Annotated in this window: 46 protein-coding genes and 1 riboswitch; of the genes, 24 read left to right on the plus strand and 22 right to left on the minus strand. The window is 54.0% G+C overall.

Features of this window, described 5'->3' with window-relative positions; translation table 11 throughout:
- Nucleotides 1-285 precede the first annotated feature (285 nt).
- From acsF to H6F67_RS11080, 3 genes are all read right to left on the minus strand, one after another.
- Nucleotides 286-1,359, minus strand: coding sequence for a magnesium-protoporphyrin IX monomethyl ester (oxidative) cyclase (acsF, locus tag H6F67_RS11070; protein WP_190766298.1), 1,074 nt, complete (start codon nt 1,357-1,359; stop codon nt 286-288).
- Nucleotides 1,360-1,529: 170 nt separating this feature from the next.
- Nucleotides 1,530-2,882, minus strand: a complete 1,353-nt coding sequence (locus H6F67_RS11075) for a TIGR03279 family radical SAM protein (protein ID WP_190766301.1) — start codon at nt 2,880-2,882, stop codon at nt 1,530-1,532.
- 18 nt (nt 2,883-2,900) lie between these two features.
- Nucleotides 2,901-3,791: an undecaprenyl-diphosphate phosphatase gene (locus tag H6F67_RS11080; RefSeq protein WP_190766302.1), complete on the minus strand. Its 891-nt coding sequence runs from the start codon at nt 3,789-3,791 to the stop codon at nt 2,901-2,903.
- Nucleotides 3,792-4,025: 234 nt separating this feature from the next.
- Between H6F67_RS11080 and H6F67_RS11085 the strand changes: the two genes are divergently transcribed.
- The gene (locus H6F67_RS11085; protein ID WP_396797861.1) at nt 4,026-4,739 is read left to right on the plus strand and encodes a DUF3120 domain-containing protein; all 714 of its coding nucleotides are present in this window, start codon (nt 4,026-4,028) and stop codon (nt 4,737-4,739) included.
- Nucleotides 4,740-4,922: 183 nt separating this feature from the next.
- Complete coding sequence (locus H6F67_RS11090) at nt 4,923-5,912, plus strand: adenylate/guanylate cyclase domain-containing protein (RefSeq protein ID WP_190766304.1); 990 nt, start codon at nt 4,923-4,925, stop codon at nt 5,910-5,912.
- 5 nt (nt 5,913-5,917) lie between these two features.
- On the opposite strand, the gene H6F67_RS11095 is transcribed toward H6F67_RS11090, so the two are convergent.
- Nucleotides 5,918-6,868 (minus strand): cation diffusion facilitator family transporter, encoded by a 951-nt coding sequence (locus H6F67_RS11095; protein ID WP_190766306.1) that lies wholly within the window; start codon nt 6,866-6,868, stop codon nt 5,918-5,920.
- Nucleotides 6,869-7,155: 287 nt separating this feature from the next.
- Here H6F67_RS11095 and H6F67_RS11100 point away from each other — a divergent pair, with 287 nt between their 5' ends.
- Nucleotides 7,156-7,440 carry a hypothetical protein gene (locus tag H6F67_RS11100; RefSeq protein WP_190766308.1) on the plus strand — a complete coding sequence of 95 codons (285 nt, stop codon included), beginning with the start codon at nt 7,156-7,158 and terminating at the stop codon, nt 7,438-7,440.
- Nucleotides 7,441-7,647: 207 nt separating this feature from the next.
- Here H6F67_RS11100 and menA read toward each other — a convergent pair whose 3' ends face one another.
- On the minus strand, nt 7,648-8,544 hold the full coding sequence (gene menA / locus H6F67_RS11105; protein ID WP_190766310.1) for a 2-carboxy-1,4-naphthoquinone phytyltransferase: 897 nt from the start codon (nt 8,542-8,544) through the stop codon (nt 7,648-7,650).
- 258 nt (nt 8,545-8,802) lie between these two features.
- Here menA and H6F67_RS11110 point away from each other — a divergent pair, with 258 nt between their 5' ends.
- Entirely contained in the window at nt 8,803-10,176 is a 1,374-nt protein-coding gene (locus H6F67_RS11110; RefSeq protein ID WP_190766312.1) for an isochorismate synthase MenF, read from the plus strand.
- Between the two features lie 32 nt (nt 10,177-10,208).
- On the opposite strand, the gene H6F67_RS11115 is transcribed toward H6F67_RS11110, so the two are convergent.
- A complete protein-coding gene (locus H6F67_RS11115; protein WP_190766313.1) occupies nt 10,209-11,573 on the minus strand; it encodes a proton extrusion protein PcxA in 1,365 nt (454 codons plus the stop codon).
- Nucleotides 11,574-11,737: 164 nt separating this feature from the next.
- On the opposite strand from H6F67_RS11115, the gene H6F67_RS11120 reads away from it, so the two are divergent.
- A complete protein-coding gene (locus H6F67_RS11120) occupies nt 11,738-13,747 on the plus strand; it encodes a recombinase family protein (RefSeq protein ID WP_190766315.1) in 2,010 nt (669 codons plus the stop codon).
- Here H6F67_RS11120 and H6F67_RS28110 read toward each other — a convergent pair.
- The 4 genes from H6F67_RS28110 to H6F67_RS11140 all read right to left on the minus strand — a co-directional run bounded on the left by H6F67_RS28110 (nt 13,744) and on the right by H6F67_RS11140 (nt 21,574).
- Nucleotides 13,744-15,711, minus strand: a complete 1,968-nt coding sequence (locus H6F67_RS28110; RefSeq protein WP_190766317.1) for a S8 family serine peptidase — start codon at nt 15,709-15,711, stop codon at nt 13,744-13,746. The two genes, H6F67_RS11120 and H6F67_RS28110, sit on opposite strands and share 4 nt — an antisense overlap.
- 193 nt (nt 15,712-15,904) lie before the next feature.
- Nucleotides 15,905-17,650: a serine/threonine-protein kinase gene (locus H6F67_RS11130; protein ID WP_190766319.1), complete on the minus strand. Its 1,746-nt coding sequence runs from the start codon at nt 17,648-17,650 to the stop codon at nt 15,905-15,907.
- Nucleotides 17,651-17,874: 224 nt separating this feature from the next.
- Nucleotides 17,875-20,166, minus strand: coding sequence for a polysaccharide biosynthesis tyrosine autokinase (locus H6F67_RS11135; protein ID WP_190766322.1), 2,292 nt, complete (start codon nt 20,164-20,166; stop codon nt 17,875-17,877).
- A gap of 190 nt (nt 20,167-20,356) precedes the next feature.
- Nucleotides 20,357-21,574: a polysaccharide biosynthesis/export family protein gene (locus tag H6F67_RS11140; protein ID WP_190766324.1), complete on the minus strand. Its 1,218-nt coding sequence runs from the start codon at nt 21,572-21,574 to the stop codon at nt 20,357-20,359.
- Between the two features lie 560 nt (nt 21,575-22,134).
- Between H6F67_RS11140 and H6F67_RS11145 the strand changes: the two genes are divergently transcribed.
- The 7 genes from H6F67_RS11145 (at nt 22,135) to H6F67_RS11175 (ending at nt 30,492) form a co-directional block, all read left to right on the plus strand.
- A complete protein-coding gene (locus tag H6F67_RS11145; RefSeq protein WP_190766326.1) occupies nt 22,135-23,388 on the plus strand; it encodes a glycosyltransferase family 4 protein in 1,254 nt (417 codons plus the stop codon).
- 65 nt (nt 23,389-23,453) lie between these two features.
- The gene (locus H6F67_RS11150) at nt 23,454-24,812 is read left to right on the plus strand and encodes an oligosaccharide flippase family protein (protein ID WP_190766328.1); all 1,359 of its coding nucleotides are present in this window, start codon (nt 23,454-23,456) and stop codon (nt 24,810-24,812) included.
- A 259-nt stretch (nt 24,813-25,071) separates the two neighbouring features.
- Nucleotides 25,072-26,175, plus strand: coding sequence for a glycosyltransferase family 4 protein (locus H6F67_RS11155; RefSeq protein WP_190766330.1), 1,104 nt, complete (start codon nt 25,072-25,074; stop codon nt 26,173-26,175).
- 80 nt (nt 26,176-26,255) lie between these two features.
- Entirely contained in the window at nt 26,256-27,656 is a 1,401-nt protein-coding gene (locus tag H6F67_RS11160; RefSeq protein WP_190766332.1) for an O-antigen ligase domain-containing protein, read from the plus strand.
- A 247-nt stretch (nt 27,657-27,903) separates the two neighbouring features.
- Nucleotides 27,904-28,893: a glycosyltransferase family 2 protein gene (locus tag H6F67_RS11165; RefSeq protein WP_190766333.1), complete on the plus strand. Its 990-nt coding sequence runs from the start codon at nt 27,904-27,906 to the stop codon at nt 28,891-28,893.
- Entirely contained in the window at nt 28,890-29,480 is a 591-nt protein-coding gene (locus H6F67_RS11170; RefSeq protein WP_190766336.1) for a serine O-acetyltransferase, read from the plus strand. Before H6F67_RS11165 ends, H6F67_RS11170 begins: the two co-directional genes overlap by 4 nt.
- A 40-nt stretch (nt 29,481-29,520) precedes the next feature.
- A complete protein-coding gene (locus H6F67_RS11175) occupies nt 29,521-30,492 on the plus strand; it encodes a GNAT family N-acetyltransferase (protein ID WP_190766338.1) in 972 nt (323 codons plus the stop codon).
- Nucleotides 30,493-30,500: 8 nt separating this feature from the next.
- Here H6F67_RS11175 and H6F67_RS11180 read toward each other — a convergent pair whose 3' ends face one another.
- The gene (locus tag H6F67_RS11180) at nt 30,501-31,586 is read right to left on the minus strand and encodes a LacI family DNA-binding transcriptional regulator (protein WP_190766342.1); all 1,086 of its coding nucleotides are present in this window, start codon (nt 31,584-31,586) and stop codon (nt 30,501-30,503) included.
- A gap of 278 nt (nt 31,587-31,864) precedes the next feature.
- Here H6F67_RS11180 and H6F67_RS11185 point away from each other — a divergent pair, with 278 nt between their 5' ends.
- Both H6F67_RS11185 and H6F67_RS11190 read left to right on the plus strand, forming a co-directional pair.
- Nucleotides 31,865-32,179, plus strand: coding sequence for a hypothetical protein (locus H6F67_RS11185; protein WP_190766344.1), 315 nt, complete (start codon nt 31,865-31,867; stop codon nt 32,177-32,179).
- Nucleotides 32,180-32,333: 154 nt separating this feature from the next.
- The gene (locus H6F67_RS11190) at nt 32,334-33,314 is read left to right on the plus strand and encodes an S-layer homology domain-containing protein (RefSeq protein WP_190766346.1); all 981 of its coding nucleotides are present in this window, start codon (nt 32,334-32,336) and stop codon (nt 33,312-33,314) included.
- A 200-nt stretch (nt 33,315-33,514) separates the two neighbouring features.
- On the opposite strand, the gene H6F67_RS11195 is transcribed toward H6F67_RS11190, so the two are convergent.
- Nucleotides 33,515-34,474 (minus strand): SPFH domain-containing protein, encoded by a 960-nt coding sequence (locus tag H6F67_RS11195; RefSeq protein ID WP_190766348.1) that lies wholly within the window; start codon nt 34,472-34,474, stop codon nt 33,515-33,517.
- A 103-nt stretch (nt 34,475-34,577) separates the two neighbouring features.
- Nucleotides 34,578-35,003 carry an NfeD family protein gene (locus H6F67_RS11200; protein ID WP_190766350.1) on the minus strand — a complete coding sequence of 142 codons (426 nt, stop codon included), beginning with the start codon at nt 35,001-35,003 and terminating at the stop codon, nt 34,578-34,580.
- Nucleotides 35,004-35,258: 255 nt separating this feature from the next.
- Here H6F67_RS11200 and H6F67_RS11205 point away from each other — a divergent pair, with 255 nt between their 5' ends.
- The 3 genes from H6F67_RS11205 (at nt 35,259) to H6F67_RS11215 (ending at nt 37,938) form a co-directional block, all read left to right on the plus strand.
- Nucleotides 35,259-37,118 carry a PP2C family serine/threonine-protein phosphatase gene (locus H6F67_RS11205; protein WP_190766352.1) on the plus strand — a complete coding sequence of 620 codons (1,860 nt, stop codon included), beginning with the start codon at nt 35,259-35,261 and terminating at the stop codon, nt 37,116-37,118.
- A 126-nt stretch (nt 37,119-37,244) separates the two neighbouring features.
- Nucleotides 37,245-37,318, plus strand: a riboswitch (Glutamine riboswitch).
- Between the two features lie 38 nt (nt 37,319-37,356).
- Nucleotides 37,357-37,545, plus strand: coding sequence for a hypothetical protein (locus tag H6F67_RS11210; RefSeq protein WP_190766354.1), 189 nt, complete (start codon nt 37,357-37,359; stop codon nt 37,543-37,545).
- 75 nt (nt 37,546-37,620) lie between these two features.
- Complete coding sequence (locus H6F67_RS11215) at nt 37,621-37,938, plus strand: hypothetical protein (protein WP_190766460.1); 318 nt, start codon at nt 37,621-37,623, stop codon at nt 37,936-37,938.
- Between the two features lie 143 nt (nt 37,939-38,081).
- On the opposite strand, the gene H6F67_RS11220 is transcribed toward H6F67_RS11215, so the two are convergent.
- The 3 genes from H6F67_RS11220 to H6F67_RS11230 form a co-directional block, all read right to left on the minus strand.
- Nucleotides 38,082-39,251, minus strand: coding sequence for a DNA double-strand break repair nuclease NurA (locus H6F67_RS11220; RefSeq protein ID WP_190766356.1), 1,170 nt, complete (start codon nt 39,249-39,251; stop codon nt 38,082-38,084).
- Nucleotides 39,252-39,399: 148 nt separating this feature from the next.
- On the minus strand, nt 39,400-39,963 hold the full coding sequence (gene rimM / locus H6F67_RS11225; protein ID WP_190766358.1) for a ribosome maturation factor RimM: 564 nt from the start codon (nt 39,961-39,963) through the stop codon (nt 39,400-39,402).
- Nucleotides 39,960-41,246 carry a valine--pyruvate transaminase gene (locus H6F67_RS11230; protein WP_190766360.1) on the minus strand — a complete coding sequence of 429 codons (1,287 nt, stop codon included), beginning with the start codon at nt 41,244-41,246 and terminating at the stop codon, nt 39,960-39,962. Before H6F67_RS11230 ends, rimM begins: the two co-directional genes overlap by 4 nt.
- A 429-nt stretch (nt 41,247-41,675) precedes the next feature.
- On the opposite strand from H6F67_RS11230, the gene glgP reads away from it, so the two are divergent.
- The 4 genes from glgP (at nt 41,676) to H6F67_RS11250 (ending at nt 46,435) form a co-directional block, all read left to right on the plus strand.
- Nucleotides 41,676-43,886, plus strand: a complete 2,211-nt coding sequence (glgP, locus tag H6F67_RS11235) for an alpha-glucan family phosphorylase (protein ID WP_190766361.1) — start codon at nt 41,676-41,678, stop codon at nt 43,884-43,886.
- A gap of 205 nt (nt 43,887-44,091) precedes the next feature.
- Nucleotides 44,092-44,943, plus strand: coding sequence for a Tab2/Atab2 family RNA-binding protein (locus tag H6F67_RS11240; protein WP_396797867.1), 852 nt, complete (start codon nt 44,092-44,094; stop codon nt 44,941-44,943).
- 13 nt (nt 44,944-44,956) lie between these two features.
- On the plus strand, nt 44,957-45,829 hold the full coding sequence (locus H6F67_RS11245) for an S-methyl-5'-thioadenosine phosphorylase (RefSeq protein ID WP_190766365.1): 873 nt from the start codon (nt 44,957-44,959) through the stop codon (nt 45,827-45,829).
- 24 nt (nt 45,830-45,853) lie between these two features.
- Complete coding sequence (locus H6F67_RS11250; protein WP_190766367.1) at nt 45,854-46,435, plus strand: YdeI family protein; 582 nt, start codon at nt 45,854-45,856, stop codon at nt 46,433-46,435.
- 5 nt (nt 46,436-46,440) lie between these two features.
- Here the strand turns inward: H6F67_RS11250 and H6F67_RS11255 are convergent, their stop codons facing one another.
- The 6 genes from H6F67_RS11255 to H6F67_RS11280 form a co-directional block, all read right to left on the minus strand.
- Nucleotides 46,441-47,583, minus strand: coding sequence for a polysaccharide biosynthesis/export family protein (locus H6F67_RS11255; protein ID WP_190766369.1), 1,143 nt, complete (start codon nt 47,581-47,583; stop codon nt 46,441-46,443).
- Between the two features lie 23 nt (nt 47,584-47,606).
- On the minus strand, nt 47,607-48,299 hold the full coding sequence (locus tag H6F67_RS11260; RefSeq protein ID WP_190766371.1) for a cyanoexosortase B system-associated protein: 693 nt from the start codon (nt 48,297-48,299) through the stop codon (nt 47,607-47,609).
- Nucleotides 48,300-48,305: 6 nt separating this feature from the next.
- A complete protein-coding gene (gene crtB, locus H6F67_RS11265) occupies nt 48,306-49,172 on the minus strand; it encodes a cyanoexosortase B (RefSeq protein ID WP_190766373.1) in 867 nt (288 codons plus the stop codon).
- Nucleotides 49,173-50,333, minus strand: coding sequence for a DegT/DnrJ/EryC1/StrS aminotransferase family protein (locus H6F67_RS11270; RefSeq protein WP_190766375.1), 1,161 nt, complete (start codon nt 50,331-50,333; stop codon nt 49,173-49,175). It lies immediately after the preceding gene.
- Nucleotides 50,334-50,736: 403 nt separating this feature from the next.
- Entirely contained in the window at nt 50,737-52,545 is a 1,809-nt protein-coding gene (locus H6F67_RS11275) for an aspartate kinase (RefSeq protein WP_190766377.1), read from the minus strand.
- A gap of 141 nt (nt 52,546-52,686) precedes the next feature.
- Entirely contained in the window at nt 52,687-53,199 is a 513-nt protein-coding gene (locus H6F67_RS11280) for a cell division protein SepF (protein WP_190766379.1), read from the minus strand.
- A gap of 742 nt (nt 53,200-53,941) precedes the next feature.
- On the opposite strand from H6F67_RS11280, the gene hemE reads away from it, so the two are divergent.
- The 3 genes from hemE to H6F67_RS11295 all read left to right on the plus strand — a co-directional run bounded on the left by hemE (nt 53,942) and on the right by H6F67_RS11295 (nt 57,643).
- Complete coding sequence (gene hemE, locus H6F67_RS11285) at nt 53,942-55,006, plus strand: uroporphyrinogen decarboxylase (protein ID WP_190766381.1); 1,065 nt, start codon at nt 53,942-53,944, stop codon at nt 55,004-55,006.
- A gap of 78 nt (nt 55,007-55,084) precedes the next feature.
- Nucleotides 55,085-56,038, plus strand: coding sequence for an NAD(P)-dependent oxidoreductase (locus H6F67_RS11290; RefSeq protein WP_190766383.1), 954 nt, complete (start codon nt 55,085-55,087; stop codon nt 56,036-56,038).
- 30 nt (nt 56,039-56,068) lie between these two features.
- Nucleotides 56,069-57,643 carry a glycosyltransferase family 39 protein gene (locus H6F67_RS11295; protein WP_190766385.1) on the plus strand — a complete coding sequence of 525 codons (1,575 nt, stop codon included), beginning with the start codon at nt 56,069-56,071 and terminating at the stop codon, nt 57,641-57,643.
- Nucleotides 57,644-57,671 lie beyond the last annotated feature (28 nt).

Here is a 57,671-nt window from a genome sequence, read left to right on the forward strand (position 1 = left end):
CTTCGCTGCCTACGGGCGAGTTGAGCGCTTGTAACTGGTGGTAGAGCATGAGTCGATTCGGTGACACTACTCTACTTTTGACTCATCTGCTCGATTCATGCAAGAAGTCTATTGTAACTACGGCACACTCGATCAGCGGCAGTCAAACGTTTCTGAAATTGCCGCTTGCCATTCGACAGCATTCCCCATTCGCACCAAAAATAGAGATCCAGATTCGATTTCTCACAAAAAATAGCGGCTCGGATCGCAATCAGAACCGCCACAAATCAAACTATTTTCTGACAGTTAACGAACCGCAGTTTCCGGTTTCACGGAAGGGAGTGGCTTCATGAAGTAGAGGCGGATTAAATCGATCGCCATGCCGCCAATCAAAGGAAGCTTTTGCAGCAGCTTGACGGGTTTGGGAGCGTCGGAGGTGGCGATCGCGTTTAGCTTCATGTTCTTCGCCGCGCATTGGTCGAGGATGCCGAAGAAATCGGGGTGATCGACGTTGAGGACGATCGGGAAGACACGGGCTGAGGTTTCGTTGGTTTTGCGGATGACGTGGATGTCGTATTCACGGGCATCCAAACCGAGCGAATTGTAGAAGCCCGATCGTAATAGATCGTTCAGGTACATCGTCGCGAAGACGGACAGCAGGAAGAAGCGACACCACAAGCGGGCTTTCCAGTCGTTGAGGAACTGGGGCTGCGATCGCATCAGGGCATCGAAAAAGTCGCCGTGACGATTTTCGTCCTGACACCAGTTCTCGAAGAACTTGAAGATCGGGTAGATGCGATTTTCGGGATGAGAATCGAGGTGGCGATAGATCGTGATGTAGCGCCAGTAGCCGATTTTCTCAGAAAGGTAGGTGGCGTAGAAGATAAACTTCGGCTTGAAGAAGGTGTAGCTGCGGCTCTTGGTCAAGAAGCCGAGGTCAAGCTGAAGGTTGAAGTCGGACATGGCCTTGTTCAAAAATCCGGCGTGACGCGCTTCATCGCGAGACATCAGCAGGAAGCATTCGGCCAAAACCGGATTTTTGCCTTTCAGCTTGCGGGCGAGTTCTTTGTAGAGCAGGAAGCCGGAGAATTCTGCTGTGCAGGAGCGCTCTAGAAACTCAATGAATAGCTTGCGGGTTTCGCCGTCGATGTGATCCCAAGACTGGGCGAATTCTTCGCTGCGGACGAAGTGATGGCGGTTGTAGTCCACACGGAATTCTTCCAGGATCGCTTCGAGTTCGTCCTGGTTGACGGAGATGTCCATTTTTGCCATCTCGTCAAAATCCGTCGTGTAGAAGCGCGGCGTGAGGATTGTCTCTTTGGCGGGAGCTTTGATCTCCGGCTGGGCATTTGCGCCCGGTCTTTGCAGGGAATCTACCATTGCTGCTTATTAACGCTTGATTTGGAAGCGCTCCAGTCAAGATCTCAATCAATCCAAAGACTGTTGCACGCTTTGTAGAGTACGCTTTTCAGTCTATCAGGAGGGTTAGAAGGTTCTTCGATCGCCACGTTAAGAGTTGCAACGCTCCGCAAACTTCCTTCACAAAACGCTCAACAAACTGCGATCGCCCCAACGCCAGCATTCACGCAGGTTTCCAGCAATCCCTCGACGCCTGAAACGACCAGCAGCGGAACACCTAACCGCTGAGTCAGTGCTTCGATCGTCATGTCGTCCAAAAAGCGCGTATCGCCATGCTTCAGCATCAGCGAGGGGATCAAGACAGCATCCCCTAAGTCCCGTCCTTCAAGAACTCGCAGCAAATCGCTTCCGGTCAGCAGTCCCGTCACAGTGATTTGCTGTCCCCAATATTCGCTGTTGAGCGCGACCATTTCGACTGTCAAACCTTCCACCTGATTGAGACGCTTCAGGATTGGCTGAAAGGCTTGCTCAACGGCGTTTCCGACTACCCAAGTTAGGCGGCGCGGCGTAATTTGTTTCGGCAGTCGTTTGGCAGCAGTGTGAAATTCTTTGAGAAACTGACGGATTGAACCGACACCGTTTCCAATCTGCGGATAGTCTTCGTAGTGTGATTCGGGCGGCAGTTCTGCGCCTGCGATCAAGAACCACTCGTCGGCCAGCCATGCGACCGTTGAGCCGTATTTTTGCTGAAATTTCGCTTGGAGGGCTTGGACTCGATCGATCACCTCCCGCGCCTTCTCCGGCGTCACGGGGATCAGTTCATCTTCAGCAGGACGAAAGCGGGTCAGTCCAACGGGGACAACGGCGATCGAGGCCACAGCGGGAATTTCGCCTTTGTGGAATTTCGCCAGATCGGTGAGGGTGCGATCGAGATGATCCCCATCGTTGATCCCCGGACACACGACAACCTGAGCGTGAATCTGCAATCGATTTCGGGCAAACCATTTAAGCTGATCGAGAATCTGTCCTGCTCGCGGATTTTTCAGCAGTCGCACTCGAATTTCTGGTTCTGTTGCGTGAATGGAGACGTATAGCGGTGAAAGCCGTAGCTGGGCAATGCGATCCCACTCTTTTTGCGGCAAATTGGTCAGCGTCAGATAGCTGCCGTAAAGAAAGCTGAGTCGGTAATCGTCATCTTTGAGGTAGAGCGTATCGCGCATTCCCGGCGGCTGCTGATCGATGAAGCAGAACGGGCAGCGATTGTTGCACTGAATCAGTCCGTCAAAAACGGCGGTGTCGAATTCCAATCCGAGATCTTCGTCGTAGTCCTTTTCGATTTCGACTTCGTGCGTTTTGCCCTTAGCGTCAATGACTTCCAGTTCCAAAACTTCATCGGCGCACAGAAATTGGTAGTCAATTAGATCGCGGGGTTTTTCACCATTGATTGAGACGATCGTATCGCCCGCCTCAAAGCCAACTTCAGCGGCGATCGAATCCGGCAAAACACGAGAAATCAAAGCAGGACGAATCGACATGGGGGACAAAAAAGCACTTCTTCCAGACTAGCGCAGCACTCCACCTGCAATCGCAATCAGCAAGGCGATGCCCAAGGCAATTCGATACCACACGAAAATCCAGGTGCTTTGGCGCTGAAGGAATTTCAGCAGCCACGCGATTGATAAATAAGAAAAGATAAAGGTCGAGATGATCCCCACCAGCATCGGCAGCATCATGTCGCGATTTTCAATGACGGCTCCGGTTTGAACGAGGGTGGCGATCGCCAAAGTCGGGATGCCCAGCAAAAACGAAAATCGAGCGGCAGTTTCGCGCTTGAGACCGAGGAACAATCCGGCAGTTAGCGTGGAACCCGATCGCGACGCTCCCGGCAGCAGGGCGACCATTTGCCCCAAGCCGACCAAAACTCCGTCTAAAATTTGAAGCTGGTCGAATCCGCGCTTGCGAATGCCGATTTTTTCGGCCAGTCCCAACAGCAGGGCGGCGGCGATCGACATGACTGCGATCAAAAGCGACTGGTCAAGTTCTACGTCCAGTGCTTTCAAAATTAAGCCGCCAGCCAAAGCGGGGATCGTTCCGATCGCGATTCCCACCAGAATCTTCCATTCCTCTCGCTGCCAGTCTTTGTGCTGAAAAGCTGACCATGCGCCCGTGAGAATTTTGTAAATGTCTCGGCGAAAGTACCAGATCACGGCAAGGACGCTGCCGAACTGAATCGCATCGATCGCCGCCTTGTTCCAAACGGTTCGCCAGTGAAAGATATCCGTAAAGATGATCAGGTGTGCCGTACTGCTGATCGGCAGAAATTCTGTGATCCCCTGCACGATCCCCAAGACGATCGCCTGAAAGAGCACGGCAAAATCGATCGCGCTAGAAGTTGAAGTCGCCTCTGCTAGCCACAGCAGTCCGGAATTCAAATCGAATGCGCTGATATCCACAAGTTTTTTCCTTGCTGCAAATTCTGGTCTAGCCTAGTCGCTTGTGCGATTCTACACAAGTACGTCCTGCACACTTGAGCAAAAATTCATCGATCGCTTTACTGGCAAAATCGAAAGAAAATCGAATGATTGAAATAAACTTGTCAAATAAAATAGAATGTAAATGCCCCCCCAGGGGATATTCCATGCTATTGTTAAGTAGCATGAATTAAATCTTAGAAAAGTAATACTCCTTTGTCCTCCTACACGCCTTCAACAGACAATCTTTACAAAGAATCGTTAACGATTCGATCGCTTTGGCCGACTGGACGCGCTGCTCGCCAATGGCAAATGCTTGCCGCCGCCGTGTTTCTCATCTCTGTTCCCGTCTTCATTGAAGCACCACTGGTTCGCTATTTGCCGACCGTGAGTTTGCTGATGACCCTGGCGTGGTTGGGATTCAGCTGGCTGCTGTGGCGCAAACCGTCTACTCACGTCTGGGGCGATCTTCTGTTTGGCTTTAGCTGGACGTGGCTGGCAGGATCAATCTATTGGGGCTGGCTGCGCTGGGAACCGATGCTGCATCTGCCTGTGGAGGCGATCGGGCTTCCGGCTGCGGCCTACTATTTGGCACGAGGACAAGGCAAAGTCGGCCACTGGTTCTACCTAGGATCGCTGTTTGGAACGGCAGTCACCGATGTTTATTTTTACCTGGTCAACCTGATTCCGCACTGGCGGCAACTGATGCAGGTTCAGCCAGAACAAGCCGCGCCTATTCTTGCGGCAGCGCTGTCGCAAATCCAAACCCCCTGGGGGGCATTTTGGGCAGTCATGCTCGTTGGAATGCTGTTGGGTGTAGGAATTTTGCCATTGCGTCATCGTCAGCTACACTGGTGGGCATTTGGTGGGTCTGTTTTGAGCACCTTGCTGGTAGACGGGTTGTTTTGGATTGCTGCGATGAATGCCTGAGTAGGGCTATGATTTGGGTAGCGATTGGAAAGCTATCTGACGGTGCGATCGTCTGGCAGTTCACAAAACGTAACGCTAGCAGATAAGGGTTTTCGTAAAACAGTCCTGGGAAACCTGCGCTGGCTGCGGATAGTGACGTGCCAGGAGGCATCCATTGAGGAAAGATTCACGGTTTCTTAGCCTGTGGTGACTTCACAACCCGTTCCCCACTTGATTCTCCGAACCGAATCCGGAAATCGTTATCTCTCACTCGCAGGCAGCAACTGCTGGACAATCGGGCGGGGTGACGACAACAACTTTGTGCTGCCCGATCGCTGGATTTCGCGCAACCACGCGATGCTTCAGCGCATGGAAATGGGCGAGTTTTATTTGATCGATTTGGGCAGTCGCAACGGGTCGTTTGTGAACGGACGGCGAGTAAGCGTTCCCATGACGCTGCACAATGGCGATCGTCTCACGTTTGGGCAAACCGAGCTTGAGTTTTACAGTCCCGCTGTTGATCAGTTGACCGAACCGTCGATCGGGCTAGAATCGCAAGAATTTACGGCAACGGCAACGCTGCATGTCCGCCGCTTGATTTCCGTGCTGGTCGTGGATATTCGCGACTTCACCGTGATGACCCGCCAGATCGACGAGAAAGTCTTGTCTGAAGTGATTGGTACTTGGTTTCGCTGCGCTGGAGACATCATTCGCGAATATGGCTCCTGGGTGGACAAATACATCGGCGACGCAATTATGGCCGTGTGGATTCACGGCGCTCAAGGCGTCAGCTCCGAAGAAATGATGAACATCGCCAAGGCCATCAGCAAGCTCAACGAAATGACCAGCGGCCTGCACGAAAAATATCCGCTGCCGTTTCCGCTGCGCGTTGGAGCCGGACTGAATACGGGCTATGCGATGGTGGGCAATACGGGCACGGGCGATCGCCCCGACTACACGGCCTTGGGCGACACGGTCAACGCCGCCTTCCGCCTCGAAAGCACGACGAAGCAAATCGGCATGGATGTCGCGCTGGGTGAAACCACCTACAAATATCTGTCGGAACTGGGCGGCAACTCGAAAATCTTCAAGCAGTACACCGTGACGATGAAAGGCTACGATACGCCAACGCTGACCTATGCGGGGTCGTTTGTTGATTTGAATAATTTCTTGAAGCTGACGGCTCAGGGCTGAGCGGTCTAGCGCAATTCTCCGACTGAAAGATTTAGCAGTCTCGCTTGAGACAAATTGATCACAGGCGGTGGCACAACTCCCGAAAGCTGCAAAAACGATTCATGCAGGCCGAACTCTTGACCGATCGCCGTTTCGATTTGACGCAGCAGGCGGTCGCGATCGTCACCTTCCGCCAGATTCACAATTAGATGCGCCGCAATCGCATCTTGACCAAGAGCAATTGACCAAACTCGCAGTCGATCGACGCTCACCACGCCGTCAAACTGCTGCAACCGTGCTTCGATTTCGCTCACGTTCAGGTGAGTCGGTGGTTTTTCCAGCAAGATATGCAGACTTTGCCGAATCAGCGGCACAGCAGCAACGAGCATCAGCAGCGCCACCAGCAGGCTAATTGCGCCATCTGCCCAGTTCCAGTGCCACAGGCTGACCGCGATCGCCGCTAGAATCACACCGATCGAACTGGCCGCATCCGCGATCATGTGCAAAACCGCTCCGCGCAAATTCAGATCGTTGTGCGTGTGGTTGTGCAGCAAGAAGACATTGAGGCTGTTGACGCTCAGGCCGATCGCCGCCGTAATCAGCATCGGCAAACTGAGAATGTCGCTGGGCGGCGTTTGCAGGCGATCGATCGCCTCGGTTGCGATCGTCAGCGCGATCCCCACCAGCACCAACCCATTTCCCAGCGCGGCCAGAATTTCGATGCGGCGATAGCCAAAGCTCGCTTGTAGTGAGGCAGGACGACGTGCCAGCCAGCTTGCCACCAGCACCAAACCCAGCGAGAACGCATCGGAAACCATATGCCCTGCTTCGGCAACAAGGGCAAGGCTGTGGCTCCACCAGCCGATCGCCGCCTCAGTTAAGGCAAAGCTGGCGATGAGCGCGATCGCAACCCACAGGAGGCGAGTTGCAGCCGGATCAGGACGGTGACAAACACAGTTGGTGTGAGAATCAAGCATGAAAGCAGAGCAAAAGGATTTCGGTTATAAAGACGGTTGAAAGACTACGGTGAAAGACTCTGGGGTGAGGCAGTTTGTTCGCAGTGATTCTAGTCAATTCTGGGGTGGTTGACAGCGGCGATCGCAAATGGTTTCGAGTGTCATTTGTGGAAGCGATCGCAAAATTGAGTCAATTTCGTATCTTCCTGCATCATCGCTGTTTTCACGCTAACGATACAATCTCAGAAACAGCCCACAGAATATTCAAAATAGCCAGCCGCTCACACTTCCATTATCTTTGCTCAGCGATGGTAGACGATTCAGTTTCTCCCGCTTCCACAGTTGATTCGGATAATCTTCCCCGCGAAGTCCGGGTGGCACAACTCCGAAACACCGTTGATACGCTGCACATGGCCGACGAGGTTGCCACGCGCGGCTATCTAATCACCAGTTCCGAACTTGCCGATCTGATGGATGTCAACGCCAGTGCCGTCACCAGTCGCGGCGACAATTGGGTATGGCGCAACTGGGTCGTCTCGCGAGTGCGACGAGAAGGCAACCAAATTCTGTGGCAGCTAGAGCGCATTGATTGAGGCAGGAGGAGCTGGAGCGTGTTTCCAGACGTTTGATCCTCCCCAACCCTTCTCAAGGAGGGAGCCGAACCACCCCTCAAAGTTCCCCTTAATAAGGAGGACTTTGAGGGGGATCGATCGCATACCATCTCCTCCTTCCATAGCTCTGAAAACGCGCCCTAGGGATAGGAGTTAGGGCGAGCCTCCTGCCTCCTGCCCCCTAACCCCCTAGAGCATGAAGCCGAGTCCCAACAGCAGCCCGCTCCAAAAATGCAGCGAAACGGCAATGAACTTGCAGTTGTTGACGCGATCGGGCTGGTCGTAATTTTCCCCGACATGCCGACAAAGCCTAATCGCCGCAGGCAAACCCGCAAAGCTGAGCAGCGTCCAAACCGGAAACCAATGCAGCGCCACGCCAACCAGCGGCAAAACGAAAATGCTGCCGCACAGCCAAGGTAAAAGCTGAGCCGATCGCTTCGTGCCGAGGCGAACGATGGGCGATCGCTTTCCTGCTGCCAAATCATCTTTGACCTGATGAAAATGCGAGCAAAACAAAATCAAGCTCGTACTCACACCCAAAATGATTGAGGCGAGCAAACTGGTAAGCGACCAAGCCTGCGTTTGACTGTAGTAAGCGGCTGCAACGGCCAACGGCCCAAAGCTGAAGAAGCACAAAATTTCGCCTAAACCTCGATAGCCCAGGCGGAATGGTGGTCCCTGATAAAGATAGCCCAGCAGACAGCACAGCGAAATTAAGCCGAGGATGGTGAGGTCTTGTTGCCACCAAGCGATCGCCAATATTCCTGCAATTCCCAAACTCAAGCAGAGATTTCCCAGCCAGAAAACAAGGGCTTTATTGCCTGTTAAATTGACAACGGAGTGATGTTTATTTTTATCAATTCCGGTTTCTGAATCAAATAGATCGTTGTGTAGATTTTCCCAAGCCAAAATAAAAATTGCCGATAGCAGGAAGACCGAAAAAATTCCGGTGTGTAGCGATTTTGTTTCGGCATAAGCGATCGCGGTTCCTAACCAAATGGGCATGATTGCGACGCTATACATCGGCGGTTTGATCGCCGCAAGCCACAGCTTGGCAGGAGGATATTGAAGCGTATTAGTGGTCATTCTGTCGTAGAAGGGTGAATCCGAAGTGCCACAAAGTCAGCGATGCTCGATTTTGGGCGAGCCGCGCCTGAAAAGTATTTTCCCAGAAGCGATCGCCATCGCTACCAAAGCGTAAAAAACCGTAAAAACTTGTAAACTAATTCTCAACCCAGGCGGCAGCAACCGAACCGAGGCTCGCGCAAGTGTGCTACCTGTAGAAGAGGTTGGTTTTGCGTGGGAGCAGTCCCGGTTGTTCAGCCCTTCGATTCAATTGCCGCTATGCCAGTTTTGTTCGATCGCCTCGATTGCTTTCAAGATTGTCAAGACTTCTTCCAATTTCTTAACCAGCAGCAATGTCAGCTTGCAGCCGCCGCTTTGTGTCCCGATTCAATTATTAGCATTGGGATTGATCTTGGTAATCTCGATCCGCTTGCAATTTTGTCTGCGCTGATCGAGATTGATCGGCCTTATTTCTATTTAGAAAAAAAATTCGCAGACACGGCAATTGCGGCAGGCGGTCAAGTTATTTCTGGAGAGTTTGATCGCGATCGCTTTCGGCAAGTTCGCAACTTTATTACAGATCAATCAATTCACGCGACTGCCGATGCTGCCCCTCGGTTTTTCTGTCAATTCACTTTTTTTGACAACGCCATTCATGCGCCTGCTGGCGTGTACCTTCCGCAGTGGCAAGTTGTGCGCGAAGGCGATCGCTCAACTGCTACGTTGAATCTACCGCTGAATGCAACGCTGGCCGATCGCGAACGGGCTTGGCGACAGTTGCAGGCGATGCGATCGGCGCATTTGATTCAGTGGCCGAATTTGCGATCGATCGATCGGCAGATGCGCGAGGTGAATCGGTTTCGGCCTGCGGTCATTTCGGCCTTGAAGCTGATTGAGCAGCAGCAGCTACAAAAACTTGTATTGGCGCTTGCGGTTGACGTGGCGGCGCGGCATTCGTTCCAGGTTTTGCAAACGATCGATCGCCTCCGTCAACAGCATCCCCACTGTCACGTTTTTGCTACACGCACCCACAGCGGTCATTTCATTGGAGCTAGTCCCGAACGATTGCTGAGCGTGCAGCAGAACGGCGGCTCGCGCTGGCTCTACACGGATGCTCTGGCAGGGTCGGCAGCGCGGGGCAGTTCGCTCGCCACTGATGCCGCTTTGGGTCAAGGACTATTCGACAGTCCCAAAGAGCGACGAGAGCATCAGCTTGTGGCCGAATTTATTTGCGATCGCCTCATTCAGCTTGGCCTCACGCCCGACTGTCCAACCCTGCCAACCCTGCTGAAGCTGCCGCACTTGCAGCACTTGCACACGCCGATTCAAACCGTTTTGCCCTCACATCTTCACCCGATCGATCTCGTTGCCCAACTGCACCCCACGCCCGCTGTGGCTGGACTGCCCAGCAAAATTGCCTGCGAGCAGATTCACGCGCTTGAAACCTTTGAGCGCGAACACTACGCCGCGCCTTTGGGATGGATCGATCCAGTCGGCAACGCGGAATTTATTGTTGGCATTCGCTCGGCACTGCTGCAAGGCGATCGAGCGCGTCTGTATGCCGGAGCGGGAATTGTCGCGGGGTCGAATCCCGATCGCGAACTGGCCGAAGTAAAACTTAAACTGCAACCGCTGCTGCAAGCTTTGGTTTGATGAATCGATTGGGAAAGCGGATGCGATCAATTCTACTCGTTCATGTTGCGATAAGTCGCAACGGCAGAAGGCGAAATTCTGTTGAGGTAGCGGAAGATCCAGTATTTGAAAATGGTGTCAAGCAAAACTGGAAAAGTCGCAATAAATAGAAAAATAAAGTCGCGATTGGAAGGCAGACCAAAGTGACGCGAAGCGCCTTCAAGCAAAACTTCCCAGCCGTGTGGCGAGTGGAAGCCAACGAACGTATCGGTGAGCAAAATGATGATGAACGCTTTGGCGCTGTCGCTGAGACCGTAAACCGTTTCATCAACAAAGGTTTTCAAGGTGGCAATTTCGCGCTTGCTGTTTGTCAAAATTAAAACAAACGCGCAGACGGCAAAAATATCTGAGAAGACGTTTTTAATTGCGCCTGAACTTTCTTCACGATATTCGGCTTGAATTTCTTCGGCTTTTTCGGCCAGTCGCGCTTCGATTTGTTCGGATGTTAAAACTTCTTTGCCAACTAATCCTTGAAAGCGCAAATGTTCTTCATACGATCGCAACTGCCCAAACGCTTCTTCTTCCATTTCAGGGTTGAGGAAGACTTCGACCTGTTCACCGCTACGCAGATGATCGACGATCGGTCCCACCACAAAATATTTGGTGATTTGTTGCGTCAACAGCGGAATCACGAGCAGCAGCAGAATAAATCGAATTGAAATCATCGTCCGCGCTTTAGTGTTGCGGAAGTTTTCGACCATTTCAACTTCAGATTCCGGGTCAAGATCGCGCTTGATTCGATCGACCGTGTTCAAAATCGATCGCGGCAGCACTCCAGTCTTGTCGGCAATCAATTTCTTTTCGTCAGCGGGTTCAGCCGGATCAGGACGGCGCATCGGGTCGCGATAGGCAACAGCCGGACGAGCGCGGACGGGCGGCGCAACGCTGAGTGCGGGCTGGTCGGAGTAGGAGACGATCGCGGCAGGACGACCAAGCGCATCCGGCGTATTGCCATAGCGTGCCAGCACTTCGTCAATCACCTTCAGCTTTTTGAGGACGAGCGCAGGCTGATCGATCACGCTGATGGTCGGATTGTCCGATGAAGCTTCTTCAATTTGCACTTCGGTAATGCGCTGATTCGACAGTCGCAGCATCGATCGACTGTAGCGAAACTCAGTCAATCGCATTCGTGCGGTTTTCAGATAGCCCTTAAGCTCCGATTCGATTAGGGCGTAGGCGCTGCGGCTGTAGGTTGAATTGGGCGCAATTTTGTTGCCGTTGAAGTGGGCATTTTCCAACGCCTTGATATTTTGAACGGCTTGGTAGGCTTCATCTAGCGATCGCTCTGGCGTCCTGAGATACCACTCATTGGCAGCGCGTAGAGAGTTGAGCAGTCTGGTGAAAACAGAAGGTTGCATAGTTGCGTTGGACAGCCAGCTTAATCGGGTTTTCTAAAATAGAGATCAGCCTGTTTCAGTGTAGAGCGTTCAACAAGCTTGATGCGGAATCAATCCATGATGCTGAGCAGGTCTAGTCGCATCAAGCACGTAGGATCATATCAAATTCACTCAAAGGCCGTTCTGTGTCATTGGATTCCGTTTGGATTGTTGGATCGCCCCTGAGCGGCAAAACGGCCAGTCTGCTGCACCAGCTTCAGCAGTGGGGCAACTTGCCCTCTGGCAAGCCGTTTCTCGTCTTTGCGGCAACGGGCGACAATCGCTTGGAACTGTGCGATCGCATCGAAGCGCAGTTCACAGGCCGAATCGACTCGCGCACCCCTTTAGGGTTTTTCCAAGATGAAGTGCTGCTGTTTTGGCCGCTGATCGCGCAACAGCTTGACCTCAAAGTTCAGTTTCCCCTGCGGCTCCGCCCCGAAACCGAACAGGAACTCGCCACCCGACTGTGGCAGCAGTGGCTCGATCGCGGCCTGCTGCGGCAAGACGGCATTTCCGAATATTTTGTCGTGCGGCGATCGCTGGACATTATGCAGCTTGCCGCTTTTGGAGGCATCGCGATCGAAGAGATTCCGATCATGCTGCAAGACGGCTACGACGAACCACCGGATCTGTGGCAAGCAATGGGTGAGGCGCTGACTCAGTGGCGATCGTGGTGTCTCGATCGCGGCCTGCTCACATATGGCATCATCACGGATTTATATTGGCGTGTGCTGCTTGCCCATCCGACCTATCGGCAGCACTTGCGCGATCGCTATCGAGCCGTTTTAGCCGATGATGTCGATGAATATCCGGCTGTGACGCGATCGCTGTTTGAATTTCTGCTTGATGCTGGCTTGCCCGGAGCCTTCACGTTCAATCCGGAAGGCGGCATTCGCGTCGGCCTCGGAGCCGATCCTGACTACCTATCAGGTTTGGCGAATCGGTGTGAGTCGATCGCCCTGCCTCCGGCGCCAAATAGTCTTGGAACGCGCTGGGGAACAGCGGTCAGCGAATGGATCAGCGACCCGATTTTTCTGCCAGAGTTACCTGCGGAAATTCAAGCAATTCAAACCACTTCGCGATCGCAACTCCTCCGTCAAACCGCTTCTGTCATTGCCAACGCGATCGAATCGGGTCAGGTGCAGCCGCACGAAATCGCTGTGATTGGAGCGGGTGTCGATGCGATCGCCCGCTACACGCTGCGCGAAATTCTCATGCGTCGCGGCATTGCGGTCGATTCACTTAGCGACCAGCGACCGCTGATTACTTCACCGCCGATTCGGGCGCTGCTGAGCCTGATGGCCTTGGTCTATCCGGGTTTGGGCAGACTGCTCGATCGCGACGACATTGCCGAACTGCTGGTCATTCTCACGCAGTCGCGCATCGATCCGGTGCGAGCGGGACTGCTGACGGATTATTGCTTTCAGGTGGATCTCGACGCGCCGCAACTGCTGCCCGCCACAACGTTTCCGCGCTGGGATCGTTTGGGTTTTGAAGTTGTGGAAATTTACGGCGATCTGCTCAAGTGGATCGCCGCTCAGCAGCACGATCGACCCGCTCCCGTCTTTCTGCTCGATCGCGCCATTCAGCGATTTTTCCAGGGCGATCTGCCGTTTGACCAAATTGCTGCCCTGCGCGAACTGGTCGAAACGGCGCAGCATTATTGGGACGTGGACGATCGCCTGCATCGATACAGCCATACCCATCCGCCCGTCGGAATTTCGGTTGGTCAGTTCATTCGTTTGCTGCGCGACGGCACCTTGACCGCCGACCCGTTTCCCGTACGTCGTTTTGACAATCGTTCTGCCGTGACGATCGCCACCATCTACCAGTACCGCATCAGTCGGCAGCAGCACCGCTGGCACTTTTGGCTCGATGTCGGCTCGGCCTTTTGGCTAACCGGAGGCGGCGCACTGTTTGGCGCACCGCTGTTTTTGCGATCGTGGACTGGCCGCAGTTGGTCAGCCGCCGATAGTTTGCAAGCTGACCAACTGCGGTTGCAGCGACAGGTGACAGATTTGCTGTCGAGAGTGAGCGATCGCGTCTACCTTTGCCACAGCGAACTTGCAACTAATGGTCAAGAACAATCTGGCCCGCTGCTGAGCTTGGCAAACGCGGCAACGCCAATCGGCGATGATGTGGCTGTGCCAAATTAGGCAGGGTAGAGATTGGCAAGCTCGCTGTCTTTGGCGATCGCCCAAGCGCGACGCACGGCAGCATCCGCGTTCACCAAACCAAAACCAAAGGTTGAATCGCGTCCGGCAGTGCCCAAATCAGTCGCGGTGCTGGTTAGGATTTGCCGCACTTGCGCTCCGGTCAAATTGGGATTAACGCTCCACACCAGTGAAGCAATCCCAGCAACATTCGGATTAGCCGCCGAGGTTCCGGTGAAAGACCGCCTCGTGCCGTACTTGTCGATCGCAGGAGAATCGGTTGGTGCAACGATCGTGAGGTTGAAGCCACGACTTGAGCTTGGATCAATCCGAAGATTGGCTGCGTTCAACTGGCCGTTTGTCCATGTGCTGTCCCAGATGCCCCGCGTATTTCGCGCTTGCACAGATCCGACAGACATCACGTTCGCCTGTGTAGTTTCCAGTCGGGCAAGGCCGTTGACGCTGCTGAGATAGTTGGGGTCTGCCGCGATTGCTCCGCCCCCGTTGCCTGCGGCGACCGCAAACAAGGCAGTATCGGCACTGCTGGCAATCAGGGCTTCAAGCTCTGCCCGCGTGCCGCCATGCGTCAGCCAATAGTCGGTCTGGATGCCGCCTTGAAAGACAATGCGCTGCCCGGTCGATCGCCCATAGGCCAAGGCATCTGCGATCGCCTGCCGCAGCGTCGTACCATAATACACATCAGACACCATCACCTGACTTTTCCAGTTGATCCCGGCAATTCCCTCGGCGTTGTTGGCCGTTGCTGCCATGATGCTAATTGCCTGATGACCGTGACCGTTATTGCGATAGTTATCGTCATCGCTCGGATCAACAAGCAGCCGCTGACTGTCTAGATCCATCACGCCGCCGGATGCCCCAGGCGCGGTGAGAATGCCTGTGTCAAGCGAAACGAGCAGCACGCGATCGCTGCCCTGCGTAAACCGCCAAGCGCTGTTAACATCGGTGGCGTGAAGATTCCACTGCCAGCCCGAATCTGTGTCGTTTGGGCGCACCTGCAAGTCAAGAATTGACTGATCGGCAAAGCGCAGCGCTTCAATTCCTTGGAGATAAAGTTCGCGGCCATCCACGAGCGTGAGATGATCGTAGGCCGTGCCTTGAAAGATCGCTTGACTTGCCGTCGAGTTGAACGGATCGTAAAGATCGAGGCCTTGACCGTTGAGGCTCACCACGCTGGCGCGATCGATGTCAAGGCTCAGCGTATCTGTGCCGCCGCGTCCGACGATGATCTGACCGCTGCTGATTGAATTGGAAAACAGTGTTTCTGCGGAAGACGTACCGGAGATGCTGTTGTCCAGCCAAGGCAAAATTCGCAGCGCGATCGATTCCGAGGTGAATTCTTGACCTGCCTGCGTCGCGACTGCCCGCACCTGAACATCACCGCTCAAACTTGAAAATGGAGCCAGATTCACCAGTCCATCCGCAGTGGCGATCGTTGTGGCCTGCTCGTTTTGCCAAACTTCGAGGCGTACCGAATCAGCACGCTCTGACAGTTCATAGCTCCAGCGCAGCGCACCCGATTGAAATAGGGTAGTGGCAGTGCTGTCGCCCGACGCATCAGCGACGGTAAAACGCTTGAACTGGAGTTCTTTTTGCGCGAGTTCTTCTTGTGGAGTTGCTGCTGCAACAAGCTGGTAAGCGGTGTTTTCTCCACTGGCCGAAACGCGCAGAAAGTAAACTCCTGGCATCAGCGTTTCGGCGATCGCTTCGGACTGGAGGTCGGCTTGCCGCGATGCTTTCAGCACACGGCGGCGCCGACTAAAGAGTGCCAAATCTGCATTTGCTTCTAGCCCTTCCAGTCCGATCTGCACGCTCGATCGCTGTTTCAGCCGAAATCGGTAAAAGTCAAATCGATCTGTACCACCAATTTGCTCTTGCATAGTTGCTGTCGGCGCGAGGCGCAGCAGCTTTGCACGGAGCATCGTATTTCCCACACGATCGGCTGACATGAATTCACTCCTCCATCAGTGATTGGGTTTGATCGTCGCCACATGCTTTGCAAAAAGCGCTGAGCAAATGCTCGGTGACTAAAGCGCTTGGCCGATCGCCAACCCTGATTCTGAGGCTATGATTGCGGTTCCATGAACGCGCAGTGTGCCAGTTTTGATAGCGTAGCGCAATTTTTAAACTTGAGGCTAAATCTTAAGGCTTAAATTGGGGTTGAGTATCTCGCTGCTCCTGCACAAGGCGCAGACGAGCCAGCGGCAGATAGCTCGCGATCGCCACGAACGGCAGCCAGCTTGCCGCCACTCCCGCCAGCAGCAGCGGATGCGAAAAGCCAACTGCCTGCACCAAGCCGATGCTTACTGCTGCCGCCGCCGTCACCAGCGTCAGAGTGATAGATAGCCTATGATTGCCGCTTTTGCGGGCAAACAGTTCGGCAGTTACGCCCGTTAGCCCGCCAAATGCCAATCCGCCTAATCCGCCTATCAAGGCAGCGGCGATCGCGATCGGCATCGAGTCGTACAAATTTTCGGTGGCAACGATGAACAGCGCCAGCAGGCCGGCCACCACACCTGCGGTTGACCCGACGACTGCGCCTGCTCCTGCCCCCGCTGCTGACAGCAGCCACGCTGCAACTTCCAGACCAACTGCTGCCCCTGCAAATGCGCCAAATCCAGCCGGAACAGAAGGAACCGTGCAGGCGATCACCACGATCCAGGTCAAGATCCAGGCGAGAATTGAGGAAACGACAAACAGCAAGGCCAGCAGACCGACTGGAATTCGCCTTGCTTGCAGACGTGCAGAAGCAGTTTGCACTTGTAGCAGCAGCGATTGTTTGCGATCGGCGGCGTTACTGTGCAGCAGCAGTTCGCGGCGATAGATTTTTCCAGCCATCAGCCTGCTGGTATCGATCGCAATATGGCACTCGATCTGATTGCCGATAAACTCCATCGGCTCGATCGCAATCCAGGGATGCTGCTGCGCCTGTGGCTGCAAATCGCCGGGATGCTGCGCGATTTCCCAGCGGCCTTCCAGACAAGTCCCCGGCGCAAAATTGGTAATTGACACGACACTGCCGAGCTTTTGCCGAGGTGCGATTGCTTTAAGCAAGATTTCCGCCTGACTCAGAAGCACTTCTGGCAGATAGATCGGCTGCTTCGGCAGTTCGGCTAGAGCGATCGCAGCGTTGGCAAAGCGATGGGTTGCTTTTGGCTCGACCATTTTTTCCAGCCAGGCAATCCAGCGGGAATTCACTTTGGGCAGCGACTGCTTAAAGTTGATTCGGTAGGTGACATCAACCAGATTGCCAATCTCACTCGATTTGGTATTAGTTAGCAGGCAAATCAGCGTCATGCCCAAGCCATAGAGATCCGATGCTTCGCTCAGTTCTCGATTAAAAAGCTGTTCGGGCGGCATAAAGCCCAGCGTGCCTTTCACCACGCTGCTGATTCCGACTTCACCTTTGCCCACACGAGCAAAGCCAAAATCGATTAGATAAACGTTCAACTGCTCATCAACGAGGATATTTTCCGGCTTGATGTCGCGATGAATGACAGGTGGAATGCGACTTTGCAGATAAATCAATATTTCGAGAACGGCGATCGCAATCTGCTGAATTTCACCAAAATCGAAGCTGCGAGCGATCGAAAGCGGCAGCGCGTTCTTGTATTCCTGAACCAGGCAGAAACCGTCTTGGGTTTGGAAAGAATGCAAATAGCGACAGATTCCGGGATGGTCAAGGTCGCGCAGCACTTCAATCTCGCGCTTGTGGGCGTCAAACCCCGACCAGTTCGCTTGAGTAGACGCAAACTGAAACTGCTTGATGACGACTTTTTTTAGCGTCTCAATATCCGTTGCCAAATAGGTAACACGCCCGCCTGCTCGATTCGCACCGAGTTCTTGGCTGATGCGATAGCCGTAGCGAGTAAAGTTTGGATAGCCCATAGTGGCTCTGTAAAAAACAAGTTCGCCAAAGCCGTAAAACTGAAAAGCTGAACTGTTGCTGTGCGGACTGCTGTGTCAACCGATGTTAGCCCAGTTTTCCCGAATATGCACCCAATCCAAAACAGAAACCAGCAATGGATTGAGCTGGATCATCCAAAATCGCTAAAACACCAATCGATGCGGTGGGGCTAGCGCAACGCGCTCCGAATCGATCGTCCAGTTTGCTATTTGGAAACATGTTCTGGTTCGGGATTGGGCAGGCGAGCTTGGGCGGCTGCTTGTCCCGTGTGAGTGCGAGTGTAGCTGGTTGGACTTTTCGCACGACGATTTTGGTAGTTCACCACAACGCCCATCTCGGCCAAACCAAAGCTGCGTAGCTCATTGTGTGCCTGCATTAGCATCGATCGATCGGTCTTGGCAACACTGACAACCATCAAGATGCCGTCCGTATAGGGAGCAATGAAGCTAGCGTCAGTAATTCCAGCAAGATGCGGCGTGTCATAAATTACCAGGTCATAGCTCGATCGCGCCTTGTGCATCAAGTTTTGCATTCGATTAGAGGCCAGCAGGCGGACGGCTTCGGGCGTAGGCTGACCCGAAGGCAGCACAAACAAATTGTCAGAGAGCGCGGATTTTTGGATCAGCGATTCTACAGTGGCTCCGCTGGTAAGAACATCGCTCAAGCCTTTTAGATTGCTGACGTCCAGCTTGTTGTGAAGCTGGGGCGATCGCAAATTCGCATCAACCAGCAAGACGCGATTGCCCATCATGGCAACGGTCTGTGCCAAGTTCAGCGCCACCGTTGTTTTGCCGTCTCCAGGTTGAGCAGAGCTGATCACCAGCGAGTCGATCGGGGCATTGCCCAAAAAGCGGATGCTCGCATACAAGGCGCTAAACGCTTCCTGAAAGGCGACCGGAGCCGCACGGCGATCGTCATAGTTTTCGCTGTAGCTGATTGCCGCGATTGTGGGCGGCTGCGATGCACCTCGATAGAAGGGAACCACGCCCAGAACCGGAACTTGCAGTGCTTCTTGAATTTCAGTCGGGCTGTAGTAAATGTTGCGCCAGCGCTCTAGCAGCAGAGCCGCTCCCACGCCTGCTAGCAGGCCGAGCAGCACGCCTGCCGCAATCAGCCGCTTGGAGTCAGAGGGAATTTCGGTCGGCTCGCCCGGTGCTTTGACGAGTTCCCAAGGCACTTCACTTTGTGCCGCCTGGATACTAAAGGTGTCTTGCTGATTTTGCAGCGCATCGAGGCGGCGCGTGGCGTTGTCAAGCTGGCGGCGCAGCTCGCCGTATTCAGCCGCGATCGCAGGAAATCTGGCAAGCTGCTGGTTGGCCTGACTGCCCGCCTGCGCGACCTGCTGGCTGCGTACTTCCAAAATTTGAACTTGGTTGGCAGCGGCAACCAACTGATTAATCAAGCCGATCCGAACTGAGTTTTGAAATCCCGAGACGCTAGAGCTTGGCGCTGAGCCGACAATCTGCTCGGCCACGCGATCGCGCTGAGCAATCAAATTGGCCTGTCGGTCTCGAAGTCGCTGCACTCGCTGATTTTCTTCGGTGAAGCGCGAAGTTTCGATCGCCAGTTCGCTTTCAACCGCTTGCAAATCTTCGAGAATGGCGAGGTAGGTCGGGTTTTCGCTCAGGGCAGAAGCGGCGATCGCTTCTTGGGGCGACAGCGCCACCTGACGCTGCAAGTTTTCATATAGCGTCCGCTGCTCTTGCAAATCGCGCTGCGTTTGAAGCTGCAAATTGGTGATCTCGCCAACGCGAGACGAAAGCTGCTGGCCTTGCGTGTTCGGGTCGATGATGCCGTAGCGCTGCTGAAGCGCCTGCAATTGCGATCGCAAATTGTTGACTTGCCTTTGCGTCCGAGGCAGTTGATCCTCAATTAGGGCGATGCCTTCACCGATGCTGGTCTTGCGGTCTTCCAGGCTATAGCGCAAATATTCTTCGGCAGTTTGCTCCAACACAAACCTCACCAGATCTTCATCTTCACCGCCGTATACGACTTCGATCGTTTTGGTGGGGCTGCCTGTGCCTTCTTCGACGGCTCGCTGCACCTTCAGCGCTCCTAACAGCGCACCTTCATTGAAGTCAGGATATTTCGTTTGGACGCGATCGACAATTTGCGAAACAAGCTTGGGGCTAGTGAGGATGGCGATTTGGGTGGGGTAGTCCAGCACAAAAGCATCTTGGTTGGGCACCTGACCGTCGGTGCGCGTTACGGTTAACGGTTGCGCCTGCCGCGCCTCGGTCGTGACAGGTTCAACCAGCAGCCGAAAGCTGCCCGTGTAGGATGGCGTGAGCGTAGTCGCCTTGAGCGCAATCGTGCTGGCAACGATCGTAGATACGCCTGCCACCAGTAAAATGTTGCGCTGGACGGTTCTCAGAATCGATAGAAGTCCGGAACTTTTGCCAGATGGCGCATCAGGATCACCGGAACTTGGATCGGATGGCTCAGGTGAATGCCTGGGATATCGAATTGCTAAATCTGTGCTCCGCTCTGTCTCCATGCTGACCTCACCGATTACTTCGCCTGCTAGTTTGATTGTGGAAAATTTTGGCGGCTTAAGAACAGCTTGCCCTTGATCAGCGCTGCAACTGACAAATTCACTTCGCCCAACGGGTTGACTTGCTCAGTGCTGATTACGTTCTTAAGCTGCCGAAGAAATTGCGCCCTTGATTGGTTTAGTCTACTGCGTCTTACAGCCCAAACAGCCCTAAAATTCCGAGCAGCGGCGCAAGCGGGCGAGTAATCGTATCGAGAAAATCTGATGTGCGAGTAATGCCCGATCGCCCCACGATGACGATGTCGTTGCTGCGTAAAGCTGGATTGCTCTCTTCGCTAATGCCAGCCGAAAAATCAACTGGAATTTCGCGACGCGACACGGTTCCATCCGCATTGAGCCGCACCAGCTCGACATCGGCAGTACGAGCGCGGCGATTATCAAATCCGCCTGCTGCCAAAATCGCCTGGTTGAGCGTTACGTTCGGCGGCACCTGCACCGTTCCTGGATTGACGACTTCACCAACGACGTTGACATCGATCGTGTTGGGCGAGAAGCTAGCCGAAGCCAGTTCTGTTGCTTCTTCTGCTGTTACCACTGTGGCAGTGGGCACAAAGACCGTATCGCCATCGCGCAGCGTCATGTCTTCGCCCAAGTCGCCCCGCAGCAGGGCGAACAAATCGACGTTAATCACTTCGGGTGGCTGGTTCAAGCGCGGACGCCGCACTTCAATGTTGCGAATATTGGCAACTTGGGTAATGCCGCCTGCGGTCTGAATCGCCTGCGTAACGGTTGAGAGTTGCCCTGCGGTGTCTGCGGTGACTTCTCCAGCACGACCTTCACCTGCGGACTGCCCGGTAGTATAGGTTCCAGGACGGTTGACTTGTCCGGTTACGGCGACGCGCACGGGTCGCTCTGTGAGCAAACTGACGGTGATCAGCGGGTCGCGAATGAAGCGAGCGTAACGCTGCGTCAGCTCTTGCCCAACCGTCGAAAGCGACATGCCGCGCACAGATACCGAGCCAATCCAAGGCAGGTTTAGCGAGCCATCGGCCAAAACCGTGTAGGTGCCATTATCTCCGCTTAGTTCTGGCACATCGAAGATGTCAATTCGCACCTGATCGCCTGCGCCCAGCACATACGCATCGATGGGCTGAGATAAGACGGTCGAATCGATCGGGGCGTTTGTGGGTGCAGGAACGGGACTGCTTGTGGCTGGCGCAGTCGGCGAGTTGAGTGGAAAGCTAGCGTCAGGAGCAACTTGAAAGTTGGGTGGCGCGTCGGAAGCAGATTGAGCTGTCGCAGGTCGGGCGATCGCCCCAGCGCCAACAACAAGCAAACTGATTGCAGCGAGCGTGTTGCAGACTCGCTGTTTCGGGGAACGATCGAAGGGTAGGGGTGTGGATGAATTCATAAGATTTCTCGATGCGGTGTTTTCCTGATCAGCTTGACGATCGACGCAATACCGAGTTTGAAGGAGTGACAGAAGCTATGGTTCCATCCGATCGGGTGATTCTCACCACGTGATTTGGTCATGCTCTGCGATCGATGACGACTTCAGGACAATTTTCGATGAACGCAAAGGAGCAAACCGCTCTAGTTACACCGCATCGATCAGCAGTTCTCTCCGGAATTGCTGGCAGCAGCGCACAAGCTGCGACTTCAGCGTTTTCTCGGTATTGCTACTTAACCATCTACTTGTTAAGGCTCACCTCCAACAGCAGTGTTAAACCTACAATCAACCTGTTACGCCACATCCTACTCAAAAGTTGCGATCGATAACTTGCGGTTTGTGGCGCTTCATTTATTCTTCTCACTCCGTCCGGCTTTTCACCGAGATTTCAAAGTTTATGTAAAGCAGCGGAACTTCGCGAGTCCTCTGGTCAGGCTAGTCCGTCATAATGGCTGGCAGCCTCGGATGCTTCTCGCCAGCCGCAGCCGCAGTATTGTTAGCCCCCCCAATTTCTAACGGCCATGAAGACGATCGCCTATCTGGTGAACCAGTATCCCAAAGTTAGCCATAGCTTCGTTCGACGTGAAATTGCGGCGATCGAAAGCTTGGGTGTCAAAATCGAACGATTTTCAATTCGCTCTTGTGCCGATGAACTCGTTGATCCTGACGACAAGCAAGAGCTAGAGCGCACCCGGATTGTGCTTAGCGTTGGCACGAGCAGATTGCTCCAAGCTTTGATTCGTACCGCTGCTTGGCGACCGCTGCGATTTTGGCACGCGCTGCGGCTGACGCTCAAACTCAGCCGCTCGTCCGATCGCAGCGTCGCTCACCACCTCGCCTATCTTGCCGAAGCCTGCGTACTGCTTGGCTGGTTTGCCGAGTCCAGCGTCACGCATATTCACGCTCACTTTGGCACAAACTCCACGACAGTCGCGATGCTCACCCATGTACTGAGCGAGCTGCCCTACAGCTTCACAGTTCACGGCCCTGAAGAATTTGACCGCGTGCGCGAAATTTCCCTTGTTGAGAAGATCGATCGCGCTGCTTTTATCGTTGCCATTAGTGCTTTTGGCCGCAGCCAGCTTTATCGCTGGTGTCCACAGGCGCAGTGGTTCAAGCTACATGTCGTTCACTGCGGCGTGGATGCTGAGTTTTTCGCTCAGCCGACGCTGCCGCCAGAAACACCTCGTTTAGTTTGTGTCGGGCGGTTGTGCGAGCAAAAAGGTCAGCTTTTGCTGTTGGAAGCAGCGAGCTTGCTGGCCGCAGCAGGCTTGCAGTTTCAGCTTGTTCTGGTTGGAGATGGCCCGATGCGATCGCAGCTTGAAGATGCGATCGATCGCTTGCAGTTGCGATCGCACGTTATCCTATCGGGCTGGGCCAGCAATCTGGAAGTCCGGCGGCAAATCATCGCGGCGCGAGCAATGGTGTTGCCCAGCTTTGCCGAAGGACTACCCGTTGTGCTGATGGAAGCTTTGGCGCTAGGGCGTCCCGTCATCAGTACCTACATTGCAGGCATCCCGGAGCTGGTTGATTCCGACTGTGGCTGGTTGATTCCCGCCGGCACGATCGAGCCGCTTGCTGAAGCGATGCGATCGGCACTGCTTGCTCCGCCCGAAACCCTCGCCACAATGGGCAAGGCCGGACGCGATCGCGTAATTGCTCAGCACAGCATTACGGTTGAGGCTGCAAAACTAGCTGCGCTGTTTCAGGGCGACACACCTGTGGAGAAATCGGCTGCGCCAGCCCTCGCTGCTGCGGCTTTACGTCACACTTAGTTCAGCAATCATCGTTTTCTCATTTTTTCATTGCTGTTTATGGCCTTCTTCCTTTCGCAAAATCAATGACTTCAACTTCACTGAAAAAGCAGGCAATTCGCGGCACGATCTGGACGATCGGAGGCTATGGAGCAGCGCAAATCCTGCGATTTAGCAGCAACCTCGTCCTGACGCGCCTATTGGCTCCAGAACTATTCGGCCTGATGGCGCTGGTCAATATCTTTATTGTTGGGCTGCATTTGTTTTCAGATATTGGGGTCAATTTCAACGTCGTTCAGAACAAGCGCGGCGACGAACCTGAATATCTCAACACAGCCTGGACAATTCAGGTGATTCGTGGCGTCATTTTGTGGGTCGTCTGCCTGCTGATTACCTGGCCGCTCGCTCTTCTTTATGAAGAGCCAATCATGCTGTGGGTCATTCCGATCCTGGGCACGCTCAGCACCTTGGTTGAGGCTTTCAAGTCGCCTACGGTACTTTTGCTTCAGCGGCACATGAAGGTCAGCCTGCAAATCAAGATGGAGTTGGTGATTCAGGTCGTTGGCATTGTTTCAATGATCGCATTTGCCTGGATTCGCCCTTCTATTTGGGCGCTCGTTTTTGGCAATGCGATGACAACGCTAGTGGGCATTCTTTGGAGCTATTTGCTGCCTGGCGATCGCCCCAAGTTTGCCTGGAACAAAGAAGCGGTGCGCGAAATTTTTTCGATGGGACGCTGGATTTTTTTGTCAACGGCTTTAACATTTGTGGCAGAGCAGTCAGACCGTTTGATTTTGGGTAAGCTGTTTCCGCTTGAACTACTAGGGGTCTACGGCTTAGCACTGATGCTGAGCGACGTACCTCGAGCGGTTACGATGACGTTGAGCAGCAAAATTATTTTTCCAGCCATCTCAAAATTTTCAGATCTGCCGCGCTCTGAACTCCGCAGTAAGATTTTGCACAACCGGAAACCCCTGCTGCTTGCTTTGACTGTCGGCATGGCACTTTTGATTGGCTTTGGCGATCAGGTGATTCGGCTGCTGTATGACTCGCGCTATCAGGATGCTGCCTGGATGCTGCCGATTCTGGCGATCGGTATCTGGCCGCGTTTGATCTGCGTCACGATCGAGCCAGTGCTGTTCTCGATCGGAACTGTGCAATACACAACCTTTGGCAACTTCTGCCGATTTGCATTTACCGTTGCGGCAATTTTTCTGGGCTTTTCCTGGCTGGGCACGGTTGGGGCCGTGATTGGTGTTGCCCTGAACGACTTGATCTACTATCTTGCCGTCTGCTATGGCCTTAAACGTGAAGGATTTGGGTGCATCAGCCAAGATCTAAAAGCAACCGCGCTCCTCCTGGGTCTGGTCGCCCTTTTTGTGGCGGTACGCAGCCTTTTGGGGCTGGGGCTACCGATCGATGGCTGGCCGCTTGCTCTGCCATAATCTGGCCTTATCCGAATCAGCCCAGATTGAAATCAAAGTCTGGGCTGAGCATTCTAACGCTAAGCCGTCAATCCAATGCAGTTCGCGTCGATCGCACTTAGGCGGCTGATTGTGCCTGCAATCCGATTAACTTTTGCCTTTGTTGAGCCAACTATACTGAATGAAAACAAGCTGCCAGGCTATCTGCTCGAAGCTTGTCGGGTTTGACGGAATTTGGAGTATCAACCTGCATCTTTGAGAAGAATCAGAAAATAGCACCATGAAAATTACGTTTGTTCTTCCCTGTGCTGATTTGAGCGGCGGCAATCGTGTCATAGCAACCTATGCTGAGCGCCTGCAAAATCGAGGCCATCAGGTGCAGCTTGTTTCAGTGCCTCATACCCCTTTGACGCGCAAGCAGCAGATTCGCTCGCTATTCCAAGGCAAGGGTTGGCCGTCTCGCACGGTTACGCAGCCTTCCCACTATGACTCCATTGATGTTCCCCATCACGTCATTGATCACGCACCTCCAATTGTGTGCGCCGATCTTCCCGATGCAGATGTGGTCGTTGCCACCTGGTGGGAAACTGCCGAATGGGTCAACGCTTTTCCCTCTGAAAAGGGAGCGAAAGTCTATTTGATTCAGCATCATGAAGTGTTTGACTATTTGCCGATCGATCGCGTCAAGGCAACCTACCAAATGCCGCTGCACAAAATCACCATTTCGCGCTGGCTCGATGGTTTGATGCGCGACGAATACGGCAACCGCAGCGTTTCACTCGTGCCCAACAGCGTCGATGCAAACTTATTTCATGCACCCGCACGCGGCAAGCAGGATGTGCCTACTGTGGGACTGCTCTATGCGCCAATGCGTTGGAAAGGGGTGGAGGTGAGCTTGCGAGCGTTTGCCCTTGCCCAAGCGCAAATTCCCAATCTGCAACTCTTGTGCTTTGGCAACTGTCCGCCGCCAGCGGGCTTGCTGCCTGAAAACGCAGTTTTTCACCTAAATCCGCCTCAAACAAAACTGAAAAGTTTGTATGCCCAGTGCGATGTTTGGCTGTGCGGCAGCTATTGTGAGGGATTTGGTCTGACGATTCTCGAAGCGATGGCCTGCCGCACACCCAGCGTTTCTACCTCGATTGGCGGGGCGATCGATCTAATTGAATCTGGTCGCAACGGCTATGTCGTTCCGGTCGGCGACTCGGCAGAACTGGCAAAGTCGCTGGTGCAAGTTCTCAAGCTACCCGAAAGCGAATGGCAAGCGATGTCAAACGCAGCCTACACCACAGCAACCAGCTACTCCTGGGACGACGCGACCGATCGCTTTGAGGCTGCGTTGCAGCAGGCGATCGGTCAGCCAATGCTGATCAATTCTGGTTGCTGATCGAGCTTAGGCCAGCAAAAAAGATTTAGCGCTGTAACTGTCACTCTAATTTCCTGTAACTGTCACTCTTTTTAAAGACAATGGGCTTCACTTTTCCCGGCAATCCCTTCCAAGGACCAAACCTGCTCGTGCCGCTCGTGATGTTTGCTTGGATTCCGATTGTCTTTTATCTGTTCACTCGGTTTTCGCCCCGACGAGCCGTTGTCATCAGCTTTATCACCGCTTGGCTTTATCTTCCTCAAGCCGCAATGTCGCTGCCGGGGCTACCGGAATACACCAAAGCCACAGCCACTTCTTACGGCATTTTGCTGGCAACGTTTGTGTTTGACTCCGATCGCCTGCAATCGTTTCGATTGGGCTGGCTTGACCTACCCATGCTGGTCTGGTGCCTCTGCACAATTCCAACTTCGCTCAGCAACGGTTTGGGACTGTATGATGGCGTGTCGGGAATGCTGAACCAGTTGGTTGTTTGGGGAATTCCCTACTTTTTGGGACGCATCTACTTTAGCGATCTGGCTGGTTTGCGACAGTTGGCAATGGGCATTTTCATCGGCGGCTTAACCTACATGCCGCTTTGCCTAATTGAAACGCGCATTAGCCCGCAGCTTCACCGAATTGTATATGGCGGACATGCGTTCGCCGATTTTGGTCAGTCCATGCGCTTGGGCGGCTACCGTCCAACAGTGTTCATGTCGCACGGTTTGGCCGTTGGTGCGTTCATGATGGCAGCAACGCTGATTGGCATCTGGTTTTGGCAAACAGGCACCGTAACAAAAGTGTGGAAGTATCCGATCTCGTGGTGGGTCGGTGCGCTGTTATTCACCTTCATCATGCTTAGATCAACCGGAGCCTACGTCAATTTGGCGATCGGCGTGGGCATCTTATTTGCAGGAAAATATTTTCGGACGGCGCTGCCCGCCTTTATTTTGATTGCGACGATGTGCATCTACCTCTACATCAACGCAATGACCGGAAATTACTTTTCCGATCAAATCATTGAAACGCTTTCACAGTTTCTAGAACCCGATCGCATTGCCTCGCTGCAATTCCGATTCAACAATGAGGAACTACTGTCAGATAAGGCGCGTGAGCGAATTGTGTTGGGCTGGGGCGGCTGGGGTCGCAACCTGATTTTTGAAAACGGCAGGCAAAAAACGATTCCTGACAGCCTGTGGATTCTCGCCTTTGGGGTTTATGGCTTGGTTGGGTTGGTCAGCTTGTTCTCGGTTCTGCTCGCGCCTGTCTTCAGCTTTTTCTGGTCTCGCTATCCAGCACGCCTGTGGACTCGGCCTGAAGTTGCTCCTGCCGCTGCCCTGACCATTGCCCTCCTGCTCTATGTGGTCGATTGCCTCGTCAACGCGATGGTTAACCCGATCTACATTTTGGTGAGCGGCGGTGTAGCAGGTGTCGTGCTTAAACCCAAGCAGCGCTTGCAGCCGAAGACTGCTCCGCCCGTGCCTCGTGCTGTGTCATCGCGATAGCTGCGGCTTGTTCAAAAATCAGCAACAAGATGAAGCCACGATAGAGTTTTCCGCAGTTGCGATCGATCGTGCTGCGGTAGGCCATCTTGCATGCTATAAACAGGGCATTAACCTGGATACAATTCTTTACTCAAACATTGCCTTTTCGATTGCTTGGGCACTCTAAAAGTAACGTCCTTAAAGCTGATTTCTGTTGTGTTGCGCCCTCAGCAGTGTGAACGCTTAAAACTTAAACGCACTTCTTCCTATGTCAACGCTGCCATCTCTTTCCTCGTTTCCGCTTCTGGTTGTTACACTTAACTACCGCACTGCCCGCTTGACGATCGACTGTTTGCGATCGCTCCAATCAGAAGTGCAGGCAATTCCTGGTACTCGCGTCGTCGTCAGCGACAACGCCTCTGGCGATGGTTCGGTTGAGCAAATCGGTCAGGCCATTCGCGCAAATCAGTGGGGCGACTGGGCAACGCTGATGCCGCTCGATCGCAACGGCGGCTTTGCCTTTGGCAACAATGCGCCCATTCGTGCCGCCTTGCAATCAGACGTGAAGCCGGACTATGTGCTGCTGCTCAATCCTGATACTGTTGTGCGGCCTGGCGCATTGCAGGCACTGCTGGATTTTATGAAGGCCAATCCTAAAGTTGGCATTGCGGGAAGCCGTTTGGAGAACTTGGACGGTACGCCGCAGCATTCAGCGTTTCGCTTTCACTCGCTAATGAGTGAAATTGATGCTGGCCTGCGCTTGGGCGTTGTGAGCAAGCTGCTTCAGCGCTGGGTGATCGCGCAACCGATCGCAGACGAACCTTGCGAAACCGACTGGGTGGCCGGAGCAAGCATGATCATTCGCCGCGAAGTGCTGGAAACGGCTGGCCTGATGGATGAAGGCTACTTCATGTACTACGAAGAAATGGACTTTTGCTTGCAGGCGAAGCGGCAAGGCTGGCCTTGCTGGTATGTGCCGAAAAGCCGCATTGTGCACTTCGTTGGGCAAAGTTCCGGCGTCACCGATCCAAACCGGAAGCTGAAGCGAATGCCGCCCTATGTGTTTGAATCGCGCCGCCGCTATTTTGTCAAAAATCACGGCTGGCTGTATGCTGTCCTTGCAGATGCAGCTTGGGCATCTACTCATTTGGTTTGGCAAGTTCGTCGCGTGATTCAGCGCAAGCCAAACTGCGATCCGCCTAAACTGTTTAGCGATTTTCTGCTCAATAGCGTGCTGATCAAAGGAGGACAGGTGTGACTGAGGCCAATTCACTCAGCCTTTGGCAGCAAATTAAAGAAGACTGGGAAGCGCATGGCCGCGACTGGACACTGCCCGGATTTCGAGCTGTCGCCGTGCATCGGTTTGGCGTGTGGCGCATGAGCGTTCAGCCCAAGCTGCTGCGAGCGCCCTTCAGCCTTCTGTATCGATCGCTCTACCGCAAAGTTCGCAACACGTATGGCATCGAGCTTCCCTACACGGTGCAGCTTGGTCGGCGCGTCGTGATCGAACATCAAGGCGGCATTGTCATTCACGGCTACTCGCATATCGGAGACGACAGCATCATCCGCCAAAACGTAACGCTGGGATTGCGCCACCTCGATCGCCTGATGGATGCGCCTAAACTCGGCAAGCGCGTGAATGTTGGCGCGGGCGCAGTCATCTTGGGCAATGTGTCGATCGGCGACAATGCCAACATCGGCGCGAATGCCGTTGTCTTGGCAGATGTTCCAGCAGGCCAAACGGCAGTTGGCATTCCCGCCAAAGTGATCACCCCCAAATCTCAGCCTGCCCCTGTGCATCCGGTGACGATCGAAGAAGCGCCCATTCCCGTTGATTGCAACTAATTTCGATCGCTAGGCTAATGACGATCTTCTGCCGATTGTCATGCCTCACCTGCTCCAAATCAAGCAATCCGAACAGCTTGCCACGCTGCCCAACAGCGGCCTGAGTGCGATCGCCCCGGAACTGCTGATTCAGCATCGACCCGATGCACATTGGGCACTCGTGGAAGGCGATCGGCTGCTCGCCCACTGTTCGCTTTGGTGGCGGCAAGTTCCAGTCGTTCGCGCAGGATTGATTGGGCACTATGGCGCGATCGATTGCGCTGCGGCTGAGGAATTGCTGCACCATGCTGGTCGCGAACTGGCGACAAATGGCTGTAACTTTGCGATCGCCCCGATCGATGGCAACACTTGGCGACGCTATCGTGCGGTTTGCGATCGCGGCAGTGAACCGCTGTTTTTTCTGGAGCCGGACAATCCGGCTGAGTGGTGTGAACAGTTCCAGGCAGCCGGATTTGCAGCGATCGCCCACTACTATTCCGCCGTTAATTTGGATTTATCGCAGCAGGATTCCCGACTAGCGAGGATCGCAGCACGATTTGCCGAGCGCGTGCAGATTCGATCGATCGACCCCGCTCAACTAGAAGCTGAACTGGACGCGATTTACCAGCTTTCGCTGATCAGCTTTCAGCACAATTTTCTCTACACGCCGATCGATCGAGCCGAGTTTCTAGCGCAATATCGTCAAGTTGTGCCGTTTCTGAAACCGGAACTGGTGCTGATGGCAGAACAAGACGGGCAGCTTGTTGGATTTTTGTTTGCTCTGCCGGATCTGCTGGAGGCGAAGCGTGGCGCGATCGACACCGTGATCATCAAAACAGTCGCAGTTTTGCCAGGTCGAGAATTCGCAGGATTGGGCAGCTTGCTGGTTGCCCGCGCTCAAGCGATCGCCCAAGCACTCGGCTACACTCGCGCCATTCACGCCTTGATGCATGAGACAAATCGATCGCTCAATCTCAGCCGTCGCTATGCTGTGCCAATGCGCCGATATTGCTTGTTTGGGCGATCGATTTGAGGCAAAAGCTATTCGGCGTCTTTTGGTGCGAGTGCCGACGAATTGCGGACGATTAGCGAGGTGGGCAGCACTTTGACAACGGCAACAGCAGGTTCTTCAAACAGCAGTCTAGCAGCGATCGCTCCCTTGTCGATGAGCGGTTGGCGAACGGTGGTCAAGGCCGGACGAATCTGTGCAGCCAGCGGAATATCGTCAAAGCCGACAACGGAAACATCGGCAGGAACGCCAAGGCCAATGCGTTCGGCAGCGCGAATGGCAGCGATCGCCAACAGATCGCTCATTGCCAGAATTGCCGTTGGGCGCGGCTTTTGAGCGAGCAGGGCAAGGGCAACTTCGATCGCATCCTCCATCGGATTGTGCAGCGGACATTCACCAATCTGGACTTGCTGCCAGGTGATGCCCGCTGCGCGTAACGCTTCTTCGTAACCGTGCAGTCGTTCGCGAGTGGTGGTGACGGTGGCTCGCGCCATGCGTGCCGCGCTGACCAAACCTTTATAGCGATCGCTCAGCAAGTCCATTGCCATAATTGCAAAGCGGCGATGGTTGAGACCCAGCAGATGGGCGGCGGCTTCGCGGGCAGCTTGGCGATCGCTGATATGCACTTGCGACAGGCCGATCAGATTCGGCTGATCGACGGCAATCACCGGAAGATTGCGCGACAGCACTTGCTCTAGCACCAAGCTTGCTTCTGGCATTCCGTAAACAATAAAGCCATCGACAGCGGCTTGCTGAATCGTAATCGGTGCGGTTTGACTTTCCAAAACGGGCACGATGAGCAAACTCGCTTGCGTTTGTTCGCATACCTGCGCCACGCCTTGCAGAAATGCGATCGCCACCGGATCGCTAAACGCATAAGGCAGTGACCCGGAAAACACAATGCCGATCGTGCCCGTTTGTCCAGTCCGCAGCATTCGAGCGGTCGGATGCGGACCGTGATAGCCCATTGTTTTGGCGGCGGCGAGAATGCGATCGCGCAGTTCTGGCGAAAGCTGATCGGGACGGTTGAACGCATTCGAGACTGTGGTGCGCGACACGCCAAGCGCTTTGGCAACGCTTTGGAGGGTGATAGCTTTCGATCGCTTGTCTACCGACATAAAATCACATCCGTGAGGCGCGAGTTCGATCGTCGCCTCTGCTCAGGTTGATTTGGTTGTTCCCGTTGCCGCTTGCAGAGTCGAGGCGAAGGGGTAAAAAAACTATTCTACAGGGGTGTTCACCCCTCAATTTGCTCGGTCATTGGCCTTTGCCTATGGAATTCTTTCCAAAGATAGAGCATGTTTAACTTGATCGATTCAGATACATTGCTTAATATGGAAACACCTATCTGAATCGATTCAGATAGGTGTGAGTAGTTTAACAGGAGAGTTTTCAAATGAAAACACAACCTCAACGACAAAGTTCTGGCAGACATTTCGGCACGCACTCGATCGTCAAATTTGAGCGGCAACGTTCTACTTCGGCACGAGCGACGATCGCCCGAAAGCTAAGACGGTTTCTCGCCAATTTGTTTCCGGTCACCGTCGAACCGCGCGTTCGCGAAACCGTGACTGCAACTGGCGATCGCCGCTGGATTGTGTACGATGCCAATCAAGGCTACAAGCTGGAATTTGACTCGGAACAGGCCGTGCTGGAATGGCTGGACGCGCCGCCACCGCCGAAAACTCGATTTGAGCGAATTTGGAACTAGGCAGCAACGAGGCGATCGCTCAAGCGCTTTCGCTGCACTATTGCCCTGACGACAAGCCTTTGGAGAGATGCCGCGATTCTCGTAACCGCCTATGTTTAGTCACAACTTTTGCTGCCGTCCAGCGCAACATAACTTTTATATTGAGTGACTAAACATGACTGCTTCTCCTCCGCCTCCTGGCCCCTCGTCGAGAAGACCGCTGGGCTTCGATGATTTTGTTGGCATTCTTGTAGCGTTCTTGGTTCTGGGTAGCATCTTCTTCTGGTCATTCGGTCGAAGAACGCAGGGATTTAACATCTTCAGTGCGTTTGCGCCTGCTGCTCAACCTGCGGCTTCTCCAGCACTCGATCTGTTTGGCCGCGATGACGACGAAGCAACGCCAAGTCCCACGCCCACAGTTGGCGCAACGACTCCAGCAACCGTGCCAATTCCCGGTGTGCTCGTGCCGACTGCAACGCCGACGCCGCAAGTTGGTGTGGTTGCTCCTGCTGGAACGATCGCCTCACCGACTGTGACGCCGACTGCTAATTTGCCAGATGCAGAGCCAACTTTTTCAGACGTTCCAGCAACCTACTGGGCCTATCCGTTCATTGAGGCATTGGCAAAACGCGATATCGTGCGTGGATTTGCCGATCGCACTTTTCGCCCGGATCAGCCTGTGAATCGTGCCGAATTTGCCGCGCTGATCGAGTCAACCTTTGAAAACGCGCCACAGCAGCGCAATCCCGTTGATTTCAACGATGTACCGCAGGGATTCTGGGCAATTCCGGCGATCAATCGCGCCTTTAGCAGTGGCTTCATGGAAGGCTATCCGGGCAACGTGTTTCGACCGGGACAGCAAATTCCTAGAGTGCAGGCGATTGCCTCGCTTGCTAAAGGTTTGGGGCTAACGCCATCTGGCGATGTGAATGCGATCGTACAGCGCTTTCAAGATGCCGACCAAATTCCGAACTGGGCAACGGATAAAGTCGCCGCTGCTACTGCATCGCGCATTGTGGTTAATCATCCGAACCTGAACGCGCTTGAACCGAATCGCCCGACGACTCGCGCCGAAGCTGCGGCCTTGCTGTATCAAGCGCTTGCCCAGCGTCAAGCCGTTGAGCCGATCGAGTCGCAGTACATTGTTAATCCTTGAAGACGACAGGACAGCGGCAGAAGCCGTGTCAAGTTCCGGCTGAAAGCGCAAACCCATTGAAATGGGTTGGGTTGATAGGCTGAGTTCGTTATGGGACTGGAGCTTTAAGCTTTGGAAATTGATTTCTGGCTACCAATGCGTTAGTCCTAGACAAAAAAACCGAGAGCGATCGCCCTCGGTTTTCAAGATTTAGGCAGCAATCAGCCTTTGCCGTTGGTGTCGCTGACGATCGATCGCATTCCTTCTAGCGTGGCGGGAATCGATCGCGGATCCATAAACATGACTTTGCTGCTGTCGCTGCTGCCGATCGCGTTGCCCATTTCGATGTAGTTCTGCGCGATCAAAAACTGCAAAGCTTCGCGAGCTTGCGGATCGGTTTTGATGATTTTGGCAATCACCTGCATTGCTTCGGCTGTCGCCTGTGCCTTCAGAACTTGCTGTTGGCGTTCGGCCTGAGCGCGAAGAACGATCGCTTTTTGCTGCGCTTCGGCATCGAGAATTGCGGCTTTTTGGCGAGCTTCTGCTTCTAAGACGCGAGCTTCTGCGCCACCGCGAGCCGAGTTGATTGCCGCTTCGCGTTCGCCTTCCGAGTTGAGAATCGCGGCTCGCTTGCGGCGTTCTGCCGACATTTGCAGTTCCATCGATTCCTGTACGGCTTTGGAGGGAATGATGTCGCGCAGTTCAACGCGAGTCACCTTGACGCCCCAGGGATCAGTGGACTGATCGAGTTCTTGCAGCAGAATTTCGTTGATTTGCGATCGCGCCGTAAACGTCTCATCCAGTTCGAGCCGTCCCATTTCCGATCGAATCTGCGTCAGCACCAAGTTAACCATTGCCGACTGAAGGTTTTCAACTTTGTAGTAAGCCTTCTCCAAGTCGAGAATGCGCCAGTAAACGACGGCATCAACCGTAATCGAAACGTTGTCTCGCGTAATGCACTGCTGCGGCGGAATGTCGAGGACGCGCTCGCGAATCGTTTGCTGATAAACGACTCGATCGACAAACGGCATCGTGAAGTTCAAACCGGGACTGAGCTTTTTGCCGCTGTAGCGTCCTAGTCGCTCCACCAGCGCTTCGTTACCCTGATTGACGATGCGGACGGAACCTGCGACGCCCGCACCGCCCAAAGCCAACATCACCAACAGTAAAAAGTTGCCCATTGCAACACTCCTAATTGAGTTAAAAATTGAGAATTTTTGGGTTGCCCTGGATTGAAATCTGCGCTAGCGGGATGGCAGGAAGCAGAGGGCGAAACCGAACCCGCTAGCGGACGATCGATTCCGGCATGACAATCAGCGTTGTTCCACGTCGCCCAACCACATAAACAGGCTGATTTGGCAGAATTTCGAGGTCTTCGTCACCGCAGCGAGCCTGCCAAGAATTGCCTTCGTAGAGGACGCGCCCGATCGCTCCCGGTGCAATTGCGGTGAGGGTTGTGGCTTCCTTGGAATCAGCGATCGCATCGCTGCCATGCGGAATGAGGCGGCGCGTTACAAAGGTTAGGGCAACTGACAAAATTAGCCACACCACAATTTGAATACTCACCTGCGGAACCACAAAGGCAAGCAGGGCAACGGCGATCGCACTAATGCCCATCACAAATTCTACAAACGCAGTCGGAACAATCAGTTCAAGCAGGCAGAGCAGCAACCCTGCCACCAGCCATAAAATCGGAGGACTCAATTCCATCGCACCTATGTTGATTGAGGTAAGCGTAACTTCAGCGAAAAAGCGATCGATTCCGGGGTGAGGGGCGGAAAGGTGGCTGTTTGCGAATCTCCAACCCCTGACACCGAACCCTTGATTTTCCAGATTTAGCGTTTTTAATGAAATTGCAACCAAAAGAAGCGCTATGGACTGCAATTTCGCACTACAATGACTCGTTAATTTCCCGACACGACTAATCTAGCTCATTCGATCGCCCATCCACCTTGGTCTTAGCTTATGACTGCGCGAATTCTTTCTGAGCCTTCAGCGCCAAGCGCTGCAACTTTGCCGATTCAGTGTCCGAATCTAACCTGTCGTCATGCCGAAAATGCTTGGGGACAGCGCTTGTGCGATCGCTGCCAAACGCCGCTGAATTACAGCTACCTGTGGGCGATTACCAGTTCGCATTCTGCCGGAACGATTCTCGATCGCCGCTATGTGGTGATGGCTCCCCAGATTTGGCTAGACACAAAGCCCGTTGAGCCTGCGGAACTGCCTGTTCTGCCGGAGATGTTGCCTTATCTCAGGCTGCACAGTCTGCGGCTGCATCTCCCGGAACTGCGCGGCTTCTATCAGGAAAACGGGCGATCGATTCCGCTGCTGACCAATGTGCCGATCGACGATACAGGAAAGCTTTATCCCGCTTTGGGGGCGCTATGGCCGCAAACAACTCCGGTGCGTCAGCTCTCTTGGTTTTGGCAGATGCTGATGCTGTGGGAACCCTTGAGCGAACAGGGCGTTGCCAGTAGTCTGCTGGCAGCAGAAAATTTGCGGGTGGAAGGCTGGCGAGTGCGACTGCGCGAACTGCGTTTAGACCAAACGCCGCCCACGCTCAAGGATTTAGCTGCGCTGTGGCTGCGCTGGATTTCACCAACGAAATCGCCCCTTGTTCCTGCGCTTCAGCAGCTTTGTCAAGAAATGCAGTCAGGCGCGACTCTTCAGGCGATCGCCCTCCGCCTCAATTCCCTGCTGCTTCAGCAATCTGCCCAACTGCCGTTACGTCTGAAGGTTGCCTCAGCCACAACCAGCGGCACAATTCGCACCCTCAACGAAGACGCTTGCTATCCGCCTGTGAATGAAACGGGCGATCTGGCAGAACTGGGAATTGTCTGCGACGGCATTGGTGGACATGCGGGCGGTGAAGTTGCGAGTCAGCTTGCCGTCCGATCGCTCTGTTTGCAAATTCGCGCTCTTGTTGCTGATACGTTGGCACAGCCCGAACCGCTGCCGCCTGCTGTGATCATGCAGCAGCTAGAAGCGATCGTCCGCGTCGTCAACAATTTAATCGCGAGTCAGAATGATGCACATGGCCGAGCCGATCGCCAGCGTATGGGAACAACTTTGGTGATGGCGCTGCAACTGCCGCAGGCCACTTCAACGGGCACGAACGCGCATGAACTTTATCTGGTTCACACGGGAGACAGCCGCGCCTACTGGCTAGCGCCGCGCTACTGCCATTTGCTGACGGTGGATGATGATTTGGCCGGGCGGGAAGTGCGAATGGGACGCAGCTTGTATGCTCAGGCGCAGCAGCGATCGGACGGAGGCGCACTCACGCAGGCATTGGGCACTCGCGAAGCCGACTGGCTGCGTCCCACCGTGCAGCGCTTGATTCTGGATGAAGATGGCGTTCTGCTGCTGTGTTCGGACGGTGTTAGCGATAACAATTTGATCGAACAAAACTGGGAAGATCTGACGCGCCAAGTGCTCAAGGGTAAAATTACGCTGACTGCTGCTGCTCAATCTTGGATCGAATTGGCGAACGAGAAGAACGGATCAGACAATGCGACGGCGGTGCTGATGCACTGTCAGCTTTCGACGGCTGAAACGCCGCTGTTTGAACCGATCGCCCTGCCGCTGCCTAGCGAAGACATGACTGAAGCCTCGAAAGCCTTGCTGTATGGCGAATCGACTGAGTCGCCTGCGTCCGTTTCGGCTGCGCCTGTTGTCCGTCCGGTCAGCCTGTGGGCAGTGCGGTTTGGACTGGCTGTGTTGATGCTGGTGATGGGGGCAGCCGGAATTACGGCTTGGCATCACTTCGCACCCGATAGCTTCAACCGCACGATCGAGCGGATCTTCCCGCCGACCGCTGATTAGCAGCAGGCGTCCATAACTTACCTGCGAACCGCCTTCCATAGGCGGTTTTTTTGCTTAAGAAAAGTTTAATTGTCAGGATTTGACAATCAATTTTCTAAACAGTAAAATTAGATACAGAAATAAAAATTCGTTCATCTTTTTGGTCGCTACTGACGCGATCGAAAAGACGGAAGTAGGGAAACCTCCCGAAGGAACGCGCCTCTGACCGACTCAACATTTTTCTTTGGAGGCGAAACTCATGAAATTCTATTATCGCGGCACAAAATTTGGCTTTGATGGCGACTTGGGTGACTCGATCGCCGACCAGCTTGATCAAGAAGAGCGCGATCGCGTTTTTCGTCATGCTGACGGCCTGCCTGTTCCGCAGCCTGTGATGCGACGCAGTGGTCAAGGCTTGCCCCGTCCGCTGCCGATGCGAAATCGCTAATTCCTTCAGGAGCGAACAGCTCAAAATGCAGCTTCGCTCCTGTTTTAAACATTATTTACAACTTGGAAATCTCACATGAAATCTCAGCGCAACGTTGGCAACGTTCATCAGCAAAACATTCTCGATAGCCTACAGCACCGTTTGGATGCCGCTCGTGCTAAAGGTGACGCCAATCTCATCAGCCAGCTAGAGCGCGAAATGCAGCAGTCTCGCGGCATGGCAAGCGCTCCGCTGCCGAGGACGCAAGCGCCTCGCGTTTCCAATGCCGAAGTGACCCGACAGCACCGTCAAAATCTGCGTGACAACGTGCAGCGTCGGTTAAACTCGGCTCGCGATCGCGGCGACCAAAATTTGATCAATCAGCTAGAGCGTGAACTTCAAGAGCTTGCATAAGCTTGCCTAGCCTCAGTTTGAACGACAAGGCAAACGCCTCACAACGATTGAGCCTCAGATGGAGCATTTCCAGCAGAGGCTCAATTTTTTGCGATGGTCTACTAGCGGTTGATCTGCTGGCGCTGGAACGGTGCGATCGACTGCTAGCGACGGCGCGTTTTGCTCACCATTTTGCGCGAAAAGCGCAGGTTCAGTTCTTCTTGGTCTGCCCAGTCTTGCAGGATGCGGAAGAATGCTTGGCGATCGTCCATCTGCAAAACGGCAGTTTGGTCGGCGGTTTCGATCGCATACGGATAGCCACCGCCAATAATCACTTCAGCGCGTACCCAGTCGAGAATTTGATTGTGACGATTTGCTTCGTAAACCCACATTGGCAGTTCGAGGCGGACAGGATAGCCGTCGCGAGTGGTTCGGAGGTAGGTGAAGGCAACGCGATCGCGCTGGTCGTCGTAGCTGTTCAAAATTCCGGCTCGCTGGCAGCGAAACAGCGGGGTGCGATCGCCCCAGTTCATCGATCGGTGAATCAGTTGCGCGTCGTGAATTGAGTTGGAGGCAGGCAGGTCGAATAGCGTCCGCAGCATGACGGCCAGATCTTGCGCGTAGGTTGTGTCGATGTAGGCAACGAGGGGAACGCGGTGACGTTCGCTGGCGGCGAGGAGCGATCGCAAACAGTCCACATAGACCTGTCGCGTTTCGGCGTCGAAGGCTTCGGCAAACGTGGCAACCAGCGAACCGTCGAGGAAAACCAAAACATCTTCGGCTCCGGCATGGTCGTGGATGTATTCAATTAATCGTTCGATTTCCATCTCAAAGCGGCGCATACTGACACGGCGATCGACAGGTTCTCCGCTGTTTTTGGCCTGCAATTCTTGCGGCGTCATCACGTCGATGCGAATGTCTTTACAGTAGCCGCCTTGCGGGAGATGAGAATTTTCAAACCAGCCAATTTGCACCAAAGCGATCGGAATTGACAGATCTTTGCTGGGATAAATTTGCGATCCATCCACAGCGAATGTGGTGATGCCGCCTAGTCGATCGCGCACCCAGTCGATGCTTTCTTCGCGATTTTGCCAGCTTAAACCGCAGGGCAAAATTAAGCTGGGTGCGTTTTCATATTCTTCTAGCGGTCGCGCTCCCAAGTCGCTTGGATGCTTGAGCAAAAGCTCTGCGAGTTCTTCCGGCCACAAGTCGCAAAATCGCTCGATCGCCGTTCGATAGCGCTGCAAATCGCGCAGTGCTTCGGAATTGAATGCAGAAAAATCTTGGCGTTTGGCGTTGAGAATGTCGCGAATTTGAGAAGATTTGATCGGCATGGCGGCGATGAGCGAACGTAGTACAAATATACAGTTCGATCGCACTTTTGCTACAGATTTTTTTGCTAAAAATTAACGCCTTGCCTGAATCGATTTGTTTTTATTGGTTAATTCTTTCAAGTTCAAAATTTTCTAGATTGGGAATTTGCTATTTTCGATTAACATCGAGCAGTCCGGCAGGTGGATTAATTTCGATGCGGCGATTTTCCAGATCGACAATCGGGACGATCGCCTCGACAAACGGAATTAAGACGCGCTGATTTGAGTCTTTCAGCACAACTTCGAGCAAATCATTTCCGGCGGGGATCACGTCGGTAACGGTGCCGATCGCTTCTTGAGATTCCTGCTGAAACACCAGTAAACCAATGAGATCGAGGACATGAAATTCGCCTGCTTCAAGCGGGGGTCGATCGTCTTCGCGCACCAAAATCAAGCAGTTTCGTAGGGCTTCGGCTGCGTTGCGATCGCTGATCCCCGCCAGCCGAATCACGTAAAGTCCTTTTCCGTCGAGATAGCGACCGGACTTGAGTTCAACGGATTCTGGATCAGATTGACCAGGACGCAGCAGCCAGCGATCGCCCGGTCGGATGAAGCGATCGGGGAAGTCGGTGTCGGGATAGACGCGCAGTTCGCCTTTGAGTCCTTGGGCGCTGACGATTTTGCCGATCGCGATCCAGCCAGCGGGAATTTGGGGATCGATCGAGCGGTTCATCGGACGGTGGCGGGCTGTTTGGCGTAGACGCGATCGACAATTTCGGCAATCCGGCGCATTCCCATTGCGAGTTCTTCGTCCGTTGCGGTCAGGCTGATGCGAATGCACTGGTGTTTGTGCTGCCAGTCTTCTTTCAGTCCGGGGAAGAACGGACTGCCAGGAACGACGATCACGCCCGTTTGCTTGATTTCCTGATAGAGTTCCCAATCGGTAATTGGCAAGTCTTGGAACCAGATCCACGCGAAAATTGCGCCTTCGCCGCGATGCAAGAACCAAGGAATATCCGGGGACATCGCAGCATCAAGCGCAGTTTCAAGGACGCTAAATTTGGCCTGGTAGTACGGGCGGATGACGGATGTGGAAATGTCGGCCAGCTTACCGGAGCTGATAGCGCGGGCGGCGATCGCCTGACCATAGCGCGACGAGTGCAGACACATATTGGCCTGAAACGCTTCCAAAACGCGGATCACCTGCTCGTCGCCCAGCGCGATCCCGATGCGCTCTCCCGGCAGTCCGGCCTTAGATAGGCTCATGCAGTGGACGATATTTTTGCCAAACAGCGGCGTCATCTCGGTGAAGTTGAGCGCGGGGAATGGCGGTGAGTAAGCCGAATCAATCAAAACGGGGGCGTTGTAGGATTCAGCGATCGCAGCAATCTTGCGGACTTCGTCATCGGTCAGCACGTTGCCCGTCGGATTGCAGGGACGCGAAAAGAGAACAAAGCCTGTTGATTCGTTCAGTTCAAGCTGGCTGAAGTCGGGGCGATATTTGAAGCGGTGCGCGGGCGCGTCAATATCGAGCGACGGTTTATAGGCTTTGAGCGCTTCGGGGATCAGCGTCACACCGCCGTATCCCGTGTAGTCGGGACTCAGCGGCAGCACGATTTGCTTGAGTCGCCCGTCTGAGGTGTAGCCGCCTAGTGCGTTTGCGGCGTAGAAGTAGAGTGATTGGCTTCCGGGCGTAATCAAAATGTTGCGATTGGTCAAATTCAGCCCGTAGCGCTGATTGAAATCTTCCAGCACGGCATCGATGAACGGCTGATAGCCTTGACTTGACCCGTAGCGGCAAACGACTTCGCCATATTCAGAACTAGCGAGCAGGTCAGCCGTGCAGTCGCGCCAAAGCTGCTCCACTTCCGGCAAAATGACGGGATTTCCCGCGCTGAGGTTGATAAATTCTCGGCCTTGGCCTGCCTGCAAGGTTTCAATGATGTCTTTCATGATTGCCCGCACCCCGCTCAGGTGGGACATGTGATCGCCAAATTGGGTCAGGGCAGGCTTCATAGGTTCAGTGGAAATCAACGGCAAGAATTTTGTCAATCTTAATGCAATTTGCAGAGCAAAGCGGCGATGCCAGGTTCGATCGCTCATCCCACTAAGTCGATGCTAACCGCAATCTTCCAACACTAGATTCGATCGCGCCCGTTTCGCAAAAATTCACAAACCGAAAAAATCATTATGTTTTCGCTGAACTTAAGTTGCGAAGCAGTAAAGTCTGTAAACAGCTCAGCCGAATCGTGGGAATTCCTGCCAGTGTAGATATTTGGCTTCGTCAGCATGACCCACCCGATCGAACCTGAGCATTTTCACTGAGGCGATCGCCTCCGTCTCAATTGGGTGAACTTTACCTTTCCAGATCGCTCAGTTCAACCCTAGTTCGGGATCGATCGCTCCCATCCAGCATCTAGCAACCTGCAATTGGAAGAATTTTCTATGGATTACAATCCGTCTGTTTCCCCTGCTGCTCAGCTTGGGGCAAAGTTGCCATTGCCGCTCAAGCGCTTGGCTGACCTGGCCTACAATTACTGGTGGAGTTGGGCATCCGATCGCATCGCCATTTTCCAAAACATTCATCCGGAAGAGTGGCAGCGCTGCAATCACAATCCCGTTGCTTTGCTCGAAGCCGTTTCGTTCGATCGCCTCACCCAAGTCGCCGAAGATCCCCAGTATCTCAAGCGCTTGAACGCAACGGTGACGCAGTTCGATCGCTACATGGCCGAGCAAAATACCTGGGCAAATCGCGTCGCCCCGCGAATTTCGATCGAACATCCGGTCAGCTACTTCTGCGCCGAATTTGGCATTCACGAATCGCTACCGATCTACTCTGGCGGCTTGGGAATCTTAGCGGGGGATCACCTCAAATCCGCTTCAGACTTGGGTGTGCCGCTCGTTGGCGTTGGCCTGATGTATCGCCAAGGCTACTTCCGGCAGCGTCTCAGCCGCAGCGGATGGCAGGAAGACTATTACGTTGATAATCAGTTCGATCGCCTGCCGCTGGAACTGATCCGCGATCCTCAAGGCGAGCCGATTACGTTCGATCTGCAAGTTCGGCAGCGCACCGTTCACGTCCAGATCTGGAAGGCGATGATCGGGCGCGTCAAGCTGTTCCTGCTGGATACGGATCGGGCTGACAACGACCCGATCGATCGCTGGCTGACCGGACACCTCTACGGCGGCAATCAAGAAACCCGCATCGCTCAGGAAATCGTGCTGGGGATCGGGGGCGTCCGCGCTCTGGAAGCTCTGGAGATCGCGCCCTCGGTCTATCACCTGAACGAAGGTCACGCAGCCTTCTGTCTGCTGGAAGTGGCGCGGCAGGATATGCAGAAGACGGGCAAATCGTTCTACGACGTTGAGGCGGGAGTGCGCGATCGATCGATCTTCACCACGCATACGCCCGTCCCCGCCGGACACGATGTTTTCTCTGCCGACCTGATGGATTCGTTCTTCGCCTCCTACTGGCCGCAACTGAAGCTCGATCGCGAACAGTTCCTCGCCTTGGGTGCAAGACGACTGGGCGATCCCTGGGAGCCGTTTGGCATGACGCCGCTGGCTCTGCGGATGACAAGGGCTGCCAATGGCGTCAGCGAACTGCACGGACAGGTTTCGCGCAAAATGTGGACGGTTCTCTATCCGCGATCGACCGAAGATCAAGTGCCGATCGGCCATATCACGAACGGCGTTCACGCTCGCACTTGGACAGCCCCGCTGATGGCCGACCTGTTCGCACAGTATTTCGGGGAAGACTGGTCGCGCCACGTCGTTGATCCCCAAATGTGGGCAAAAGTCGAAGACATTCCGGCTGCGGAACTGTGGGAACGGCATTTGATTTTGAAAGAACGCTTGGTTGCCCACACGCGCCTGAGAGTCCGCAACTCTCGACAAAATCGCGGCGAAGACCACTGGCAAATTCAAGCCGTTGACAATCTGCTTGATCCCCGCGCTTTGATCATCGGATTTGCCCGTCGCTTCAGCCCGTATAAGCGTGGCGATCTGATTCTGCGGGACTTCGATCGCGCCCTCCGATTGTTGGGAGATAGCGATCGCCCCGTGCAAATCGTCTTTTCGGGCAAAGCCCACCCTGCCGACGAAGAAGGCAAGCGGATTATTCAGCGCGTCATGGAGTGGTGTCGCCATCCCTCGATTCAAAATCGCGTCGCGTTCGTGGAAGACTACGACATCTTCACCGCCCAAAAGCTCGTTCAAGGCGTGGATGTTTGGCTGAACAATCCGCGTCGCCCCCTGGAAGCATCGGGAACCAGCGGCCAAAAGGTCTGCTTCAATGGCGGGATCAACTGTAGCGTCCTCGATGGCTGGTGGTGCGAAGGCTATCAGGCCGACGCGAACGGTCAGGGGATCAACGGCTGGGCGATCGGCGAAGATGCCCACACCAGCGACCAAGAACTGCAAGACCGCATCGATTCTGAATCGCTCTATCGCCTGCTGGAAACCGAAATCATCCCGCTCTACTATGACCAAGACGCGGAGGGCATCCCGCAAAACTGGGTGCGGATGATGAAAGCTTCGATTCGCACGAATGCGCCGCTGTTCAACACCGATCGCATGGTGGCCGATTACGTTGCCAAAATGTACGCGCCCGGAGTGGAATCGATCGATCCAATTTTCGCTAGCGTTCCGCTCTAAATCCAAAAAACCAGTGGCGATCGAGGCGGGGATTATCTCTGTCTCGATCGTTTTGCTGATAGCCTTGAAATAATACCTTGAACTTAAAGTTCAGGCTAAAAGCTCAAACCCGTGAAAACAGGTTGCTTCTAACCTCAACACAAGTATTAGTCAGTTTTAACTGACTTCAGCTTTTAGCTCGAACTTTATTTCAAAGCCTAGAATGATGACGATGCAATGGCAAGTTGATTTTTACCGTCGTCCGCTTCAGTCTGAAACCGGACAACCACTTTGGGAACTGGTCGTTTGCGATGCGGCGGGCGAACTGCGCTACTGGTCAATGTGTCCGCAGTCCGAAGCCAATTCGCAGTGGAGCGCGACTGAACTGCGATCGATCCTCACCCAAACGGGGATCACGCCCGAAGCGCTGCAAGTCTTTCGTCCGCAGTCGCTCAGCATCATTCAAGCCGCCGCGCAAACTTTGGGGATCACCGTTGAACCAACGCGCCACACGCCCGCCCTCAAAGCTTTTTTACAGCAGCGATCGCAAGACTATCCTGGCATGGCAGGCTACACAGGCCAATCCTACGACCCGCTCGCGCTCGACTCTCCACCGCCAACTCCGCTACCGGAAGAACTCTGGGGCGATCGCTGGCGGTTTGCCTCGCTTCCCGCTGGAGAACTCGATCGATTTCGCGATCGCCCGATCCCCATCGTGGCAATGCCCGACGCGCTGATGCCCTTCAACCTCAAACTTTCATCCACTCTTGCGATCCCCGGTGTCGTAATTGATGGCGGACGGCAATCGATGCGGTTGGCGCGATGGCTCAAAGACGAAAATCCGGCTTTTTTGAATTACATTCCTGGCGATCCTGACGGGCTAATTTTAGAGGCGGGGCTGGTCGATCACTGGGTTGTTGCGACGTTTGATGACCCCGAAGTAAAAACTGCTGCTCAAACGTTTCGATCGCGCCAACAAGCCAGTCAAGGCGTACATTTTCTTCTCATTCAGCCGGATGATTCAGGAATGACCTACAGTGGTTTTTGGTTGTTGCGGCAGATTAATTTAAACTCATGACTACAGTAAACTCATGACTACAGCAAAAATTGGCATTATTGGCGGCAGTGGACTTTACAAAATGGAGGCGCTGAAGGATGTGCAGGAAGTGGCGATCGAAACGCCCTTCGGCAAACCTTCCGATGCAATCGTTTTGGGCAAACTTGACGGCGTACCTGTTGCATTCCTAGCGCGACATGGCCGCAATCACACACTTTCACCGTCCGAATTGCCGTTTCGGGCTAACATTTATGCGATGAAAAGTTTGGGGGTTGAATATTTGATATCAGCTTCGGCAGTGGGATCGCTCAAAGAAGAAGCGAAGCCGCTGGATATGGTTGTGCCAGATCAATTTATCGATCGCACCAAAAATCGCATTTCGACCTTTTTTGGAGAAGGATTGATCGCGCACATTGCCTTTGGCGATCCGGTTTGTCCGAAGTTAGCAACGGTTTTGAGCGAAGCGATCGCTTCGCTCAATTTCTCAGATGTGACGCTGCATCGCGGCGGAACTTATGTTTGCATGGAAGGTCCCGCTTTTTCCACGAAAGCTGAATCCAATCTTTACCGCAGTTGGGGCGCGACGATCATCGGAATGACGAACTTGCCGGAGGCCAAACTTGCCCGTGAAGCCGAAATTGCCTACGCAACGCTTGCCCTTGTCACAGACTATGACTGCTGGCATCCTGACCACGATAGCGTCACAGTTGAAATGGTAATTGATAACTTGCAGAAAAACGCCATCAACGCTCAGTGCGTGATTCAAGAAACAGTACGCAAACTGAGTGAAAATCCTTTTGTTTCGGATGCTCATTCTGCTTTGAAATATGCCATTATTACACCGATCGATAAAGCCCCGGAAGTCACAAAAAACAAGCTTCAACTGCTTTTGAAAAAATATTTGTAGCGCGATCGAAGCTGCTCGAAAACAATGCCAAAGTTTGATCAGTCGCTTGAAATAGTCTACGCCGTTGATCGATCGACCTGGCGAGAATGGCTGTCTGCTCACTATTCAACCGCGATCGGTGTGTGGCTAGTTTATTACAAAGTGAGTAGCGGCAAGCCGAGCATTCGCTATCCGGAAGCGGTGAAAGAAGCGTTATGTTTTGGCTGGATTGATAGTAAGGTGAATTCGATCGACGCTGAGCGCTACAAGCAGATTTTTACGCCGCGCAAACCGAAAAGCGTTTGGTCGAAATTGAACAAGCAATATGTTGAAGAACTAATTGAACAAGGTTTGATGACCGAGGCGGGATTGAGAAAAATTGCAGCGGCAAAACAAGATAGATCGTGGGAAAGTTTGGATGCGATCGAAGCGCTCATGGTTCCTCCTGATTTGCAAGCAGCGATCGCCGTGAATGAAGCGGCTCATCAAAACTTTGAAGCATTTAGCAACACCAGTAAAAAGCTGATTTTGACCTGGATTAGCAGTGCAAAACGAACAGAAACTCGGCAAAGGAGGATTGAACAAACGGTCATTGCAGCCGCACGAAATCAAAATCCTTTATGGTAATGTTTTTAGCGAAGCAGATTGTCTGCACTGTCGTCTAACGTGTCGAAAAACAACAGGAAACCCAGCACATCGCGAAATGGCTGCGTGATTGAATTAATAACTGTAGAAAAACGACTGATGAAGTTGCGACCAACAATAATCACGTCGTTGTTTGCCAAAGTTGGATTTTGCGAGAAGTCCCCACGTAGAGCAGCTCGTGCATCGAGTTCTTGACTGATGGGGCGACCGAGTTGCGGATCAAATCGCACCAAAGCAACTTCGCGCAAATTTGCCGCATCCGGATTCGGCGCGATCGTCGTCACGGCATCGAGAAAGCTGCTGCCGTTGGGAAGCGTAATGCGGCTGATGACGGCTCCGGTCGATCGCCCGCTACCCGCAGCGTAGTTCAAGACGCGAATCACCATTTGTGTCTGTCCCAAGTTGGATCGCGCCACCAGGTTACGATCGTAAGTTGCACTCGATTCAATGCTGAGCGCGGGGATCACAACAACATCGTTATCTTCAAGCCGCACATCCGGCAATGTGCTGGCCGTCGCCAGCGGCGTGAACAGATCCACATTGCGCTCGATCACCGTACCGTTGGGCTGGGTGCGGCGAATGCGGATCGATCGCAAATCGGCCAGTTCTGTTGTGCCGCCTGCGCTGAGCAGGGCGATCGTCAGTTCCGGCGCGGCCAGCGGATATTGCCCTGGTCGCACGATTTCACCGACGATGGAGACCGAAACGGGACGCTGCGCCACCAGCGTAACGGCAACGACGGGATTCACCACAAAGCGATTTAGGGCAGCTTGAATTCGCGCTTGTGCCTCCGCGATCGTTAAGCCGCGCAGCGACAGGCTTCCGGCTAGCGGCACGATGATATTGCCTTCGAGGTCGATCGTGGCTTGAAAGCTGAGGTCAGAAAAGCGCAAAACGCTGGCGAATATCGCGTCTCCTGGCCCCAAACGGTAGCGATCGTGCACATCCGAGGCGGGCTGAACACGGGTTGGGCTAGGCGGTGGAGGCGGCAGGGGTGCAATTTGTTCACCCTGTTCGATCAAGCGCTGCCGTGCCTGTTCAAGCTGCTGATTGGCGTCTGAGGTTTGGGCAAGGGCGGGAGTTGCCGACACCAGCAGCAGGGCGATCAGTCCCGATCGAAAAAACAGCATACGCTTCAGCAGAAGAGTGAATATCACTGGACTGATTCGGGTGCGGTGAGTTCCTGGACGATCGCCGCTTGAATCGTTTGTCCCAAAGCGATCGCTGCGGTTTTGACAGGCGCAATTTCGCTCAGGGGCGGAACGGGGATCAAGACGCAGACGGCGATCCAGGGCATTCGATCGCGAGTTCGCCATTGCTGTTGCTGGTCTGCCCAAAACCAATGCGCCGGACGGGAATCGCCTCCGGTTGACCAAGCATACCACTGGAGAACGGCATAGGTTTGCTTCTCGCTCCAGCCGCGAAACCAGCGAGCCGTAATTGATCGCGACTCAGCAGCAAACGTGAAGCGCGATCGCGAATCGACCGTCCAGTGATGCAGTCCGTCGATGTCTGTCCATTCCACCTGCGGCTGGTCGCGCGGCCAGGTTTGCGGACGCAGCAGCAACACAGCCTGCTGACCATTGGCTGCCCGAAGCGACTGAGCTGACCAAGTTCTGCCGTTGACTTCGATCGCCTGCTGAGCTTGCGTTGTCCAGTCGGGCAGCGTCAAGCCGTTCCGTTCAATCGATTGCAGCGATTCGATCGCGGGCACAGACGGTAGTTTGTCCCAAGGCCAAGTTTGCGTTAGGTAGCGGGGAAGCGTGGGAACAGCGGCGATCGCCAGCACCAACAGGGCAACAATCAGCCGCAGTGTGATTGGGTTCGATCGATCGGATGACAGCATGGGCAGTTACGTTTCCGGCATCCAGTGCTCAATGCCTTTCAGCAGCAGCACCAACAACCCTAGCATTGCTGCCGAATAAACATCGCCGCCCCAGCCTGCGTGCAGCCAGTCAAAGGCGCGATCGCGTCCAGTTCCGTGAAAAAAAGCCAAACAGGTATTGCGGACAATGTTGGCGATCGTGCTGGTCAAAATGATGCCCATGAAAAAAGTCACGCTGATCGATTGTAAGCGCCATGCACCGCGCCAGTACAGCAGCATCAGGCCGACATAGAGGCTGGTAAACAGCATTTTAAGTCCAGCGCAGTAGGGAGCGACCTCGACGATGCGATCGTTCACAAACAGATAGATCTGATTCACCTCCACCTCCAGACCGAACTGAAGCAAAATGAATCCTGCTGCGCCTGCAATAAAGCGTTGCAGCGGCAGCGTGTAGGGTGCGATCAGGTAGGGGAGTTCAGTCGGCGTAGCAAGCCAGACTAGCAGGAGGGGAAACGCTTGCAGGCGCAGTCCGGCTTGGCCTTTGAGCCAAAGACACAATCCGCTCAGGCAAATTGGTAGGGAGAGGTTGATTAAGTCGGCAAGCTGGCTGAAATAGCAGGCGACACTGAGTAGCAGCAGGGCGAGTCCGAGACTCGATGCAGCGAAGCTTTTGGCCGGAGCCAGTTGCCGCCAGCGATCGCGCCTTTCCCAAGCCAGCAAGACGGCAAACGGCAAGCCAATCAGTCCATGACTGAAATATTCATGCTCGATGCTGATGGTTTTGTTGATCCAGCCGTCTGCCCAGTGCAGCAGCAGCGGCAGATACAGCAGTCCGATCAGGCCGATCAGGACAGCACTGAGCATCGATCGCGGGCGCAAAATGGCTGATTGCATCTAGATTTGCTGAAGCTCGATCGCAGTGGCGGACTTGACGATCGATTCGATCGCGGCGACGACCTGCTGAATTTGGTCGGTTGTAATGCCAGGATACATCGGCAGCGACAAGACCGTCTGCGCCAACTGCTCCGCACGAGGAAAGTCGCCGTGCCGATAGCCCAAAAAGTGATAGGCGGGCTGCAAGTGACAGGGAATCGGATAGTGAATTCCTGTTTGAATGCCGATCGCCGCCAGATCCTCTTGCAGCGTAGCGCGATCGATCGGGCAGGCATCCGTGACACGAATCACGTAGAGATGATAGACATGACCGCTGCCGCTGCCGTTGCGAATCGGGGCAATGCCGTATTCTGCCAACGGTTGCAGCAGTTCGTCGTACTGTTGAGCGGCCAAATAGCGATCGCGATTCCAGTTGGACAGGTGCGGCAGTTTGGTCGCGAGAACTGCCGCTTGAATCGCATCGAGGCGGCTATTTGTGCCGCAGTCGGTGTGAAAATACTTGCGAGGCGAGCCGTAGTTCCGCAGCGATCGCAGCGTTTCCGCCACAATTTCTTCGCGCGTCACGACCATGCCACCATCTCCCATCGCTCCCAAATTTTTGCTGGGATAAAAGCTAAACGCCGCCGCCATGCCTACTGAACCCGCCCGATAGCCTTCGCGATCGGCCAGATGTGCCTGAGCCGCATCTTCAAAAACTAGCAGATCATAAGTGCGAGCTAAATTCAGCAGGCGCTTGGGCGACACCATTTGGCCGTAGAGGTGAACGGGAACGATCGCCCGTGTTCGATCGGTAATCGCCTTTTCTGCCGCCATCAAATCGATCAGTGCCGTCTCCGCATCGCAATCGACCAGAACCGGAGTTGCACCCGACTGAAGCACCCCAACCAACGTCGCAATAAACGTATTGGCTGGCAACAGCACTTCATCGCCTGCCCCAATCCCACAGGCTCGCAGCCCCAGCGCGATCGCATCCGTTCCCGACGCCACGCCGATCGCAAATTCGCTGCCACAAGCTCGTGCAAACGTCTGTTCAAACTCGGTCAATGCCTCACCCAGCACAAAATCCTGGCGATCGATCACTGCCTGAATCGCCTGCTGAAGCTGATGCTGAAGCGGCTGATGCTGAAGCTGAAGATCAACAAACGGAATAACACGATTCATAAACACAATTGAAGGTAGAAGTAGATAGCCTGACGGTTTAGCCCGCGTCGATCGTCCAGCCAATCCTTGCCGTGCGATCGCGCTTAACCTCAGTTATCAAGGATCTGCTTCCAAAAGAACAGCGTAAAACCGTGAAGACTTAGTGAAGGCAGCGAGAAGGGTCGGGAGCCAGGTGTCGGCGGAGAAGCGAGCAACACGAGGGACGCGGCGGGTAAACCAATGTGGCGCACATCGACACTCACAGATAAGCCCTTGCGTAGGAGTGCAGAGGAGATGCAATCGTCCTCTGCTGGGGTTGGAGGTGTGTGTGGGGGCAACCCCAACACTCCACAGGTTCGGATCAAGAAGTACCCCAAGAGGCGATCGATCTATCTGCATCCAGAAATTGAAAAAGTCAGAAAACCTAAGCCGGAACCTCAATTCGCTCACTGCCTGCCAGCCCAAACGCTGCATGAATCGCTTGCAGCGCCTTCACGCCCTCCCCATCCGCAACCACACAGCTAATTTTAATTTCCGAAGTCGCAATCATCTGAATGTTAATCTTCTCCTGCGACAGCGCCTCAAACATCCGCGCCGCCACACCCGGACGCTTCACCATTCCCGTTCCCACCACGCTCACCTTTGCGATCGCGCGATCGATCGTCACCTCACCGCAGCCCAAATCCGACTGCTGAAGAACTGCCTGCGCTGCTTCCGCGTCAATTTGCGCCACCGTAAACGCAATATCTCGCGTTGCCGCGCCATTCACCAGCCGACAGCGCTGCGACTGAATAATCATATCCACGCTGATGTTGCGAGCCGCCAGCAGCCGAAAAATCCGCGCTGCCATGCCCGGTCGATCGGGCACATGCCGAATTGCCAGCCGCGCCTGATTGAGATCCAACGCCGCCCCACGCACCGGAGGCATATCCTCCGCCGCCTGACGCGGAGCCGCTTCTAGACGCACAGGCGAACTGCTGATATTGAACGCTTGACACAGCGCAGCGATCGCTCGGTCGCAATCCTCGATCGCGATCGCACAGCTCACCTTCACTTCCGAAGTCGAAATCATCTGAATATTCACGCCCGCATTGGCAAGTGTCGAAAACATTTCTGCCGCCACACCCGGACGCCCGATCATTCCCGCTCCCGCCACGCTCACCTTTGCCATCCTGCGCTCGATCAGCACTTCTGCCTCATCAGAAGCGGCCACAGAGGAGCGCAAAGCCGGAGCGATCGCTTCTGCCACCGCTTCCGCCCGCGTCAGCGAAGCCTGCACGACCGTAAAGGCAATGTCGTTCGTGTTGCCCTCGTGAATCGACTGAATGATCAAATCCACATCGAGATCTTGCAGGGCAATTTCGCCAAACAGCCGCGCCGCCACACCAGGGCGATCGGGCACGCGCAGGAGGGCAACTTTCGCCTGATCGGTATCAAACTCAACCGCATCGACGGGATGCGCGATTTCCAATCCTTCTAGCGGGCGCGGTTGCGGAATCGGAGAGACGACTTTTGTGCCAGGGTCATCCGTCCAACTCGATCGCACCACGAGCGTCACACCGTAGTTACGGGCAATCTCGACCGATCGCGGATGCAGCACTTTTGCGCCCAAGCTGGCAAGCTCCAGCATTTCGTCCGAGGTAATTTCGCTCATCAGTTGCGCGTCGGGAACCAGTCGCGGATCAGCCGTGAGAATACCGGGAACGTCCGTATAGATCTCGCATTTTTCCGCTCGCAATGCGGCTGCCAGGGCGACTGCCGAAGTATCCGATCCGCCACGCCCCAAGGTGGTAATTTCCAGTTCGCTGCTGCTGGCGATGCCCTGGAACCCTGCCACAACCACAACCTCACCGCGATCGAGATGCCGCTGAATGCGATCGGTTTCAATGCTCAAAATTCGAGCGCGAGTATGCTCTGCCTCAGTGACGATGCCAACCTGCGCCCCAGTGAGCGAAACGGCAGGCTGACCCAATTCCTGCAAGGCCATGCTGAGAAGGGCGATCGACACCTGTTCCCCGGTCGAAAGCAGCATATCCATTTCGCGGCGGCTGGGATTGGTGGAAATTTCGTTTGCCAGCTTTACCAAACCATCCGTCGTTTTGCCCATTGCCGACACGACCACAACGATCGCATGTCCCGCTTGAGCAGCCCGCGCCACTCGCGCAGCCACCGCCTGAATCCGCTCGACCGAGCCGACCGAAGTTCCCCCATACTTTTGAACAATCAGCGCCATAAGCTCCAACGCTCCGTCCCTGAGCGATCGAGGTGGCACTGCTAGGGAACCGGAGTCACAAATAGAATTATCTTCATCAACTTAACAGACTCCCGTTGCTCTGCAACAACAATCTTGGGAGTCGAATTCAAACCAAGCGAACTACTGAACATCCGGCAAATCTTGAACAAGGCTCTTGAGCGATCGCGTCGGATTGGGCTGCACACGGCGCGACGGTAGGGCTGCGTCAGGAGCGGGCGGAGCTGCTGGAGCCGGAGCAGGCGGAGTCGCAAGACTGTTGATCTGCACGAAGTTGGGCGTGAACAGGAAAACCGTTTCGCCGATGCGCTCTTGATGGCCGTCGATCGCATACGCACCGCCTGCCACAAAATCGACGCAGCGCTGAGCCGTATCTGCATCCATCAGGTTCAAATTGAGAATAACGGATTTGCGCTCTTTCAACGCCGTTACTACCGGAGGAATTTCTTCAAACGATCGCGGCTCAACGACGATCATTTCGCTGTGTAAATTGCCCCAAGTTTGCATTCCTACCACATTGTTTGGACGGGATGGCTCAGTCCATTCTGAAGTTGAATGGGAGTCGTCTTCATACTCAAAATCGTCTGCTGATTCGTTGAAGCCGATCGCGTCCCAAATGCGTTGAAAGATACTCATAGTCGTGCAGACCTAGTGCATTTGTTCTATCATCGTACAGAAAGCGAAATTCAGCAACACTTCCAACCGGAAGCAATCTGACTTTCAGGTTTTCTCCAAGTCTATCGGTGAAATGTTTGCTTCGATCGATTTTTGCAGCAAATATTTCACCTTTTTCTGTATGAATATCTAACATCATACGAAAAACAAAGAGAATCGTGGTTGCTGCTAATCGCTACATTAAACGTTGATTCGAGAATTTACTTTGAAACAGCAAAAATCTTGTTCCAATTTTTAAGACTGAATCGATCACTTCCGCAATTCTCAACAATCAGCGCAAATTCACCGTCGAACATATCGAAAAACTTGCAAAATTTTTTCACATTTCACCCGCTGCTTTCTTTCCTCGATCGCTCTAAACAATGCTTTTTTTTTCAAAAATTGTGCCTTTGAAGCGCGATTGCTTGTGTTTCTTCCTCTGCAATTTTGCTGAAGTGAGCGATTACTGCTGCGGCCTGCGCTAATTTTCAAAAGCGGATGCGGGCTTTTGACGTGCAATGTTTCGATCGCTTCACAGTAGGCGGACGGATTGGGGCGATGGCTTCGCCGCCTTCGGGCGTGTTACTTCGCAAATGTTTACAGGCCGAGAGTTCTAGCCATTACAGCCTTGTCGCCGTCCCGGCAGTTTTCAGCATCAGGGAGTACCCGCGATCGCCTACAATGAACTGTTGCTGTGAAAATTGTGTTTGAGAGAACCTTTGAGATGACCGGATCGACCCAGATACCCTTATTGCTGCGGGCTGCTCGCGGCGAAGCGCTCGATCGTCCGCCCGTGTGGATGATGCGACAGGCCGGACGCTATATGAAAGCCTACCGGGATCTGCGCGAAAAGTATCCGTCATTTCGTGAGCGATCGGAAATTCCCGAAGTGGCGATCGAAGTGTCGCTTCAGCCCTGGCGAGCCTTTCAGCCAGATGGCGTGATCTTGTTTTCGGATATTGTCACGCCCTTGCCCGGCATTGGCATCGGCATGGATATCGAAGAAGGCAAGGGGCCAATCATCGAATCACCGATTCGGAGTCAGGAACAGGTCGATCGCCTCCACGCCCTCGAACCGGAAACAGCCCTGCCCTTCATCAAGCCAATTTTGCAAGCGCTCAGGCAAGAAGTCAGTAACAAATCGACCGTCTTAGGATTCGTCGGTGCGCCTTGGACGCTGGCCGCTTATGCCGTCGAGGGCAAAGGCTCGAAAGACTACGCCGTAATTAAGCACATGGCATTTTCGGAGCCTGCAATTTTGCACAATTTGCTGACGAAACTGGCCGATTCGATCGCCACCTACATGCGCTACCAGATTGACTGTGGCGCTCAGGTCGTGCAGATGTTCGACTCGTGGGCAGGCCAGCTTAGCCCGCAAGATTACGACGTGTTTGCCCTGCCCTATCAGCAGCGCGTCTTTCAGCAGGTGAAAGCGACCCATCCCGACACGCCTTTGATTCTGCTCGTCACAGGTTCGGCAGGCGTACTAGAACGAATGGCGAAATCCGGTGCAGATATCGTCACCGTTGATTGGACGGTAGATATGGCCGAAGCGCGTCAGCGTTTAGGTCACGATGTTAAGGTGCAGGGCAATCTTGATCCCGGCGTTTTGTTTGGCTCGAAAGCGTTCATTCGCGATCGCATCCTCGACACCATCCGCAAAGCCGGAAATCGCGGCCACATTCTCAACTTGGGGCACGGCATTCTGCCCAAAACGCCTGAAGAAAACGCCGCCTTTTTCTTTGAAACCGCAAAGCAGGCCGATCAGCTTTTGACGGTTCCCGCTTAGTAGGGTGTTGGGTGTTGGGTGTCGGGGATCAGCAAGCAGCCGACACCTGATATTTGATCCCCGATTTTTTCTAAAGCTATGACTCAACGCATTTTTCTGACGGGCGCGAGCGGCTGCATCGGTCAATACATCGCCGAAACGCTGATTCAGCAAACGGATCACGAACTGTTTTTGCTCGTGCGCGATCCGAACAAGCTGGCGATCGACACCGCTGCCCGTCCGGGGATCACGATTTTGCAGGGCGATTTGCGCGAGATCGATCGCTTCTCAAAATTACTCAAGACCGTCAACACGGCCATTCTGACCGCAGCCGCATGGGGCGGAACGCAAGCAACGTTTGACATCAACGTTGCCAAAACCACACGGCTGCTGGAACTGCTTGATCCGGCTGTTTGTCAGCAGGTGCTTTATTTTTCAACCGCGAGCCTGCTGGGACGTGACAATCGCCTGCTGGAACAGGCCGGACAAATTGGCACCGACTACATCAAGTCAAAATACATTTGCTATCGGCAGCTTTGGCGGATGGCGATCGCTCCTCGCATCACCACGCTCTACCCTACGTTGGTGTTTGGGGGTGACGGTCGCAAACCTTATTCACACTTGTCCGGCGGCTTGACGGATGTGACCAAGTGGATCGATTTGATTCGCTGGTTTCGAGCGGACGGCAGCTTTCACTTTCTCCACGCTCAAGATATCGCCCTCGTCGTGCGGCATCTGGTCGATTATCCGCCGAGGGCAGACGAGTCGCGGCAGATTGTATTAGGCAATCCGCGCTTAACCGTGAATGAAGCGATCGCGCAAGTCTGCGCCTATCTGCACAAGCGCATCTACTTTCGTTTGCCGCTGTCGCCGCAGTTGGCCGATCTGTTCATCGCTCTATTTCGGATTCAGATGGAGCCTTGGGATCGCTTCTGCCTCACCTATCGACACTTCACCTATGAAAATCCGGTAAATCCTGCCACCTTCGGAATACAGCCTTATTGCCCGACGATCGCCGATTTGCTCAAAATCAGCGGCATTCCTCATCCGTAAACCGCGACTCGATCGCGTCCGCCTTGCCCCATGCTGAAATTTTTGCTAAAAAGGCCGCGCAATCGCTGGGTGGCAGGTGGAATTCTCCTGGCACTGATCTTGGGGATTTTCTTTCGCTTCTATCAGCTCGATCGCAAAGTGTTTTGGGGCGATGAAGTGTTTACGGCCATGCGATCGTCCGGCTATGGCGTTGCGGAAGTCGTCGATCGCACCTACACCGGAGAAATTCTTGACCTGGCTGATCTTCAGCAATATCAGCATCCCGCAGGCCGCACCTGGGAAAATACCTGGGATGCTTTGGTTGGCAATCCCGAACAAGCTCCGCTCTACTATCTGCTGGTGCGCGGCTGGGCGCAGCTTTTCGGCGCAGATCAAGTTGATGTTTCGCCTGCGGGCTTGGCGCGATCGATCGCTATTTGGCGCAGCTTTTCCGCTGTCGTCAGCCTGCTCGCCCTGCCGCTCATCTACTGGCTGTGCAGCGAACTTTTCACCTCGCGAGCCACCGGATGGATTGCGATCGCGCTGCTGGCCGTGTCGCCGTTTCACGTTTTGTTTGCCCAAGAAGCTCGCCTCTACAGCTTGTGGACAGTGACAATTTTGCTCTCTAGCGCCGTTCTGCTGCGAACAAGGCAGACTGAAAAGGGCTGGTGGCTGTATAGCTTGACGCTAGCCTTGAGCTTCTACACGTTTCTATTTTCCGGGTTTGTGGCGATCGCACACGGCATCTACATCTTGGGGCTGTCGGGCTGGCGGTGGAGTCGATCGGTTGCTCACTATCTCGCTGCCATCACGCTGGCACTGCTGCTGTTTAGTCCCTGGCTGATTGTCATGGGCACTCACCTAAAGCAACTGCGTCGCAACGTTGCACATCTTGACCAAGACTCGTTTCAGCTTCCGGCCAAATGGCTGCTCAACCTCAGCCGCCTCTACTTTGACTTCAATCACGGCCCAAGCTGGATCAATCCGCTGACCTATGCCACCTTGATTCTGAGCGGCTACGCGCTTTATTGGATCTATCGCTATCGCGCCAAGCGAATTTGGCTGTTTCTTTTTGCGCTGATTGGCGTGACGGGAACGGTGCTGATTTTGGCAGATTTGCTGTTGGGCGGTCAGCGATCGAGCGTCGCCCGCTATCCGATCGCGTGCTATTTAGGGATTCAACTCGCCGTTGCCCGATTGATCGCCTACAAAACGCTGGAGTGGAACTGGAAGAAAAAGTGGGTCATTGGCTTTCTGGCGCTGTTGCTGATCGGAGCGTTGTCTTGTGGAATCAGTTCACAGGCTGAACTGTGGTGGAACAAAGGGCTGTTCAAAACCAAAGACAATCTTAAGATTGCGGCGGTGGTGAATCAAAGCGATCGCCCCTTGATTCTCAGCAATGCTTCGATCGAGCGCGTCCTATCACTCAGCTATTCACTCAAGCCTGAAGTTCAATTTCAGCTTGTTAAACCGCTGCTTTTGACCGCGCCGCCCATCGATCGCGACCTGTTTCTCTATCAGGCATCGCCCCGACTGCGGCGACAGCTTATCGAGCAATATCGAGCCAAGCTGGAGCCGCTCGAAACCGAATCGCTCTGGAAAGTGACTTTGCGTAAGGCACAATGAGGACAAAGCAATCGTCCGTCTGCTCGGC

This window comes from Microcoleus sp. FACHB-1515, assembly GCF_014696105.1.
In the GTDB taxonomy this organism is placed as follows: Bacteria; Cyanobacteriota; Cyanobacteriia; order Elainellales; family Elainellaceae; genus JAAUTJ01.

Excerpts from the sequence above, each read along its gene's own strand:
- H6F67_RS11160 (WP_190766332.1), top strand. The coding sequence starts at position 26,256 with ATGGGCTTCACTTTTCCCGGCAATCCCTTCCAAGGACCAAACCTGCTC.
- H6F67_RS11185 (WP_190766344.1), top strand. The coding sequence starts at position 31,865 with ATGAAAACACAACCTCAACGACAAAGTTCTGGCAGACATTTCGGCACG.
- H6F67_RS11150 (WP_190766328.1), top strand. The coding sequence starts at position 23,454 with ATGACTTCAACTTCACTGAAAAAGCAGGCAATTCGCGGCACGATCTGG.
- H6F67_RS11205 (WP_190766352.1), top strand. The coding sequence starts at position 35,259 with ATGACTGCGCGAATTCTTTCTGAGCCTTCAGCGCCAAGCGCTGCAACT.
- H6F67_RS11200 (WP_190766350.1), bottom strand. The coding sequence starts at position 35,003 with ATGGAATTGAGTCCTCCGATTTTATGGCTGGTGGCAGGGTTGCTGCTC.
- H6F67_RS11245 (WP_190766365.1), top strand. The coding sequence starts at position 44,957 with ATGACTACAGCAAAAATTGGCATTATTGGCGGCAGTGGACTTTACAAA.
- H6F67_RS11175 (WP_190766338.1), top strand. The coding sequence starts at position 29,521 with ATGCCTCACCTGCTCCAAATCAAGCAATCCGAACAGCTTGCCACGCTG.
- H6F67_RS11255 (WP_190766369.1), bottom strand. The coding sequence starts at position 47,583 with ATGCTGTTTTTTCGATCGGGACTGATCGCCCTGCTGCTGGTGTCGGCA.
- glgP (WP_190766361.1), top strand. The coding sequence starts at position 41,676 with ATGGATTACAATCCGTCTGTTTCCCCTGCTGCTCAGCTTGGGGCAAAG.
- H6F67_RS11115 (WP_190766313.1), bottom strand. The coding sequence starts at position 11,573 with ATGCAACCTTCTGTTTTCACCAGACTGCTCAACTCTCTACGCGCTGCC.
- H6F67_RS11210 (WP_190766354.1), top strand. The coding sequence starts at position 37,357 with ATGAAATTCTATTATCGCGGCACAAAATTTGGCTTTGATGGCGACTTG.
- H6F67_RS11270 (WP_190766375.1), bottom strand. The coding sequence starts at position 50,333 with ATGAATCGTGTTATTCCGTTTGTTGATCTTCAGCTTCAGCATCAGCCG.
- H6F67_RS11220 (WP_190766356.1), bottom strand. The coding sequence starts at position 39,251 with ATGCCGATCAAATCTTCTCAAATTCGCGACATTCTCAACGCCAAACGC.
- H6F67_RS11250 (WP_190766367.1), top strand. The coding sequence starts at position 45,854 with ATGCCAAAGTTTGATCAGTCGCTTGAAATAGTCTACGCCGTTGATCGA.
- H6F67_RS11275 (WP_190766377.1), bottom strand. The coding sequence starts at position 52,545 with ATGGCGCTGATTGTTCAAAAGTATGGGGGAACTTCGGTCGGCTCGGTC.
- H6F67_RS11130 (WP_190766319.1), bottom strand. The coding sequence starts at position 17,650 with ATGGGCTATCCAAACTTTACTCGCTACGGCTATCGCATCAGCCAAGAA.
- H6F67_RS11165 (WP_190766333.1), top strand. The coding sequence starts at position 27,904 with ATGTCAACGCTGCCATCTCTTTCCTCGTTTCCGCTTCTGGTTGTTACA.
- H6F67_RS11155 (WP_190766330.1), top strand. The coding sequence starts at position 25,072 with ATGAAAATTACGTTTGTTCTTCCCTGTGCTGATTTGAGCGGCGGCAAT.
- acsF (WP_190766298.1), bottom strand. The coding sequence starts at position 1,359 with ATGGTAGATTCCCTGCAAAGACCGGGCGCAAATGCCCAGCCGGAGATC.
- H6F67_RS11195 (WP_190766348.1), bottom strand. The coding sequence starts at position 34,474 with ATGGGCAACTTTTTACTGTTGGTGATGTTGGCTTTGGGCGGTGCGGGC.
- H6F67_RS11135 (WP_190766322.1), bottom strand. The coding sequence starts at position 20,166 with ATGGAGACAGAGCGGAGCACAGATTTAGCAATTCGATATCCCAGGCAT.
- H6F67_RS11145 (WP_190766326.1), top strand. The coding sequence starts at position 22,135 with ATGAAGACGATCGCCTATCTGGTGAACCAGTATCCCAAAGTTAGCCAT.
- H6F67_RS11295 (WP_190766385.1), top strand. The coding sequence starts at position 56,069 with ATGCTGAAATTTTTGCTAAAAAGGCCGCGCAATCGCTGGGTGGCAGGT.
- H6F67_RS28110 (WP_190766317.1), bottom strand. The coding sequence starts at position 15,711 with ATGTCAGCCGATCGTGTGGGAAATACGATGCTCCGTGCAAAGCTGCTG.
- H6F67_RS11215 (WP_190766460.1), top strand. The coding sequence starts at position 37,621 with ATGAAATCTCAGCGCAACGTTGGCAACGTTCATCAGCAAAACATTCTC.
- crtB (WP_190766373.1), bottom strand. The coding sequence starts at position 49,172 with ATGCAATCAGCCATTTTGCGCCCGCGATCGATGCTCAGTGCTGTCCTG.
- menA (WP_190766310.1), bottom strand. The coding sequence starts at position 8,544 with ATGACCACTAATACGCTTCAATATCCTCCTGCCAAGCTGTGGCTTGCG.
- H6F67_RS11280 (WP_190766379.1), bottom strand. The coding sequence starts at position 53,199 with ATGAGTATCTTTCAACGCATTTGGGACGCGATCGGCTTCAACGAATCA.
- H6F67_RS11100 (WP_190766308.1), top strand. The coding sequence starts at position 7,156 with ATGGTAGACGATTCAGTTTCTCCCGCTTCCACAGTTGATTCGGATAAT.
- hemE (WP_190766381.1), top strand. The coding sequence starts at position 53,942 with ATGACCGGATCGACCCAGATACCCTTATTGCTGCGGGCTGCTCGCGGC.
- H6F67_RS11240 (WP_396797867.1), top strand. The coding sequence starts at position 44,092 with ATGACGATGCAATGGCAAGTTGATTTTTACCGTCGTCCGCTTCAGTCT.
- H6F67_RS11190 (WP_190766346.1), top strand. The coding sequence starts at position 32,334 with ATGACTGCTTCTCCTCCGCCTCCTGGCCCCTCGTCGAGAAGACCGCTG.
- H6F67_RS11260 (WP_190766371.1), bottom strand. The coding sequence starts at position 48,299 with ATGCTGTCATCCGATCGATCGAACCCAATCACACTGCGGCTGATTGTT.
- H6F67_RS11230 (WP_190766360.1), bottom strand. The coding sequence starts at position 41,246 with ATGAAGCCTGCCCTGACCCAATTTGGCGATCACATGTCCCACCTGAGC.
- H6F67_RS11290 (WP_190766383.1), top strand. The coding sequence starts at position 55,085 with ATGACTCAACGCATTTTTCTGACGGGCGCGAGCGGCTGCATCGGTCAA.
- H6F67_RS11110 (WP_190766312.1), top strand. The coding sequence starts at position 8,803 with ATGCCAGTTTTGTTCGATCGCCTCGATTGCTTTCAAGATTGTCAAGAC.
- H6F67_RS11180 (WP_190766342.1), bottom strand. The coding sequence starts at position 31,586 with ATGTCGGTAGACAAGCGATCGAAAGCTATCACCCTCCAAAGCGTTGCC.
- H6F67_RS11095 (WP_190766306.1), bottom strand. The coding sequence starts at position 6,868 with ATGCTTGATTCTCACACCAACTGTGTTTGTCACCGTCCTGATCCGGCT.
- rimM (WP_190766358.1), bottom strand. The coding sequence starts at position 39,963 with ATGAACCGCTCGATCGATCCCCAAATTCCCGCTGGCTGGATCGCGATC.
- H6F67_RS11140 (WP_190766324.1), bottom strand. The coding sequence starts at position 21,574 with ATGAATTCATCCACACCCCTACCCTTCGATCGTTCCCCGAAACAGCGA.